The sequence below is a fragment of the Mesorhizobium sp. WSM4813 genome, from assembly GCF_055811555.1.
In genome coordinates this window covers 55788-113458 of the sequence record NZ_JBVVQU010000016.1, presented here as the reverse complement: position 1 = coordinate 113458, position 57671 = coordinate 55788, and the positions used below count along the sequence as shown (strand labels likewise).

Annotated in this window: 47 protein-coding genes and 3 pseudogenes (1 of these 50 only partly in view); 25 read left to right on the top strand and 25 right to left on the bottom strand. The window is 61.8% G+C overall.

Features of this window, described 5'->3' with window-relative positions; genetic code table 11:
* Window positions 1-469: the end of a VpsF family polysaccharide biosynthesis protein gene (locus tag AC0L25_RS11800; protein ID WP_473595643.1), read on the top strand. It extends 797 nt beyond the left edge of the window; the window shows 469 of its 1266 coding nt (coding positions 798-1266); its start codon lies beyond the left edge, outside the window; its stop codon occupies window positions 467-469.
* 18 nt (window positions 470-487) lie between these two features.
* On the opposite strand, the gene AC0L25_RS11795 is transcribed toward AC0L25_RS11800, so the two are convergent.
* Window positions 488-1600 carry a glucosamine inositolphosphorylceramide transferase family protein gene (locus AC0L25_RS11795; protein WP_473595651.1) on the bottom strand — a complete coding sequence of 371 codons (1113 nt, stop codon included), beginning with the start codon at window positions 1598-1600 and terminating at the stop codon, window positions 488-490.
* 530 nt (window positions 1601-2130) lie between these two features.
* Here AC0L25_RS11795 and wecB point away from each other — a divergent pair.
* From wecB to AC0L25_RS11780, 3 genes are read left to right on the top strand one after another with little or no spacing between them, the layout of a single operon-like run.
* Window positions 2131-3285 (top strand): non-hydrolyzing UDP-N-acetylglucosamine 2-epimerase, encoded by a 1155-nt coding sequence (gene wecB / locus AC0L25_RS11790; protein WP_473595642.1) that lies wholly within the window; start codon window positions 2131-2133, stop codon window positions 3283-3285.
* The gene (gene wecC, locus AC0L25_RS11785; protein ID WP_473595641.1) at window positions 3278-4615 is read left to right on the top strand and encodes a UDP-N-acetyl-D-mannosamine dehydrogenase; all 1338 of its coding nucleotides are present in this window, start codon (window positions 3278-3280) and stop codon (window positions 4613-4615) included. The genes wecB and wecC overlap by 8 nt, the downstream gene beginning before the upstream one ends.
* Window positions 4612-5415, top strand: a complete 804-nt coding sequence (locus tag AC0L25_RS11780) for a WecB/TagA/CpsF family glycosyltransferase (protein WP_473595640.1) — start codon at window positions 4612-4614, stop codon at window positions 5413-5415. The genes wecC and AC0L25_RS11780 overlap by 4 nt, the downstream gene beginning before the upstream one ends.
* Window positions 5416-5522: 107 nt before the next feature.
* On the opposite strand, the gene AC0L25_RS11775 is transcribed toward AC0L25_RS11780, so the two are convergent.
* Window positions 5523-6962, bottom strand: coding sequence for a lipopolysaccharide biosynthesis protein (locus AC0L25_RS11775; protein ID WP_473595639.1), 1440 nt, complete (start codon window positions 6960-6962; stop codon window positions 5523-5525).
* Window positions 6963-7116: 154 nt separating this feature from the next.
* On the opposite strand from AC0L25_RS11775, the gene AC0L25_RS11770 reads away from it, so the two are divergent.
* On the top strand, window positions 7117-8235 hold the full coding sequence (locus tag AC0L25_RS11770) for a glycosyltransferase family 4 protein (RefSeq protein ID WP_473595638.1): 1119 nt from the start codon (window positions 7117-7119) through the stop codon (window positions 8233-8235).
* A 95-nt stretch (window positions 8236-8330) separates the two neighbouring features.
* On the opposite strand, the gene asnB is transcribed toward AC0L25_RS11770, so the two are convergent.
* On the bottom strand, window positions 8331-10157 hold the full coding sequence (gene asnB / locus AC0L25_RS11765; RefSeq protein ID WP_473595637.1) for an asparagine synthase (glutamine-hydrolyzing): 1827 nt from the start codon (window positions 10155-10157) through the stop codon (window positions 8331-8333).
* Between asnB and AC0L25_RS11760 the strand changes: the two genes are divergently transcribed.
* Window positions 10147-10341, top strand: a complete 195-nt coding sequence (locus AC0L25_RS11760) for a hypothetical protein (RefSeq protein ID WP_473595636.1) — start codon at window positions 10147-10149, stop codon at window positions 10339-10341. The genes asnB and AC0L25_RS11760 overlap by 11 nt on opposite strands.
* Before the next feature lie 204 nt (window positions 10342-10545).
* On the opposite strand, the gene AC0L25_RS11755 is transcribed toward AC0L25_RS11760, so the two are convergent.
* Window positions 10546-11787, bottom strand: a complete 1242-nt coding sequence (locus AC0L25_RS11755) for a glycoside hydrolase family 5 protein (RefSeq protein ID WP_473595635.1) — start codon at window positions 11785-11787, stop codon at window positions 10546-10548.
* A 116-nt stretch (window positions 11788-11903) separates the two neighbouring features.
* Between AC0L25_RS11755 and AC0L25_RS11750 the strand changes: the two genes are divergently transcribed.
* The 3 genes from AC0L25_RS11750 to AC0L25_RS11740 all read left to right on the top strand — a co-directional run bounded on the left by AC0L25_RS11750 (window position 11904) and on the right by AC0L25_RS11740 (window position 16172).
* On the top strand, window positions 11904-13811 hold the full coding sequence (locus AC0L25_RS11750; protein ID WP_473595634.1) for a heparinase II/III family protein: 1908 nt from the start codon (window positions 11904-11906) through the stop codon (window positions 13809-13811).
* A gap of 238 nt (window positions 13812-14049) precedes the next feature.
* Window positions 14050-15045, top strand: coding sequence for a sterol desaturase family protein (locus AC0L25_RS11745; protein WP_473595633.1), 996 nt, complete (start codon window positions 14050-14052; stop codon window positions 15043-15045).
* Between the two features lie 236 nt (window positions 15046-15281).
* A complete protein-coding gene (locus tag AC0L25_RS11740; protein ID WP_473595632.1) occupies window positions 15282-16172 on the top strand; it encodes a GNAT family N-acetyltransferase in 891 nt (296 codons plus the stop codon).
* A 99-nt stretch (window positions 16173-16271) separates the two neighbouring features.
* On the opposite strand, the gene AC0L25_RS11735 is transcribed toward AC0L25_RS11740, so the two are convergent.
* From AC0L25_RS11735 to coxB, 6 genes are all read right to left on the bottom strand, one after another.
* Window positions 16272-17588 (bottom strand): PQQ-dependent sugar dehydrogenase, encoded by a 1317-nt coding sequence (locus AC0L25_RS11735; protein ID WP_473595650.1) that lies wholly within the window; start codon window positions 17586-17588, stop codon window positions 16272-16274.
* A 109-nt stretch (window positions 17589-17697) separates the two neighbouring features.
* Window positions 17698-18786: a c-type cytochrome gene (locus AC0L25_RS11730; RefSeq protein WP_473595631.1), complete on the bottom strand. Its 1089-nt coding sequence runs from the start codon at window positions 18784-18786 to the stop codon at window positions 17698-17700.
* 145 nt (window positions 18787-18931) lie between these two features.
* Window positions 18932-19408, bottom strand: coding sequence for a cytochrome c oxidase assembly protein (locus AC0L25_RS11725; RefSeq protein ID WP_473595630.1), 477 nt, complete (start codon window positions 19406-19408; stop codon window positions 18932-18934).
* On the bottom strand, window positions 19405-19785 hold the full coding sequence (locus tag AC0L25_RS11720) for a hypothetical protein (protein WP_127313825.1): 381 nt from the start codon (window positions 19783-19785) through the stop codon (window positions 19405-19407). The genes AC0L25_RS11725 and AC0L25_RS11720 overlap by 4 nt, the downstream gene beginning before the upstream one ends.
* 7 nt (window positions 19786-19792) lie before the next feature.
* Window positions 19793-22309 (bottom strand): cytochrome c oxidase subunit I, encoded by a 2517-nt coding sequence (gene ctaD, locus AC0L25_RS11715; protein ID WP_473595629.1) that lies wholly within the window; start codon window positions 22307-22309, stop codon window positions 19793-19795.
* Window positions 22306-23301 (bottom strand): cytochrome c oxidase subunit II, encoded by a 996-nt coding sequence (gene coxB / locus AC0L25_RS11710; RefSeq protein ID WP_473595628.1) that lies wholly within the window; start codon window positions 23299-23301, stop codon window positions 22306-22308. Before coxB ends, ctaD begins: the two co-directional genes overlap by 4 nt.
* Before the next feature lie 197 nt (window positions 23302-23498).
* On the opposite strand from coxB, the pseudogene AC0L25_RS11705 reads away from it, so the two are divergent.
* Window positions 23499-23904: pseudogene (locus AC0L25_RS11705) on the top strand (DUF2267 domain-containing protein).
* Between the two features lie 38 nt (window positions 23905-23942).
* Here AC0L25_RS11705 and AC0L25_RS11700 read toward each other — a convergent pair.
* Window positions 23943-24122, bottom strand: coding sequence for a hypothetical protein (locus AC0L25_RS11700; RefSeq protein WP_473595627.1), 180 nt, complete (start codon window positions 24120-24122; stop codon window positions 23943-23945).
* Window positions 24123-24515: 393 nt separating this feature from the next.
* Here AC0L25_RS11700 and AC0L25_RS11695 point away from each other — a divergent pair, with 393 nt between their 5' ends.
* The 4 genes from AC0L25_RS11695 to AC0L25_RS11680 all read left to right on the top strand — a co-directional run bounded on the left by AC0L25_RS11695 (window position 24516) and on the right by AC0L25_RS11680 (window position 30390).
* Entirely contained in the window at window positions 24516-26465 is a 1950-nt protein-coding gene (locus tag AC0L25_RS11695; RefSeq protein ID WP_352953440.1) for a PrkA family serine protein kinase, read from the top strand.
* Window positions 26466-26484: 19 nt separating this feature from the next.
* A complete protein-coding gene (locus AC0L25_RS11690) occupies window positions 26485-27795 on the top strand; it encodes a YeaH/YhbH family protein (RefSeq protein WP_473595626.1) in 1311 nt (436 codons plus the stop codon).
* 10 nt (window positions 27796-27805) lie between these two features.
* Window positions 27806-29410: a SpoVR family protein gene (locus AC0L25_RS11685; protein ID WP_473595625.1), complete on the top strand. Its 1605-nt coding sequence runs from the start codon at window positions 27806-27808 to the stop codon at window positions 29408-29410.
* A gap of 341 nt (window positions 29411-29751) precedes the next feature.
* Window positions 29752-30390, top strand: a complete 639-nt coding sequence (locus AC0L25_RS11680) for a DUF1772 domain-containing protein (RefSeq protein WP_473595624.1) — start codon at window positions 29752-29754, stop codon at window positions 30388-30390.
* A gap of 21 nt (window positions 30391-30411) precedes the next feature.
* Here AC0L25_RS11680 and AC0L25_RS11675 read toward each other — a convergent pair whose 3' ends face one another.
* Together AC0L25_RS11675 and AC0L25_RS11670 are read right to left on the bottom strand one after the other, a co-directional pair.
* On the bottom strand, window positions 30412-30618 hold the full coding sequence (locus AC0L25_RS11675; protein ID WP_473595623.1) for a hypothetical protein: 207 nt from the start codon (window positions 30616-30618) through the stop codon (window positions 30412-30414).
* 98 nt (window positions 30619-30716) lie between these two features.
* The gene (locus AC0L25_RS11670; RefSeq protein ID WP_473595622.1) at window positions 30717-32708 is read right to left on the bottom strand and encodes a protein-L-isoaspartate(D-aspartate) O-methyltransferase; all 1992 of its coding nucleotides are present in this window, start codon (window positions 32706-32708) and stop codon (window positions 30717-30719) included.
* Between the two features lie 287 nt (window positions 32709-32995).
* Here AC0L25_RS11670 and AC0L25_RS11665 point away from each other — a divergent pair, with 287 nt between their 5' ends.
* The 3 genes from AC0L25_RS11665 (at window position 32996) to AC0L25_RS11655 (ending at window position 37002) form a co-directional block, all read left to right on the top strand.
* A complete protein-coding gene (locus tag AC0L25_RS11665) occupies window positions 32996-35407 on the top strand; it encodes a phosphoketolase family protein (RefSeq protein WP_473595621.1) in 2412 nt (803 codons plus the stop codon).
* Complete coding sequence (locus AC0L25_RS11660; protein ID WP_473595620.1) at window positions 35407-36579, top strand: acetate/propionate family kinase; 1173 nt, start codon at window positions 35407-35409, stop codon at window positions 36577-36579. Before AC0L25_RS11665 ends, AC0L25_RS11660 begins: the two co-directional genes overlap by 1 nt.
* A gap of 87 nt (window positions 36580-36666) precedes the next feature.
* Window positions 36667-37002 carry a hypothetical protein gene (locus AC0L25_RS11655; protein WP_352953394.1) on the top strand — a complete coding sequence of 112 codons (336 nt, stop codon included), beginning with the start codon at window positions 36667-36669 and terminating at the stop codon, window positions 37000-37002.
* Between the two features lie 226 nt (window positions 37003-37228).
* On the opposite strand, the gene pdxR is transcribed toward AC0L25_RS11655, so the two are convergent.
* Entirely contained in the window at window positions 37229-38722 is a 1494-nt protein-coding gene (gene pdxR, locus AC0L25_RS11650) for a MocR-like pyridoxine biosynthesis transcription factor PdxR (RefSeq protein WP_473595619.1), read from the bottom strand.
* Between the two features lie 170 nt (window positions 38723-38892).
* Between pdxR and AC0L25_RS11645 the strand changes: the two genes are divergently transcribed.
* From AC0L25_RS11645 to AC0L25_RS11630, 4 genes and pseudogenes are all read left to right on the top strand, one after another.
* Window positions 38893-39519, top strand: a complete 627-nt coding sequence (locus AC0L25_RS11645) for a LysE family translocator (RefSeq protein ID WP_473595618.1) — start codon at window positions 38893-38895, stop codon at window positions 39517-39519.
* Window positions 39520-39530: 11 nt separating this feature from the next.
* Window positions 39531-40460 carry a dihydrodipicolinate synthase family protein gene (locus AC0L25_RS11640; RefSeq protein ID WP_473595617.1) on the top strand — a complete coding sequence of 310 codons (930 nt, stop codon included), beginning with the start codon at window positions 39531-39533 and terminating at the stop codon, window positions 40458-40460.
* Between the two features lie 24 nt (window positions 40461-40484).
* A complete protein-coding gene (locus AC0L25_RS11635; RefSeq protein WP_473595616.1) occupies window positions 40485-41126 on the top strand; it encodes a LysE family translocator in 642 nt (213 codons plus the stop codon).
* Between the two features lie 68 nt (window positions 41127-41194).
* Window positions 41195-41838: pseudogene (locus AC0L25_RS11630) on the top strand (ThuA domain-containing protein).
* A gap of 36 nt (window positions 41839-41874) precedes the next feature.
* On the opposite strand, the gene AC0L25_RS11625 reads toward AC0L25_RS11630, so the two are convergent.
* The 5 genes from AC0L25_RS11625 to AC0L25_RS11605 form a co-directional block, all read right to left on the bottom strand.
* Window positions 41875-42540 (bottom strand): DUF6064 family protein, encoded by a 666-nt coding sequence (locus AC0L25_RS11625; RefSeq protein WP_473595615.1) that lies wholly within the window; start codon window positions 42538-42540, stop codon window positions 41875-41877.
* A gap of 107 nt (window positions 42541-42647) precedes the next feature.
* Window positions 42648-43565, bottom strand: coding sequence for an aldo/keto reductase (locus tag AC0L25_RS11620; protein ID WP_473595614.1), 918 nt, complete (start codon window positions 43563-43565; stop codon window positions 42648-42650).
* Window positions 43566-43745: 180 nt separating this feature from the next.
* Window positions 43746-43895: a hypothetical protein gene (locus AC0L25_RS11615; RefSeq protein ID WP_473595613.1), complete on the bottom strand. Its 150-nt coding sequence runs from the start codon at window positions 43893-43895 to the stop codon at window positions 43746-43748.
* Window positions 43888-44109: a hypothetical protein gene (locus AC0L25_RS11610; RefSeq protein WP_473595612.1), complete on the bottom strand. Its 222-nt coding sequence runs from the start codon at window positions 44107-44109 to the stop codon at window positions 43888-43890. The genes AC0L25_RS11615 and AC0L25_RS11610 overlap by 8 nt, the downstream gene beginning before the upstream one ends.
* 351 nt (window positions 44110-44460) lie before the next feature.
* Entirely contained in the window at window positions 44461-44670 is a 210-nt protein-coding gene (locus AC0L25_RS11605; RefSeq protein WP_473595611.1) for a hypothetical protein, read from the bottom strand.
* Between AC0L25_RS11605 and AC0L25_RS11600 the strand changes: the two genes are divergently transcribed.
* From AC0L25_RS11600 to AC0L25_RS11590, 3 genes are all read left to right on the top strand, one after another.
* On the top strand, window positions 44650-45495 hold the full coding sequence (locus tag AC0L25_RS11600; protein WP_473595610.1) for an alpha/beta hydrolase: 846 nt from the start codon (window positions 44650-44652) through the stop codon (window positions 45493-45495). The two genes, AC0L25_RS11605 and AC0L25_RS11600, sit on opposite strands and share 21 nt — an antisense overlap.
* 49 nt (window positions 45496-45544) lie before the next feature.
* Window positions 45545-47113, top strand: a complete 1569-nt coding sequence (locus AC0L25_RS11595) for an ABC transporter substrate-binding protein (RefSeq protein ID WP_473595609.1) — start codon at window positions 45545-45547, stop codon at window positions 47111-47113.
* A gap of 648 nt (window positions 47114-47761) precedes the next feature.
* Window positions 47762-50014, top strand: coding sequence for a hypothetical protein (locus AC0L25_RS11590; protein WP_473595608.1), 2253 nt, complete (start codon window positions 47762-47764; stop codon window positions 50012-50014).
* A 1078-nt stretch (window positions 50015-51092) separates the two neighbouring features.
* Here AC0L25_RS11590 and AC0L25_RS11585 read toward each other — a convergent pair.
* The 6 genes and pseudogenes from AC0L25_RS11585 to AC0L25_RS11560 form a co-directional block, all read right to left on the bottom strand.
* Window positions 51093-51659 carry an MOSC domain-containing protein gene (locus AC0L25_RS11585; protein ID WP_473595607.1) on the bottom strand — a complete coding sequence of 189 codons (567 nt, stop codon included), beginning with the start codon at window positions 51657-51659 and terminating at the stop codon, window positions 51093-51095.
* Window positions 51660-51694: 35 nt separating this feature from the next.
* Window positions 51695-51829, bottom strand: a pseudogene (locus tag AC0L25_RS11580) (MOSC N-terminal beta barrel domain-containing protein); the annotation flags it as partial.
* Window positions 51830-51854: 25 nt separating this feature from the next.
* Window positions 51855-53486, bottom strand: a complete 1632-nt coding sequence (locus AC0L25_RS11575) for an ABC transporter ATP-binding protein (protein ID WP_473595606.1) — start codon at window positions 53484-53486, stop codon at window positions 51855-51857.
* A 41-nt stretch (window positions 53487-53527) separates the two neighbouring features.
* Window positions 53528-54355 (bottom strand): ABC transporter permease, encoded by an 828-nt coding sequence (locus tag AC0L25_RS11570; protein WP_473595605.1) that lies wholly within the window; start codon window positions 54353-54355, stop codon window positions 53528-53530.
* Window positions 54352-55293 carry an ABC transporter permease gene (locus tag AC0L25_RS11565; protein WP_473595604.1) on the bottom strand — a complete coding sequence of 314 codons (942 nt, stop codon included), beginning with the start codon at window positions 55291-55293 and terminating at the stop codon, window positions 54352-54354. The genes AC0L25_RS11570 and AC0L25_RS11565 overlap by 4 nt, the downstream gene beginning before the upstream one ends.
* A complete protein-coding gene (locus tag AC0L25_RS11560) occupies window positions 55275-56471 on the bottom strand; it encodes a C45 family autoproteolytic acyltransferase/hydolase (RefSeq protein ID WP_473595603.1) in 1197 nt (398 codons plus the stop codon). Before AC0L25_RS11560 ends, AC0L25_RS11565 begins: the two co-directional genes overlap by 19 nt.
* Before the next feature lie 134 nt (window positions 56472-56605).
* On the opposite strand from AC0L25_RS11560, the gene AC0L25_RS11555 reads away from it, so the two are divergent.
* Complete coding sequence (locus AC0L25_RS11555; RefSeq protein WP_473595602.1) at window positions 56606-57538, top strand: GntR family transcriptional regulator; 933 nt, start codon at window positions 56606-56608, stop codon at window positions 57536-57538.
* Window positions 57539-57671 lie beyond the last annotated feature (133 nt).

Genomic DNA, 57671 nt, shown 5'->3' with positions numbered 1-57671 from the left:
GGCCATACTGTTTTCGGGCGGGCTGCTGAATCGCTTCGGCAACACGATCTTTGACGAAAATTTCATGGCTCGGGTGACGATTTACCAGGTGTTCGGACTTGTTAGCTGGAAAGACATCCTGTTTGGCATGAATGTCGACGACCTCCTGGCGATCGTTAACGAGAAGCTGCATCTGCCCTACATCGAGAGCGCGCCGGTGGTCATCATCATGCTGTTCGGCTTGCCCATCGCCGTGCTCTTTATCGTGCTAGTATTCTGGTTCATTTTCCGGCTGCTGCGCGGGGCGCCGCTGCCGGCATGGATCGGCACGGTAACGTTCCTGCTTGCTGCGCTATCGAACAACGCGCTCTCGTCAAAATCGCCGGAGATCACCATTATCGTGGTGTTGCTACTTGCCTATAGAAACCAACCGACGAGCATATTGTCGCCCACGGCTGCATCCGAGCCAAAACTGGATCGGCTTGGATAAGCACAGATTCCAAACGCGTCAGCCCGCGCTATCCACAACCTCGACATTGCCTGCGCGGTTAAGCGTGTGAATGCCCGCTCGGGCCCATGCCGGTCCCGGGCCGATCGGGCGAGGCGGCGCAAAACGGACATCGAGTTCGTCAAGCCGTTCCAGCCGCATCAACCCCAGACCGCCGCCATAGGCTCTCGACCCGTTTTGCACCGGCAGCACCAGGGCGTCATCCTGGCGGATAAAGGCGCCGCCGGGCCGAGCGGCCGAGTGATCGACGGCGATGGGATTGAACCCGTGCGCAATCCACGGCCCGCGTAGCGAGGGTGCGGAATAGACGGCCATCGTATCCGACGCGCTGCCATAACCGAACCGCTCCGTCCCCAACAGCCAGAAGCGCCCATCCGATTCGAGCAGCGTGGCGTCATTGAAATCCTTGTCCGTCATCAGCACGGTGTCGCGTACCCAGCGATCGGGAAACTGTGCTGCGCGGTAGAGCACAAGCTCGCGCGCCGCCGCACTTTCAGGAATCATGAAAATCTCGCCGGCGTGAGCGAACACCTGCGGATACGACAGGTGGTGCGCTTCCTCCAGCACCACCCTCGGCACACCGAAGGTGCCGTCGTCGCTCAACTCGGCGACAGAAATCACCCCGCGACCCGTAGCGTAGGGAAATTCCTCGACAAACAGATAGTGGCGGCCATCGCGCTCGAGGACGAATGGATCGGCATAGAATCGCTGGCCGTCGTCTGGGAGGACGGTGAACGGCGTACCGTCGAATCGCCCCGTTTCGGCGACACCTGGCCCGTCGATCAGCCGATAGGCAACCTGCCAATAGAAGGGGCGCCGTCCAAGTCTGAGTTTTTGCACGGCGCGATCGACCAACCCCCTGCAGAAAAAGGGCGGATAATGCCGGACAAAACCGCCGTTCCTCAAGATAGGCGCCGGGCTATCGGCAATCGGCACAAGTTCGCCCGCGAAAAAACGGGCGACGCTTTGCGCAACCAGCGAGATGGCCCCGGCGAGCAGGTCGTTGCAGCTGCGAGACAGCCAGAGCCGATCGCTGAGCATCGGCCGCCCCCGGGCGACTGTGGCCCCATTGAGGCGAACGGCAAGTTGGGGCAATCGCCCGCTCGCCAGCATCTCGGCCACGCCGGCGGGGAAGGTGCTGTGGCCGGAAAATTCGAGCGTCAGAACCGGCGTGCCTCGTCGTGCGGCAGTGCCGGTGAGATCTATTACAAGGTCGGCTGGACCGGAACCGCCAGACGGCAACGGTTCGGAGCGGCTTGCCAATGAGGGACCGAAGCGCCGGCTCTCGATCGCCAGCACAACATCCAGTCCGCGTGCGATCGGCGCAGGCGCAGGCGCGCGGCAACTCGAAACCACGTGACCAGCTGCGTTCAACCGCACCAGAAGCTCATTTTCCCAGCGCCGAGATCCGACGGTGTGGCCGATAATTAAAATATTAGTCAATCGAATATGTTCTTTTTCAAGACTACTGTGCCAGGATACCTATCGGTTTAGGCTTTCATAAGAGTTACCGGGGAGAACGCGGGCTTGGCTGTTAATCATATATTAAGATTTAAGGTCACCGGGGCGGCTTCTGCCGCTATTATAGCTCTTGTGGCCAATAATCAGCAGGTCGCGACGCCTTCTGGCGACCAGGATCAGCAATGAACGTCCTTTCACATCCGAAACTGCCGTCCAGGCAAAAACTGCTGATCGTGTTCGGCACGAGGCCGGAGGCGCTAAAATGCTTTCCGGTGGTGCGTGCCGCGCTTGCCCATCCGGGTTTTGTTACCGAGACATGCATCACCGGCCAGCATCGCGAGATGGTCGACCAGGTCATCGAACTGACCGGCCTGCCGGTACATCACGATCTCAACATCATGCAGCCCGGCCAGACATTGTTCGACGTGACCTCGCGCGTGCTGCTGGGCATGGCCGAAGTGCTGGAGAATGCGAAGCCCGATATCGTCCTCGTGCAGGGCGACACGACCACGGCGATGACTGCGGCTCTGGCGGCCTTCTATAAGCGCATCCCGGTCGCCCATATCGAGGCAGGATTGCGCAGCCACGACATCAACTCTCCCTTTCCGGAGGAACTGAACCGCAAGATTGCCGGCGATATCGCAACGTGGCATTTCGCGCCGACCATCCAGGCACGCGACAATCTCATCGCCGAAGGAAAGGCTGCGAACACCATCTTCGTGACCGGCAACACGGTGATCGACACGCTGCTGCATTTTTCCGGCGCGATCGACGCCGACAAGTTGATGAGTGCCAAGCTCGCCGCACGTTTCCCGTTCCTCGATCCTGCCAAGAAAATGATCCTCGTCACCGGTCATCGCCGTGAGAATTTCGACGGCGGCATCCATCGTATCTGTACGGCGCTGAAGGGGTTGGCGGTGCGCGAGGACGTGCAGATCGTCTATCCGGTCCATCCAAACCCCAATGTGCGCTCGGTGGTCAACGCAGAACTGGGCGGCGTGCCGAATATCCACCTGGTCGACCCGCAGGATTATCTGCCGTTCCTGTTCCTGCAGAAGCACAGCTATCTGGTGCTGACCGATAGCGGCGGCGTGCAGGAAGAAGCGCCTTCGCTCGGCAAGCCGGTGCTGGTGATGCGCGACAATACCGAGCGGCCCGAGGGGATCGCGGCGGGCACCGCCCGTCTCGTCGGCACCGATATCCAAAAAATCCTGTCGAATGCCAACAGCCTGCTCGACGATCAGGCCGCCTATCGCGGCATGGCGGAACGACACAACCCGTATGGCGATGGCCGGGCCGGTAACCGGATCGTTGAGGAATTGCTGCATCATGGCTGAGATCAAAACCGTTTCCGTTATCGGCATGGGCTATATCGGCCTGCCGACCTGTGCCATCTTCGCCAGTCGTGGGCTCGACGTCATTGGTGTCGACGTCAACGAAGTGGTGGTCGAGAAGGTCAATCGCGGCGAAATCCACATCGTCGAGCCGGACCTTGATGGTTTGATCCAGAAGGTTGTAGCCAACGGCAAGCTCAGGGCTTTCAGTACGCCGCAGCCGGCGGACGCGTTTGTCATCGCAGTGCCGACCCCGATGACCGAGGACCACAAGCCTGACGTGACCTATGTGCTCGCGGCGGCACGAAGCATCGCCTCCGTGCTGAAGCGGGGAGACCTTGTGGTGCTGGAATCGACATCGCCGGTCGGCACGACGCGCATCATGACGGGACTGCTTGCCGAGTTGCGGCCCGATCTCAAATTTCCTCTGGGGCATGGTGAAGAGGCCGATGTCCTGGTCGCCTATTCGCCCGAACGCGTGTTGCCGGGAAAGGTCCTTACCGAGCTGATCAACAACGATCGCTCGATCGGCGGACTGTCGCGCAAGTCGTCGGAACGCACCGCGGCACTCTATTCGACCTTTGTTGCCGGCGACCTGTTCACGACCCAGGCCGAAAGCGCGGAACTGGTGAAGCTGACCGAGAACGCGTTCCGCGACGTCAATATCGCCTTTGCCAACGAGCTTGCGGCAGTGTGCCAGGATCTGTCGCTCAACGTCTGGGAGGTGATCGATCTCGCTAACCGGCACCCCCGCGTGAACATCCTGCAGCCGAGCCCGGGCGTTGGCGGCCACTGCATTGCCGTCGACCCGTATTTTATCATCGACGCCGCGCCCAACAGCACGCGGCTGATGGCTTCGGCACGCCGGATCAATTCCGAGCGTCCCCTGTCGGTGGTCAGGGATATAGAAGCCCTGCTCGATCCTTCCCGCAAGCAGACGATCGCTTGTCTTGGCCTCAGCTTCAAAGCCAATATCGACGATATGCGCGAGAGTCCGGCTGTCGAGGTGGTGAAACTTTTGTCAGATATTCCCAACCTGAAGATCATCGCGGCCGAACCCAACACACATAGGCTGCCGCATGAACTCGAGGGTAAAGGCATCGTCTTCACCGATGCGCTTTCCGCCATCGACCAGTGCGATATCGTCGTTCTGCTGGTCGACCATCGGCAGTTCAATCTGGTTGATCCCGAAGCGCTCAAGGACAAGAAGCTCATCGACACAAGGGGTTTGTGGACCTGGCGCAAAGCACGCAAGCCCGACGCCCGCATCGAAGGCAAGAAATCAGCGCTCGAACACCTAGCACTTCCTGCAAGTGCAGAGGAGGCCGCATGAACGCGCACGACCCAGCATGGGCGCAGCATCGCCTGTTGGCGTCGCGGCGCCGGGAATTCCTTGGCGCGCCGATCCATGCGTTGACCATGGCTGAGACGCTGGCCATCGCCGATGAGGCGATGACCCTGCGGCGGCCGCTGCATCATGTGGTCGTGAATGTCGCCAAACTTGTGAACATGCGCAACAATACCGAGCTGCGGGAAGATGTTGCGACGGCGGATGTGATTAACGTCGACGGCATCGGCGTGCTTTGGGGGGCGCGTCTTTGCGGCGTCGCGCTTCCTGAGCGGGTAGCGGGTGTCGACATCATGATCAATCTGCTGAGCCTCTGCGCGAATCGTGGTTTCAAGCCCTTCCTCCTGGGCGCCGAACAATCCGTTCTCGATGCGGTTAGAATGCGACTTGCCAGGGATCATCCGGGCCTCGTCGTCGCTGGCATGCGCAATGGCTATTTCAAGCCGGAAGACGAGGTCGGCATCGTCAAGGCGATCAATGCTTCGGGGGCCGACTGCCTGTTGGTGGCGATGCCGACGCCGCGCAAGGAGCGCTTTCTCAAGCGCTATCGTGACGAACTCACCCCGAGTTTTGTTATGGGCGTGGGCGGCAGTTTCGATGTCTATGGCGGCAAGGTTGCCCGGGCGCCAAAACTGGTTCAAGCGGCCGGTCTGGAGTGGTTGTTTCGCGTGGCACAGGAGCCGCGACGCTTGTGGCGCCGTTACTATGACACCAACACTGCCTACGCAGCGCTGCTGTGCCGGGAGTTATGGGATCGTCGGGGACGCCGAAAGATCGATCTATAACGATTACCCCATCAAACGGGGCGGCCGCCTGGGGGCTATAGCATCGGTCCGACGCCGGAACCGCTTTTCAGGACCACGGCACCCGGATTCAAGATATCATCGCAGGTCTATGCGAGCCATAACCGCGCCCTCAGCTTGGCTACGAATTGCATCGCGGCGGCGGGATAAAACAGCCAGGTCAGCCCGAAGAAAACCACCGCGCCAGCGGTGCCGCCCGCGACGAGCGGGAAGATGGCCGGCATATCGCGAAGTAGAGCGCTGGCAAGGCTGGCGGCCAGCCCGGTGCTAAGCGAGATGACGACCGAAACGCCGATGTCGCGCCATGGCACCGGCACCGGCGTGAGCCGTTCGCTGATGATGATGCAGGCTACAAGGCCTGCCAGCGATCCGCCCGCCAGCGCCAAAGCAGCGCCGACCTCCGCCATCGGAGGGATCAACAACACGGACAGTGCGATTGTCGCCACCGAGCCGAAGGAATTGGCGATGATCAGCAGCCACGGCCGCTTGTGCGCGTGCACGACCGTGCCATAGACGAAGCTCGCGAGATTGGCACACAGCACGCTGAAGGCGATGATCGGAAAGAGCAGGCCGAAACGACCGTGATATTCGGAGGGCAGCAGGAGCTGCGTGATATCGCTGCTGAGTGCGACCAGCATTGCTGCGACCGGCAGGCAAAGGCGGATCATCAAGGCCATCAATTGCGACAGCAGCTGGCCCGATGCCGCAGGCCCATCGTCGTCGAACCGGCTGACCACCTCGGGAAAGGCGCCCATGTTGATGGAGTTGGCAACCATATCGATGGGCTGGCGGGCCAGCGCATAGGCTGCAGCGAAGATCGCCACCGCGCCGGCATCGTAATAGATCTTGAGGAACACACGCTCGGCGCTGTGCAGGCCGAAGCCTACCAGCGCCATGATGACCAGGGGCACGCCGAGGACGAAGAACTCTTTCTGGGTGAAGCGTGGCGGACCGGCAACGACGCGTCGGGATGCCATTAGGCCCGCCACGATACCGGCAATCAGCACACCGAGGCTTGAGCCGAGCGATACCGTCAGAAAGGAATCTTGAAACAGGACGATGGCGCCGATCGGCAGCGCGAGTTGCAGCACGGCGCGCAAGAACTCGAGCATCGAATAGACCGAATGACGCTGCTGCATCTGCAGCACCGTCAAAGCGAAGCGGCCGATGGAACCGGCGATCAGATAGCTGCAGACGGCGGTCGCGAACTCGATCCAGCGCTCCGGCACGATCACTGCGGAGGCGGCCACGGATATAATCAGCGCCAGCGCCGTGCTGGCAAGCAACACCCGCCCGGCCAGCATCAGGCTGCCGCGGCTGACGTCGCCTTTGCCGCCAAGCCTGAGCAAAGCGATGCGCAGCCAGTTGGTGACGGCAACGTCGGTCATTTCGCCGACGGTCACCACCAGGGTCAGCAGGCCATACTCGGTCTGATCGATCAACCGCGTCACGATGACCAGCAGGAGCAGCGCGGAAATCCGCGTCAGCAGGATCGCCGGGGCATAGATGAGCGTGGAGCGCAGCAGCAAAGGGTTGTCCCCGGAGAAATTCACCTTCGATTAACCGTCGACCGGCGGAAAATCCAGCGCGATGGCGGCAAAGGGTGAACAGATTCAGTTTGAACTAACGGATTCGTCGTAAACCCTATTTGAAACCTTTGCTTTGTCGTTCCGAAATGGAGTCATGTTGCAGCGTCTGGTTCACAATCGAAAAGTCCACGTCCTTGTCGCGACGCCCTCGGGCGTTTCGGGGCAGGGAGGCATCGACCGCATCATGGGGGCGCTGAAGCAGGAGTTCGAGCGGCAGGAGATCGCCGACATCGATGTACGCTTCCTTGCCAGCCGTGGCCCGGGGCATGTCGCGTTTTCGATTTTCTATATGGTTGACTTTTGCTTGCGGATGGTCGCGGCGCGTTTGGCGAAGCGCGCCGATGTCATTCACATCAATATATCAGTTTCCGGCAGCACCTATCGCAAGATGGTGATCGCTGCCTGCGCACGGTTGCTGTCGATATCCTATGTCCTGCACTTGCATGGGGCGCAGTATGAGACATTCTGGAAAGACGATCGCGGTTTCATGAGCCGTCGCATCGAAGCGCTGTTCGAGCGTGCCGGTCAGGTGATCGTCTTGGGCGGGCTTTGGCGCGACTTCGTCGCCAGCCGGGCACCGGGGGCGGCCGGCAAAATTGTCATCGTTCCCAACGCCACGGCGGTTCCATCCTTGCCGCATGTCGGTGGCGGCGATCATGTCCATATCCTGTTCCTTGGCCGCATCGGCGACCGTAAGGGCGTCCCGCAATTGCTGGATGCACTGCACCGCATGGAGCCGAGCAAGAGTTGGCGCGCCACGATCGCCGGCGATGGCGACGTCGAGGCCGCACGGATGAGAACGGCCGAACTGGGCCTCGCCGAGCGCATTACCCTTCCTGGCTGGGTCGGGCCTGACGAGGTCGCTTCGCTGATCGCTTCGGCGGACATTCTGGTGCTGCCCTCCTTTGCCGAAAACCTGCCCGTCTCAGTCATCGAAGGCATGGCTGCAGGTCTCGCGGTAGTGACGACGCCTGTCGGCGCCGTGGAGGACATCATCACCAACGAGCAATCCGGGTTGCTGGTGCCGCCCGGCGATGTTGCGGCGTTGACCGAGGCGCTGACACGGCTGGTCGAGAATCCGGCATTGAGAGCCAGGCTTGGTGCTGCCGCGATGGCCGTGCATCGAGAGCGGCTTGAGCTCGCACCGTTCGTCGGCGCGATCTGCGACATCTGGAGGTCGGTCGCGTTAAAGGCTCAATCGATCAAGCGCTGACGCTATCCTGTAAACGTGGACGCTGAGCTTGCGAGTGCGCAGGTGAGCCTATGACGAGCAGCTGCGGGTCGAGCGCGATATTGATCCCACTGGCGTCACTGCGGCGCTCCAAGCTCGAACTCGCGATGGAATATCTCCAAATTCAACAGCGCCCATATTAGCTTTTCGTGGTCCGCGGCACCCTTGGTGTGCTCCGAGACGATTTGATCAAGGTGTTTCGCGCTCAAATAGCTGCGAACGACGGAATGAGAGGAGCAAAGATGGTCGTGCACGTAGTTCCTCATCGACCCGCGAAACCATTCGGCGACGGGCACCTTGAACCCGATCTTGCGGCGGTTGAGAATTTCCTCAGGAAGCATGTTGGCCATGCTGTTGCGCAAGATCAGCTTACCCTTCCGCCAACCCACCTTGTAGTGATCGGGCAGTTTGCTGACGAACGCAACCAGATCGCGATCGAGGAACGGCATTCTTCCTTCGATTGAACCGGCCATCATCATCCGGTCGCCTCGTTCCAAGAGATTGTCAGGCAACCACGATGTCTGATCGAAAAACAGTGCGCGGCGAAGATGGGATGCCTTCGCGCTTGAGGAGAACGGGAAATCGTTGCGTTCATTGCGGCAATTGGCCGGCGCACCGATGAGGCGACCGTGTTCCCGCGCTGTCATGGCCCCAAACCAGGAGATCATCCGGGTGGCAAATTCCCTTTCGCCGGCGCTTCGGGCAAATGTATCGAACTTGGCCGATGCGCCAGGCATGGCGCGTATCAGAGGGGCGAGGAGGTTGTTGTGGAGCAAGGCTGGAACGAGCGACCGGTAGATTCCAGCCAGTGACTCTGCGCGATGTTTGGGATACCCGCCGAGAATCTCGTCGGCCCCTTCCCCTGTGAGCACCATCTTGACGTCCTGCGAGGCTCGCTCAGACATCAGGTAAATTGGAATGTCCGAACTTTGTGAAACAGGCGCCCCCAGATGGCGAATCAAATTGGGCAGGTGGTCAATCAGGTCGTCCGCCTCAATGACCAATTCGCAATGATCGGTCTTGAAATGATCGGCGACGCGTCGGGCGAATGGAAGTTCACTGTAAGCCGGTTCGCTGAAACCGACCGAAAATGTACGAATGGGCTTGTCGCTGTGCTTGGTCATCAGGGCGACGATCGCTGACGAGTCGAGGCCTCCGGAGAGAAAGGCGCCAAAGGGTGCATCGCTGCGCATTCTGATCTCGACGGAATGGTCGAGCAGTTCCAGAAATCGCCGCTTTGCGGTTTCGTCGTCGATATCCTCGGTCAGATCTGTTTGATCCGGAGGCGTATAGTAGCGCGTTTCCGTCACGGTCCCTTGCGACCAAACGGCATAGCTTCCGGGGTTCAGTTTGCGGATTTGTTTGAAAAGCGTGCGCGGTCCAGGCACGTAACGCCAGCGCAGGTACTCGTGGACAGCGTCCAAATCGAGCTGCTGCGCATTTGGCTGCGATGACAACAACGCGTTGATCTCTGAGGCAAAGGACAGCAATTTTTCGCTTTGCATGAGGTAAAGGGGCTTTTTGCCGAAGGGATCCCGGCCGAGGATCAATTCGTGCCTCTGAGCATCCCAGAGCGCAAAAGCGAACATGCCGCTCAACCGGTCGAACATGGACAAGTGCCACTGATCATAAGCTCTGAGCAGCACCTCGGTGTCGGAGCGCGTTCGAAAATGATGACCGAGGCCGATCAGTTCCTGGCGCAACTCGATATAGTTGTATATCTCACCGTTGAAGATAATTCTGAGGCGGCCGTCTTCGATATGCATCGGCTGATTTGATTCGGCGTTTAAATCAATAATCGCCAGCCGGCGGTGCACCAATGCCAATTGGTTCTGGCCGGTGTTCAAGTCCAAGAACTCGATGCCTTCGGCATCGGGACCACGATGCCGCAATGTGCTGGACATTCTGGCGGCCCGATCTTGTGGATTCTCGACCCTCGGCCCGATCCAGCCGGCAATTCCGCACATCATCTCTTCCCTGGGCGCGCGTATTCGCGTCGCTGTCTACGACGAATGTATTAAACACTTGGTTGCCGACGAACCGGATCGCGAGGAGAAAGCCGCCAAGGTGGTTCAAAGGCGGGCTTGACCGGTTCGATCAGGCTCTGCCGGTCCTGAATGACGTGCCACCGGCGGTTGCCGCCGGAGGCGGTAGCTCTTGCCGTTGCGTTATCGCCAGCAAGAATGCCGGCCAGACGCAATTTAACGAGGCTGACCGATCCCGATCCTAGGTGACAGTAAGAGGATTGGCGTTGCCGCCCGGCTGCTCATCCGCGAAGAGCGGTAATGGCAGCTATGGCAAGCCCAGTGCCCGTAACATCTCCGAGTCCGGGACAGCAGGCCCTTCCTGCCGGATAACGGTCATCCCATAGGGATTGGAGAATTCCCAGACGGACCATGGTATCGCAAAGCGTTCCGCCTGCTGGCGCACCGCCTTGAGATAGCGCAGCCGATCAGCGTCGAACGCGCCCATGCGGCCGTCCGTAGACATGAGGATGACGCCGAATTCGCCCATGAAGAGCCGTCTGCTGGGAATGCCATGGGCCGCGGCCCAGTCGACCGCCTGACGGAAGCTCGCCTCGAGTTGGCTCGGGCCCCAATTCTGCTCGAAATACCGGGCGATTGCTTCACGCGCCGCGACCATGTTCATCACCTGCTCGACCGGGCTCAGGCCGGCGGCGTCCATCTGCGCCTTAAGGGTTTCGGTCACCTTTTCGGGCGTACTGCTGTCGGCCGGCCAGGGCAGGCCAGAGGCGAAGGCGCCTGTCCCGTCGGGCCGCTGGTGCGTGAAACTGTGCGGCTCGTACATATGGAAGCTGTAGTAGAGGTTCGGATCGTCAAAGCCCGGGGTGAGATTGACCAGCCCGGCAATGCTGCCGCCACAGGCGCCTGTTGCGACGATGGTGAGTTCGCTGCTGACTGCGCGAATATCGCGGACCGTGTCTGCCATGATCCGCTGCCAGTCGTCGCTCCCGCTCGAATCGCAGGGGTAGTATGCCGGCTCGTTGTAAGGCTCGAGGGCTACCTTGTCGGTGCCAATCTTGACCAGCATGGTGGCGACCGCCACGACCATTTCGCGATAGCTGGCAACGCCCTCGCTGTCGGCACCGTCATAGATCGTCTCCATGCTGTAGGCCGGAACCTGGGTGACGCCGTGCAGGTCGAAAACCACCTTAAGGCCGGCCGACGTGACCCGCTCGACCGCTGCGGCAAGTATGTCCAGCGCCTGCTGCCGTCTGGCGCCTTCGCTGGCAAGCAGAGGGCCCGGGTCGACGCTCAGCCGGACGAAGTCGAAGCCCATCGATCGAATGCGCGCAAACACTTCGCCATCCGGCCAATCGGTGAGCGGCCTATGTCCAGCGCGCCACTCCTTCTCGCTGCGATAGGGCGGCCAATTATAGGATCCATCGTCCTCTACCGGCGACCAGTTGAGCCATTCATGCACGCCAACGCCGCGCTGGAGCGGGATCGGCACAGCATTGGCAGCTATCGCCATGCCGAGCACCCACGCTGCAACCCACGCCATCCTTCCCATAGCCACTCTCCGTATCATGGTCGGAGATATTAACCGCAGGATCGGAAAAGGAGGATTGCGGTCGCGCGGCTTTTCGACAGCATGGTATATAAGAATCGAACCTTGGCGGAGCGCGTATGAGAATCGGCTGGTACATCAACCGGTTGCGCAGCATGGAGCCGGCTGAGGTGTTGCACCGGCTGGGCGAGCAGCGTCGAAGGATCGCTTCGCGCGGCCGCGACGACGGCTGGGAGCGCTATGCTTCGCCCCAGTTGCACCCGGTGCTGCGTGGATCGCGCGATGCTGCGCTGGCTGCGACACCGGAACAACGGCAAGCCATAGCGGCGGCGGCGCAAAACACGCTTGGGGGCCAGTTTTCCGCACTCGGGCGGACATGGCCACGGCGCGATCCCGATCGGCTGTTTCCTCCCGAGCTTTGGCGCCTTGATCCGGTGACCGGCAGGCTTTGGCCGGGTCCCGAAGCCCATACTTTCGATATCGATTTTCGCCATGGCGACGATCGCGGCGACGTAAAATATGTGTGGGAGATCAACCGGCTGCAGCAGTTGCCGCCACTGGCCGTCCACCTGCTTCTCGCCGGCGACGACCAGTCCCGGATGGCCATAGAGGCGGCGATCGACAGCTGGCATTCAGCCAATCCGCCGTTTCGAGGGGTTGGCTGGGCCTCCGGCATCGAAGTAGCGCTGCGTGCCATCAGCCTGATTGTCACCATGGACCTCGTCGGCGACCGACTGGGCCCGGCGACATGGCAGCAAGTGGGTGAAATACTGGCGGCAAGCGCCTATTGGCTGCCGCGGTTCCCTTCTCGATTTTCCTCCGCCAACAACCATCTCGTCGCAGAACTGGCTGGCGAGTATCTGATCGGCCTGGCGTTGGGAACCGAATCCGACGCTGTCCGCGGCGCCCTCCTGGCTGAGGCGTGCAAGCAGATTCTCGCCGATGGTGCCGGTGCCGAGCAGACCCCGACATATGCGGCCTTCACCGCCGAACTCATTTTGCTGTGCGCCGCTGCGGCACGCCAGGCCGGAAAGCCATTTCCCTCGCCCGTCGAAGCGCGTCTGGCCGCATTTGCCGATTTCGTCGGCTGGCTCCCACCAGCCGCCGGCTTTGGCGACAACGATGAAGGTCGCGTGCTGACGCTCGGGGACGAGCCGGACTACCTCCGATCCGTCGCCGCCGCCATCTATGGCTTTTTACGGATGCCGGGCAACGCGGCGGAGCCAGACGATTTTCGTGCGCTTTTCTTTGGCACGCCCTCGGGGCCGGCACCGGTAACGCATGGGCTGCAAACGTTCACGCAAGGCGGGCTCTCCGTGTGGCGCGGTGAGTTGAATGGCCGCAGCATCGATCTGACATTCGACCACGGTCCGCTCGGCTATCTATCGATAGCGGCTCACGGCCATGCCGACGCGCTGTCGCTCACCTTGTGCATCGATGGCGAGCCGGTGCTGGTCGACCCCGGCACCTGGCTCTACGGTTCCGGGGGCGTCTGGCGCGACTGGTTCCGCTCGACACCGGCGCATAACACGCTGAATGTCGAGGGCAAAAGCCAAAGCATCATCGCCGGGATGTTCAACTGGTCGCACAAAGCGGTGGCGGCATTGGTGGAGAGCGAGCCGGGAACGCACTGGAAGCTGCGCGCCCGGCATGACGGGTATAGAAGCCGCTTCGGTGTCGTGCATCAGCGCACCGTGACGCACCTGGCCGACGGGATCGTCGTGACCGACCAACTGCTCGGCGGCAGGCGCGTGGCCGAGGTCGTCTTTCAACTCGCAGCCGGCCTCGGCACCAACCGGGACGGAAGCGCGATCACAGTGCTGCGCGACGACGAGCCGCTGATGACCATTCGGTTTCCGGACGCAGCGGTCGACATCCGCGCCGGCGGCGACAAACCGGGGCAGGGCGGCTGGGTTTCACCGCGTTTTGGCGCGAGGCAGCCAGCCGAACGCATCGCCTGGCGCGGCGAAGTGGGCGAAGACGGAATTGAGATCCATCTCGCGGCAATCTCCCCGCCGCAACGATAGCGATCGGCGCTGCACCAGAGCGGGCCATCCGCTGTTCCGGCCGTATTCGAGATTAATTACGTTCCGACATTTAGCGTTTTGTTACGGTTGAACTGCTAGTCTGGCGCAAATCCGGCATGCTTTTGCTCGTTGCAGCCGCAATAGCCACCTGGTTGCGGCAACATGCAGTGGGTTTGGCAAGTTTTTTGCTTCGCAATTCGCCGGATAGCCATTTTACGGCCCAGGAGCCACTGCACCGATGTTTTCTGAATTCGCCAGAGTGATTGTGGAAAAGCTCTCGAACCTCAATCTGCTGACGCTCGGCCTGCTTTTTTTCACGGCACTGGGCAGCGCGGTGATCGCTTACTGGCGAACTGTCGCGCATAAGTCCCTCAGGGACTTTTTCGATTTCGCTTTCCCGGCGGAAGTCATCCTGCACCCGTCGGCGCGAGCGGATGTCCTATTTTGGGTCACCAAACGGGCGATAATGCCTTTCCTGCTCATCCCTGCCGGCGTCACCTTCGTTGCCGCCGTCGGCTATGGGACGCACCAGGCAATCGGCTGGCTCCTTGATATCCAGGCGCCGCTCATCGACGGCCCGGCCGGACCGGTGACGATCGTCATCTTCACCGCAACCATGCTGATCGCCTACGACATTTCGTATTATCTCTACCATGTCGCCCAGCACCACTTCCCGTTCCTATGGGAATTGCACAAAGTGCATCATTCGGCCGAAGTGATGGTGGGAATCACAAAGGATCGGGTTCATCCGCTGGACGATCTGATGAACCGTATTTGGGACGGCGTCATCCCGGGCATCTGCTTCGGCATCTGGAGCCTGATCGCGCTCGATCCGGTAGAGATCGCTATTTTCGGCATCAACGTCTATGTCATCCGCAACATCCTGATGATGGACTTTGTTCGCCATACCCATTTCAAAATTTCCTTCGGCCCCTTGAACAACATCATTTTGTGTCCGCACTGGCACCAGGTGCACCACAGCATCGACCCTCGCCACTACGACAAGAATTTCGGCCTGCTGTTTTCGTTCTGGGACCGCCTGTTCGGGACACAGTTCGTCCCGGATCCGGATGAAGACCTCAAATTTGGCCTGATCGATCGCGATGTGCGCGACTATCAATCGCTCTTTGGGCTTTACATCCTGCCGCTCAAGAAGATGGGGGGGCATGTCGCCAGACTGTTCCAGAGGCGTCCCGATGTCATCGCACAGCCACAGGATCGTTCAACTTCATGAACACCATTGTTTCGATTGACGCTTCGAGCGCAGAGCGCCTGGAAGTTGTCCGTTCGGCGGATCGCCTGGCTGCGATCGAGGCCGATTGGATGCATCTTTGGCACCGCACCGATGGGCTGATCTTTCAGAGCCATGCCTGGATTTCGGCATGGTGGAGTACCGTAGCGGACCGTGACCAGCGCGCGCTGCGGATCGGCCTGGTCTGGAGCGGCGACAGGCTCGTTGCCGTCGTTCCCATGGCGATCGGCAAGCGCAAAGGCCTGCGGTTTCTCGAATGGGCGGCCAGCAGCTATACCGATTACGGCGATATTCTCGTTGCCCCGGAATGCTCGTCATCGGCGCTGCAGGACGTATGGGCCCGGATCTGTCACGCCGGTGGCTTCGATATTGCCTTTCTCAATCATCTCTTGCCGGGTGCGGCGGTCCGCAGAATTTTCACTCCGGATACCTCAGGCGGGATCAGGCTTCGCCCCAATCACAGAGAGGAAGTTAGTTATCGCGTGGCCGGACAGTGGGAGAGCGGAGCCGCGTGGTTCGCGGAGCAATCGAAAAAGACGCGGCAGAACTATCGGCGCGGCGTCAAGACGTTGGAAGAAGCCGGGGAAATGAAATTTCGGCTGCTTGCGCCAGACGAGCCACTGCAGCCGGTACTGGACCGGCTCTCGGCCCTGAAGCGCAGATGGCTGGTGGAGCGCAAGCGTGAATCCGAACTTTTCGAAGAGGGAGCGCCGGTGCTCGCCGCACTCGTCGAGGCGCTGGCGCGCGCCGGCGTGCTGCACATTTTCGTACTTGAATGCGATGGCGCGATGGTCGCGGTATCCATCAACTTCGTCCAGCACCACACCATGATGGCGTTCGTAACCACTTTTGACCCGGATTTCAGCCAGGCGTCGCCCGGCATGATCCTGATGATGGACTACATACAGTGGTCGATCGATCATGGCTTGGGCACGGTCGATTTCCTGTGCGGCGCAGAGTCTTTCAAGCACAAATTCGCAACGCAGGGCGTTGTCCTGCAATCCGTTCTTGGGACGCGCACGGCGCAAGGCTCGCTCGCTTCTCTTGCCGATCGTATGCGTCAGAGGGTCCGGCATGCACGCGGGCGCGGACTGGTACCGACAGCTTGATTTCGGCTTGATCGGCGCCGGAACGCCGTGTCCGACAGGCAATGGCAAGCGGTGTCTTGTCGCTTCCCTCGTCGGGTCGCCGGCAGCAGCACGAACCGCTCAAAGTGCCGATTGCGTCTGAGATGGAACGACCCGCCAGATCTTGTTGCCGACATCATCCGCCACCAGCAGGGCGCCGCGCCGGTCTATCGCCACTCCCACAGGACGGCCAAAGGCCTTGTCGTCCTCGCTTAGGAAGCCGGTGAGGATGTCCCGAGGCGGGCTCGACGGCTTGCCGTCGGTAAACGGCACGAAGATCACCTTGTAGCCGCTGCGCGGCCTGCGATTCCACGAGCCATGCTGGCCGACGAACGCGCCATTCCTGTATTGAGGACCGAACAGGTCGCCTGTGTTGAAGGTCAGCCCCAATGAAGCCGTGTGCGCCCCGAGCGCATAGTCGGGCTTGATCGCCTGGGCGACGAGGTCGGGCCTCTGCGGCTTGACGCGATCGTCGACATGCTGGCCGTAATAGCTGTAAGGCCAGCCGTAGAAGCCGCCGTCCTTCACCGAAGTCATGTAGTCCGGCACGAGGTCGCTGCCGATCTCGTCGCGCTCGTTGACGACGACCCAGAGCTCGCCGCTTTCCGGATGCCATGACAGGCCGTTTGGATTGCGCAGGCCGGAGGCGAAAAGACGCGTCTGTTTCGAGGCGAGATCGATCTCCAGAACTGCGGCGCGGTTCTCCTCTTCCTCCAAGCCGTTCTCGCCGACATTGGAATTGGATCCGACCGTTGCATAGAGCTTCGTCCCGTCCTGCGAGGCGGTCACGTCCTTGGTCCAGTGATGGTTCCGCCCCGCGGGCAGGTCGACGATTTTCTCCGCCGGCGCGGTGATTTCGGTCGCACCCTCCTGGTAGGGGAATGCCACTATTGCATTGGCGTTGGCGACATAGAGCTTGCCGTTGAGCAGGGTCATGCCGAATGGCGAGAACAGCCCGGTGAGAAAAGCCGTTTTGGTTTCCGCCACTCCGTCGCCATCCTGATCGCGCAGCAACGAGATGCGATTGGCGCTAGACGTTCGCGCGCCAGCCTGGCTCTGGAAGAGGTTTGTGAAGAAGCGGCGTATGCTGCGTAAGCTCTCTATGACGAATCCGCGTATGCTGCGTATTCTGAAGCCCTCATCCGGCTTGGGCGGGGCATTGCTCTCGGCCACCAGCACGTCGCCGTTTGGCAGCACGTATAGCCAGCGCGGATGGTCGAGCCCGCCGGCAAACTCGTTGACTGCAAATCCCTGGGCCGCCGTCGGCTTCGTGCCCTGCGGCCATGGCGCGGCCTTGGCGACATGGACAGTCGGCAGCCAAGTCGGATTGGGCTCCGGCAGGGTTGGGCTGGGGCCATAGGTGTCCGCGATCGGAACGGTCGCCTCTTCGCGCGACAGGAAGAAGACCGCTCCGCCGGCGACGACGAAAAGAATGATCAGCACGAGAAGCGCGGCAAGCAACTTTTTCACCAGAACCTCGAAAAATGTCGAAAGGATGCAAACGCGCTTATCGCGTTCCGGTTGCGGACGGAGCGGCCGAGAGGGAGAAATAGGCCGCAAGCGCGCGGACGTCGTCGTCCGTCAGACCCTTCGCGGCATTGGCCATGAGATGGCCGAAGCGCGTTCCACCACGCTTTCCCGCCCTGAACAATCCAAGCTGCGCCACGATGTAGCGCGCCGGCTGGCCGGCGATGGAGGGATAAAAAAGCGGGCTGCGATCCTGTCTTCCGTGACAGCCGAGACAGGCGGGCACGCCGGCGTCCTTGACGCCTCTCTCGGCGATTTCCTTGCCGCGGCGGACAAGCGCGGGATCACCCCCGCCGCCGGGACGTATCGTCGGCAGGGCAGCGAAATGCTTGGCAAGGTCCGGCCAGGACTGAGGCCCTGCCGCAATGGCGGGCAGGCTCATCAACCCGCTTGCCCGGCCTCCCTCGGCATAGGCACGCAGGCTTTCAAGGAGATAGGCCTCGCTCTGCCCGGCGAGAACGGGTATCGCGGGGCCGCGCCCGAGGCCGTCTCCGCCGTGGCAGCGGGCGCAATCCGCGAGGGCTTGCGGTAGGGTTCCGGCAGCGTCTGCAGGAGGTGCAAGCCTTTCTCCATAGGCGAGATCACGATAGGTGGCTTCGTCCATCGACGGCAGTTCGCGCAGGAAGGCGACCATCGCCCAGACCTCGTCGTCGCGTTCCTGCGTCGGCCAGGCGGGCATGCCGGTGAAACGCACGCCGTGCTTGACGAGACGGAAAAGCTCCGCGTCCGACCATTCGCCGACGGTCCCGGCAAGGTCAGGCGGCTGCGGCAGCATTCTCATGACGACAGGAGATCGAAGTTCGCCCGGCGCCCCGTGACAGATGGCGCAGCCGCGCGCGAAATGTCCGGCGGCCGGCTGAATCGCATGGCGCGGCAGAGCCTCTGGAACGTTGACCGCCAGGGCATAGGTGCGCACAGCCGATCGCATGGCGAAATGGAGAAACCACTCCGTGATCTTCCAGTGGCCGCTCGAGGCACCGACATTGAAAAAGCCGATCCAGGCCGCCAGCACCACGACGAAGGGCAGAATGGCAAGCGCGATGGCGAGCTTCTTCCAGCTGATATGCATCAGACCGTCTTCCGCGGCGGTGTGACGAGTATGCGCGCGAAAAGCGTCACGCCGCCGGCCAGGTAGATCGCTGCGCCGACCAAAAGCATGATTACGCCGCCAAGCTCCTGATCCTGCTGCGCGGAAAGCGCGACGCCGAAGCAGCTTACCTCGCCCGTCCCATAAAGCGCCTCGGGGTCAGCGCCAGCAGCGCGCCAAGCAAGGTCATATGGATGGACGTCAGAAGCAGGGCGAAGGCGCCGGCGGCATTGCCTGTGGTGTCGGAGCCGCGGCGCGGCAGGCAGGCCAGCCACAAGACCAGCCCGGTGGCGAGGAACGTGGCCTGTTCGATGGCGGTCGCAAACAGCGAGCTTTGCGCCAGCGTCCGCAAGGCCGGCGCGTGCCAGGACCAGACGACGATGAGTTCGACGAGGGAGGCGGGCAGGGCGAGGGTGAACGCCCGGCTTGCATCCGGTTTTGGGCCGAGCGGGATCCCAATCGCTATCAGCGGCGCAGCGATCGCCACAACTCCCATATGCGCCAGCATGTGCGCTGAAAATGAATCCCGCCAGGCATCGAGCAGCGGTCCGAGCCAGACCAGGGCGAGGACGAGGAGGCCGAAGGTGAGGCAGGCGCGTCTCACCGGATACACTCCGTCAGGAACAATGCGGGCATCGCGGTGAAGATCACGGCGATGAAGCTGAGGCCCGAGAGCAGCAGCGTCGCAAAGCCCTGGAACAGGGTCCGGTCGCGCCTCGTCGGATCGTCATGCGGCGGATCGTCGGTGCCGAAGCCCCATTGCCGCCAGGCGAGCCAAGCGGACAGTGCGATGAGCGAGAGGGCGATCAGAGTGGCGGCGGCGATGCCCGCGCGCACCGCGCTGAAACTCAGCCCGACAAGCTCGGGCTTGGCGCAATAGACCGCCGCGCCGATGTAGCAAACGAGGAAATGCGCAGCCCACACCACGGGCGCGGTAAACAGCGTCCAGAGCGTTTCGATCTCTTTCGGGATGAGCCGCATCGCCGCCTCACATCGCTGCCGGAAAGAGGCCAATGATGGCGAAGGTGATGACGGCGGTGACCAGAAGAAAATGCCAGTAGAGCACCACATTGCCTAGATCCAGATCATGCTTCGGCGTCAGTCGGCCGGCCAGCGAGCGGGCCAGGCAATAGGCCTGCATGACGGTGCCGAGCGCCGCATGGGCGAGCACCCAGATCACCAGGATCCAGACGATTGCGGGATAGACGTGGCGCGTCGGGTCCATGCCTGGAGACCACGGCGCGGCCAGACCTGCGGCGGACGCGGCAACGGTGGTCAGCAGGGACAGCACCAGCAAGCCGCGCATAGTGGCCGTAGCGCCGCGCCTGTTGACCGTGCGGGCCGCCACCATCAGGCCCCACGCCGCAGCGAACAGGCTGGCAGCGACCAGCAACCAGACCGCATCAGGCCCGGCAATCCCCGCGGTGAAGTCGGCATGGATTGTCCAGTAGAAGAAATAGCCGAAGACGAGGCTGGCGAAGGCCGTGCCGTCGCCTACCATGGTGATGAACATCGCCCACCAGCCGACCGAATCGGGACCGGAGGCATAAAGCGGCAGGCTGAGGCCCAGACCGACATCCTTTTCCGGCTTCTCGGGGATTTCGCCAGTGCCCGTCCAGAGCCAGTAGATGACGGCGCAAAAGCAGGTGATTGCGGCCAGCGCTGTCGCGATCCACCAGTGGAAGGTAAGTGCGATGAAGGCGGCTCCGAGCGAAAGCGCCGAGACGATGGTGACTTGAGAGGTGCCACCGACGCGCAGCACCTGGACGGGGTCGGCGTCGAGCACGGAGGTGACCAGTCCCTCGCGCCGTCCCTCTTCCGCGTCGGGCAGGTAATAGCCGCCTTCATTGACCTTGCGCGCAAGGTCCTTCTGGTCCCAGAGCGGATAGCGGCTGCGCACGATGGGTATCGAGCGGACGCCCCAGTCCTCCTCCGGCTCGGAAATCCATTCCAGCGTGCCGGCATTCCACGGGTTGAGTTCGCCGCGCGGCTCCCGGTGCTTCGGCCTGAGCACGTCGAAGACGACGACCAGCACGCCCGCGGCGAAAATGAAGGCTCCGGCCGTCGAGATCAGGTTCAGCCAGTCCCAGCCGATTTCGGCTGGATAGGTGAAGACGCGGCGGGGCATGCCGCGCAAGCCGCTCAGATGCATGGGGAAGAAGGCGATGTTGAAGCCGCAGAACATCAGCCAGAACGCGAGCCGTCCCAGACGGTCGGAAAGCTTCTTCGCGTCGATCAGCGGGTAATAGTAGTAGAGCCCGGCCACGACCGGGAAAAGCATGCCGCCGATCAGCACATAATGGAGGTGCGCGACGACAAAATACGTGTCGTGCGCCTGCCAGTCGAAAGGCGCCACCGCCACCATGACGCCCGTCAACCCGCCGATGACGAAGATGGCCAGCCCTCCGGTGCCGAACAGCATCGGGGTCGAGAAGATCACCCGGCCGGCGAGCATGGTGGCGATGAAGACGAAAATCTGCACGCCCGTCGGGATCGCCACCGCCTCGGAGGCCGCCGAGAAGAAGGCCAGCGAAATCTGCGGCAGGCCTGTCGCAAACATGTGGTGTACCCACAGGCCGAAAGAAAGGAATCCCGTTCCCACTGCCGCGAGCACGATCCAGGAATAACCGACGATCGGATGCTGGGAAAAAGTCGGCACGATCATGGCCATCAGCGCGATGGCCGGCAGAAAGATGATGTAGACCTCCGGATGGCCGAATATCCAGAACAGATGCTGCCAGAGCAGCGGGTCGCCGCCGCGCGCTGCGTCGAAGAACGGCCAATCGAACATCCGTTCCATCTCGAACAGGAGGTCGCCGGCGATCAGCGGCGGGAAGGCGAACAGGATCATTCCGGCAACGATCAGCAGATACCAGGCGAAAAGCGGCATCAGGTTGATGCGCATGCCCGGCGCGCGGCATTTCATGATGCCGACGATGAGTTCGACGGCGGCCGCGATCGAGGCGACTTCGATGAAGGAGAGGCCGAGCAGCCAGATGTCGGCGCCGATGCCGGAGAACTCCTTGTCGGTGGCGAGCGGCGGATACATGAACCAGCCTGCCGACGGCGCTGCATTGAAGAAGATCGAGCCGCAGACGAAGATACCGCCGAGCAAAAAGCTCCAAAAACTGAACGCTCCGAGGCGCGGAAACGGCATCTCGCGCGCGCCCAGCATCGCCGGCAGCAGGAAGATCGCGACCGCCTCGAAGATCGGCATCGCGAACAGAAACATCATCACCGTACCGTGCAGGGTGAAAGCCTGGTTGAAGAAGTCGGCCGACAGGAAGTCGTTGTCGGGCACGGCGAGTTGCAGGCGCATCAGCAGCGCGAGCGCGCCGGCGAACAGCATGAAGGCGAAAGCCGCCGAGCCGTACCAGAGGCCGATCTGGAAATTGTTCACCGAGGTCCAGTAGCGCCAGCCGGCCGGATTGGCCCAGACGGCGCGCAGCCGCTCTTCCTGCACCTTGTATTCCTCCCGCGAACGCTCCTTGATCGCAGCGCTCATTGCAGGCCTCTCAGCCAGGCGGCTATGGCGCGAATGTCGTCCGGCGGCAACATGTCGAAGGCCGGCATCCTGGAACCGGGCTTGATCAGTTCGGGGCGGGCGATGAAGCGGGCGACGGCGTCTTCGGTGTTGGGCAGGATGCCGGCTCCGACGGTGACGCGGGAACCGACATGCGAGAGGTCCGGGCCGATCAGGCCGCGCGCATCGGTGCCCGCGACGAAATGGCAGGACCCGCAGCCATGGCGCAGGAACAGCGCGCCGCCGCTCGCGCCGGCCCCTTCCGCGGGAATTGCCTGGGCGGCGAGCCAGGACCGGAATGCTTCGGGCTCCATCGCCACGGCCGAGAACGCCATCAGCGCGTGAGATGTGCCGCAATATTCCGCACAGGGCCCGCGGAAGATGCCGGCTTTCGTGGCCATGAGCGAAAGCCTGTTGGTGCGGCCGGGGATCATGTCCATCTTGCCGCCGAGCGGTGGGATCCAGAAGGAATGGATCACATCGGCGCTTTTCAGGGTCAATTCGACCCGCTCGCCGACCGGCAGCCGGATCTCGTTGGCGGAAGCGACTGGTGGCCCCTGAGATGGGCGGTAGACAACATCCCACCAGAATTGCCTGCCGGTGACTTCGATCCGCAGGCCGGCGGGACTCGCCTGGGCGAAGGGCCGAAGGCCAGGCATCAGCCACAGTGCATAGGCGAGCAGGGCACAAAGCGTGACCGACGGGAAGACCACGCCGCCCCAAAGGATGATCCAGCTGGCAGACTTTTCGGCCAGCCTGCGGCGATTGAACAGGGCTGAATGAAGAAGCAGGCCTACCACGCCCAGCCAGATGAGGGCGCCGCCGCTTAGCATTACCCAAAACAGTATGGCTATTTGCTGCGCTTCCGCTCCCGCGGGCTCAAGTACCGACTGAGTACTGGCTACCGACTGGGCGCCGGCAGAGCCGCTCGCGAGCAATAATGACGCAGCGGACAGGCTGAAATATTGACCCATTTCGAACCCCTCCGCCGTAAACCGGCGAGAGGGGCGGAAGGTTCCGGGCAACTGAGCTTTCGAACCAAGCTGCATTCGCCGCTGCTCTTTGGGCAATTTTCAACGCGTGACGAAACAATTGCGCTCGATTCCCCTTTGCCCGTCAGGGCGAGTGTTGGGGGCGAGCCTTGGGATCGCGCATGCCAAAGGAGGCGACGATGAGCGCAACCGGCTTGGAAGTTTTTGACAAAACCCTGCAGGCGACAAACATCTGGCTGGATGAGATCATGGCCGATCACGGGCCCGATAGGCGCTGGGAGCCGTTTTACGCACCTTGCGGGATTGGCTGCCAATTTGGGAGCGGGACTGCCGCTTCTCGTGCGCGGAGCCTATTATGATCGGTATCGGCCGCGTGATCTGCCGACCAGCAGCCGTTCGTTGGAGGATTTCCTGCAGCGCGTGGCCGAGGAAATGAAATCCACTCGACCCGTGAATCCCGAGGATGCGACGAGAACCGTGTTCAAAGTTCTCGCCAGGCATGTCGACCTCGGCCAGTCGGCCAAGGTGCGAGACGCGTTGCCGAAGCAGATCCAGGCGCTTTGGCCCGGAAGTGTTGGAGTTTAGCAGCAGCACGACAAAAGTCGGGGCTGCCGATACGGTTCTCAGCTGCCTCTGCCCGGCCGGTCCTTTTCCTCGCGATACAGTCGCTTAGTGGCCCGATCGCTTTCTCTGCGCTCTGCAGGCCCCTGACGGCGCCACGTGAGAAGTGCGTAAGCGATCAGGATTGCCAGCAGTAGCGGGCCGCCGGCAACGACGATCAACCACATACTGTTCTCGAACATGGAACATCTCCTTTCCCTCGTTGCCGAGAAGGAGCGAAACCATTGCTCCCTTCCGGTCCAGGGGTGGACAGCGCAGTGTAGATCTCTTCACCGAATCACCTGTGCGCCGCCAACTCAACTGCTGAGCGCAGGCGGCCTGGTTCATTCCTCCAGAAAAACAGCTTGTTCGCGACCGGCTGTTGCACTCGGCACGCGCTGATGGAAGAATGGAGATCCCTCGGAAACGTTCCATTGTGCGAGCCATTCGCTGGCTGGCTTTCAGGCGTTCACTATATCTGTCTCGACCCCTAACATCCGGTCGCAGACGCACTACGTGATGATAGGGAACCACAAAGGCTTTCCGATAGTTGAATGAAGGGCGACAGCAACCAGACCGGCCGGGGCGAGGATACCATGCGCGAGAACCAGTCCGACGTCTTCGATCTGTTTTCGGAGATTTACACGAATGCGGCGCAGGAGGAGATAAGCATCCAGCAATATCTCCTTGCCTGCCGCGAGGATAAATCGATGTATGCCTCGGCGCCCGAACGGATGGTCGAGGCGATTGGCGAGCCTACCCTGATCGACACCAGCATGGATGAGCGGCTCGGCCGCATTTTCGCGAACAGGACAATCAAGATCTATCCCACCTTCTCCGAGTTTTATGGCATGGAGGACACTATCGAGCGCATAGCCGGCTATTTCCGCTATGCCTCTCAAGGGCTCGAGGAACGCAAGCAGATTCTCTACCTGCTTGGCCCTGTCGGCGGCGGCAAGTCCTCGCTCGCCGAACGGCTGAAGAAGCTGATGGAGCAGCGTCCGATCTATACGCTGAAGGTGGGCGGCCAGATCAGCCCGGTTTTCGAATCGCCGCTCGGGCTTTTCAATCCTGACCGCATGGGCGACCTTTTGGAGGACAAATACGGCATCGCGCGGCGCCGGCTGAACGGCCTGATCTCGCCGTGGGCGGCCAAGCGCCTCGATGAACTGTCAGGGGACATTTCCAAGTTCAGCGTCGTGAAGCTGATGCCATCGCGGCTGCGCCAGATCGGCATCGCCAAGACCGAGCCAGGCGATGAGAACAACCAGGACGTTTCGGCCCTGGTCGGCAAGGTCGACATACGACAACTCGAGAATTTCAGCCAATCCGATCCGGACGCCTATTCCTACAGCGGCGGCCTGAACCGGACCACGCAAGGGTTGCTTGAGTTCGTCGAGATGTTCAAGGCGCCGATCAAGGTCCTCCATCCGTTGCTGACCGCTACCCAGGAGGGCAGCTACAACGGTACGGAGAACTTCGGATCTTTCCCTTATCAGGGCATCGTCGTAGCCCATTCCAACGAGTCGGAATGGCTCCAGTTCAAGAACAACAAGAACAACGAGGCGTTCCTCGACCGTATTCTGGTGGTCAAGGTGCCGTACTGCCTGCAGGTCACCGAAGAAAGGCAGATCTACGAAAAGCTGTTGCGCGAAAGCGAGTTGGCTTCCAGTCCCTGTGCACCGGAGGTGCTGGACATTCTCAGCCGGTTCACCGTCTCGACCCGTCTCGCCGAGCACGACAATTCGCCGCTTTACACGAAGATGCGCGTTTATGACGGCGAGAACCTCAAGGACATAGACCCCAAGGCGAAGTCGGTTCAGGAATACCGCGATGCCGCTGGAGTCGACGAGGGCATGACCGGCGTTAGCACACGCTTCGCTTTCAAGATCCTGTCGCAGACATTCAACTACGACACCAAGGAAGTGGCCGCCGATCCTGTGCATCTGATGTACATTCTGGAGGAGGCTATCAAGCGCGAGCAGTTCCCGAAGGAAACGGAGGCCGCCTATCTCGACTTCATAAAGTCGGAACTGGCGACGCGTTATGCCGAGTTCATCGGCCATGAGATTCAGAAGGCCTATCTGGAATCCTACAGCGAATACGGCCAGAACCTGTTCGACCGCTACATCGCCTACGCCGATGCCTGGATCGAGGATCAGGACTACAAAGACCCCGATACCGGCCAGATCCTCAATCGCGAGGTACTGGACAACGAACTGTCGCAAGTCGAAAAGCCGGCCGGCATTGCCAATCCCAAGGACTTCCGCAATGAGGTCGTGAAGTTCACGTTGCGCGCCCGGGCGAGGAACAATGGCCGCAACCCCTCATGGACAAGCTATGAAAAGCTGCGCGAAGTCATCGAGAAGCGGATGTTCGGCCAAGTCGAGGATTTGCTCCCGGTGATCAGCTTCGGCTCCAAGCAGGACAGCGTAACGGAGAAACGGCATACCGAGTTCGTGCATCGGATGGTCGGACGCGGTTACACCGAACGTCAGGTCCGCCGGCTGGTGGACTGGTACATGCGGGTGAACAAGGCGGGCTGAGTCCGGCCGGGATGGTTCCATGCCGATCTTTGTCGATCGCCGACTGAACCCGAAGGACAAGAGCCTCGGCAACCGCCAGCGCTTCCTGAAGCGTGCGCGCGAAGAGCTGAAGCGAAGCATCCGGGATCGGATCCGTACCGGCAAGATCGCCGATGTCGACAGCGAGCACGCCGTCTCGATTCCGGCGAGGGGCACAGCCGAGCCAAGCTTCAGCGATGCGAAGGACAGCGGCAGGCGGCAGCACATCCTGCCGGGCAATAAGCATTTCGCCCCGGGCGACCGGGTTCCCAAGCCCGGCCAGGGCGGCGGCGGCTCGTCTCCGGGGAAAACGGTGTCGGAAGACGATTTTCGTTTCGTGCTCTCGCGCGAGGAGGTGCTCGACCTCTTCTTCGAGGATCTCGAACTTCCCGACCTGGTCAAGCTCAACCTCAAGGAGATACTTGCCTTCAAACCGCGCCGCGCCGGGTTCGCCGCGACCGGTGCCCCGACCAACATCAATGTCGGGCGCACGATGCGTAACAGCCATGGTCGCCGGATTGCGCTCAGGCGCCCCAAGCAGGAGGAGCTTGATGCGATTGCGGAGCAACTCGCAATCCTGGAGGCAGAGCCCCAGAGCGCGGCGCCGGTACGCCAGCGCATCGCAGCGTTGCGGGAAGAGCTTGAGCGACTTGAGCGCCGCCGCAAGCGGATCGCCTATGTCGATCCCGTCGACATCCGCTTCAACCGTTTCGACGCCCAGCCCGTGCCGAACGCCAATGCGGTCATGTTCTGTCTCATGGACGTATCCGGCTCGATGGGCGAACGCGAGAAGGATCTGGCCAAGCGCTTCTTTGTGCTGCTGCACCTCTTCCTGAAACGGCGCTACGACCGCACCGAAATCGTCTTCATCCGCCATACGCACGAGGCGCAGGAGGTGGACGAGGAAACCTTCTTCTACAATACGCAAAGCGGCGGTACGGTCGTTTCCACGGCACTCGAGGAGATGCGCCGCATCATCGAGCAACGCTATCCCAGCAACGAGTGGAACATCTATGCCGCCCAGGCATCGGACGGCGACAATTTCGTCACCGATTCCGAGCGCTGCATCGGCCTTATGGACGGCCAGATCATGCGCCTGTGCCAGTATTTCGCCTATGTCGAGATCATCGACGAACGTGAGAGCCATATTTTCGGCAGCACCGACAATGGAACCTCGCTCTGGCGCGCCTACAGCGCTGTCAACCAGAGATGGCCGAATTTCCAGATGAGCCGTATCGCCAACGCGGCCGACATCTATCCGGTCTTTCGCCAGCTCTTTGCCAGGCAGCCGGTCTTCCAGAAAAGCGCTTGAGGGGGAGCCGATGGCGAACCAGACCAGCAAATCCGGCCAAACCGGCAAATTCGGCCAGACCGGCAAATCCGGCCAAACCAGCAAATCAGGATTGCTCTTTTCAGGGTCTGACTGGGATTTCAAGACACTGTCGCGCGCCTACCAGGCGATCGAGGCGCTCGCGATTGAAGAGCTTCACCTTGACGTCTATCCGGTGCAGATGGAGATCATCTCGTCGCAGCAGATGCTCGACGCCTATTCCTCGGTCGGCATGCCGCTGATGTATCGCCACTGGTCCTTCGGCAAGCATTTTCTCTACCAGGAATTGCTCTATCGCAAAGGCGGGCGGGGGCTCGCCTATGAACTGGTAATCAATTCCAATCCTTGCATCGTCTACCTGATGGAGGAAAACACCATGGCCCTGCAGGCCCTGGTGACAGCTCATGCAGCGCTTGGCCACAATCATTTTTTCAAGAACAATCATCTGTTCCGGCAATGGACGGATGCCAGCGCTATCCTGAGCTATCTGGACTTCGCCAAGGGTTACATTGCCCGTTGCGAGGAGCGGCACGGCGTCGCCGCGGTGGAGGCGATCCTCGATGCGGCCCACGCGCTGATGGAACAGGGCGTGTTCAGATACCGCCGACCGCCGAAGCTGTCGTCGGAGCGGCAGCGTGAAGGCGTTCGTGAGCGCCTGGAGTACGAAGAGCGTTCTTACAACGATCTGTGGCGCACGCTCCCGCCGTCGAAGGACGGGACCAAGCCCAACGAAACGGACACCGGCATCGCGGAGCGGAAGAAAACGCTCAACCTGCCCGAGGAGAACCTGCTTTACTTCCTGGAAAAAAACAGCCTGGTCCTGGAGCCTTGGCAACGCGAGATCATCAGGATCGTCCGCGTCGTCGCGCAATACTTCTATCCGCAGCGGCAAACGCAGGTGATGAACGAAGGCTGCGCCACCTTCGTGCACTACACGCTCATGAACATGCTGTTCGATCGCGGCCTGATCAGCGAAGGCGCGATGCTGGAAATCCTGCGCAACCATTCGAACGTGATCTTTCAGCCGGGCTTCGACGACCCGCGTTATTCCGGCATCAATCCTTATGCCTTGGGCCTCGACATGATGCAGGACATCCAGCGCATATCGACTGAGCCGACCGCCGAGGATCGCGACTGGTTCCCCGACATCGCCGGCAACGGCAATTGGCGCGAAACCCTGCTCGACGCGTGGGCGAACCATCGCGACGAATCTTTCATCCGCCAGTATCTGAGCCCCGCTCTGATGCGGAAATGGCGGTTCTTTATCCTCGCCGATGCTGCTAGCGAACCGCATTACGAAGTTGCTTCGATACACAATGAGCGTGGCTACGAAAAAATACGCGCCGGGCTCGCCCAGACCTACGACATCGGCGCGAGCCGGCCGGATATCCAGGTGGTGGATGTGGATCTGCTCGGTGACCGACAATTGCGACTGGAGCACAAGGTGAAGAACGGCATCATGCTGGAGGAGGCCAATCGCGACGCCACCCTGCGCCATATCCGGACCCTGTGGGGCTACGAGGTCAGCCTGGCGGCGATCGATGCGCAAACGGGCGGGACGCTCAACGAACGTTCGACCAGCCAAATCGGGGAATGACCAAAACCGGAATGGCCGGCGACGGGTCGTTCTACAGCCAGCTTCCACTCTTGGGGTCCGATGCCCTTGCCGTAGGACCGGGGAAGGTCGGTTCCGTGGGAATCTCGGATGGTGTCTCGGGAGGAATTTCGGGCTGCCTTTCCGGGCTGGGAACGGGATCAGGCGCAGGCGGAGGAACGCCCGGAGGCTCATTCGGAGGAGTTTCCGGCGGAGCAGGCGGTCGTGCAGGCTCGGGATTGGGATTATCTGGTATCGGCACTGGATTGTTCGGATCAGGATCAGGATCGCTCATGTCTGTTTCCTTTGAGGAGGATCACCTAGGATGACAACCATCGTGCCGAATGATGGTTCCTGCCCTTGCGGTGCTCAATGCCAGCGGCGTTGGAAAATGGGGCAGCGCCTCCAGCTTCGTCACCTTTACCGGGCTGGCGGGCACTCTATGTACGCTGCATATTGCGAGGCACGGTTCAGGGAGTAACGGCATGCGCGCGTTCATGATTGTCACCCTTCTTCTGGTCGCAATCACGATGGCGCTCTCGCTCGCGCACGCGTTGGAGTTGCCCGGCAAGTTGCGCCTCAAGGAGGCCACCTACAAATCTGTGCAGGCGATCTACTATCCCGGTTTCACTATCGGCGGGTTTGCCGAGATCGCCGGCATCATTGCACTCGCCATCCTGCTTTACTTCACGCCTTATCCAGGCGCTCGATTCTGGTGGACCTTGGCGGCGCTTGTCTTCTTGGTGGCGGAACATGCGACCTATTGGTTGGTGACGCACCCCGTCAACAATTTCTGGGTGCAAGATATCGCCGTGTCGAAACCAGCCGCGACGTTTTTTTCAATGCTTCGTCGGAAGGAAAGCGGCGACTGGAGAGACTTGCGCGACGTTTGGGAAGCCTCGCACGTCGCCAGGGCAGGCCTGGCGATGCTGAGCCTGATCTCAATTGCTGTCGCCGCGACATTTTTTGCTGGGAGTGAATAGCGCGAGAGATGTGCAGCGATGCTACTTGTTCGTCCGCATCTTTTGCCTTTTATTGATCCCGCCAAGGGCGTTGGTATCGTTCCCGACGTCGCCCTCTATCGTGTTTTCACCTTGGAGTACGAGTTCGTCGCCTTCCTTGATCGTGCCCTTGGAGGTCCCGATACCGGGATTGTTCCTCAGATCGGCATCGCTCGGCTTTTTCCACTTTGGATGTTTGGTTCCGCTCATGGCACAGCTCCTTCGAAAAGGGTCCTGTTCTAGAAACAGCAGGGCGCAATGAATGTTCCGCCGAAACTCACCTTGATGCCGCCTTGTCCTAGAGACGGCTAAAGCCCGAACGGATAGGTGTCGGGAACGCCCGTTCCCACATGCTCCGGCCCAAGCGGCGTCACCGCGACCGTTTCGTCAAACCAGACCAACGCGTCAAACTGCTGGGAAAGAGAGGCATCCGCGTAATGGCTGCGCAGTTCGGTTTCCGGCCGATAGATCACGCCGATGAAGCGCTCCAGCCGACGCTCGAGAAGCCGATCGCGAAGATCGTCGTCGCGCTGGATGTCGAGCAGGAAACGCGAGACGCCGCAGTCATGGCAAAGCCGCTCGTAGCTATCGTTATGGGAAGGCCGCACCCGCTTGATTTCCATCTCGCTGTCCCAGTCGGAGGCCGCGGCCACTGTTCCGGAATGCGTACTGAGCCCGATCAAGGCTGCCTTGTCGCCGAAGCGTTGGCGGCAGAGTTGGCCGATGTTCACTTCGTCCCTGACAATCCCCATTTCGGTGTAGCGGGCGTCGCCAATATGGGAATTATGCGCCCACACGACCGCCTTGGCGTTCGGCCCGCGAGCTTCCAGCAGATGCTCGAGCGTCTCGAACATATGGGTGTCGCGCAGGTTCCATGACTGCGCGCCGCCATAGTACATGATCCGATAGTAGCGTTCCGCGGAAGCGATCAGCCGGGCATTCTGGGTGGCGTCCAGAAAATCGACGCTGTCCTGCTGCGCATAGTCGAGCTGCTTGGCAAGCAGTTCGCGGCATTGTTCGAGCACGGCCTGCTCGCATTTCTCGTAGCCAGAGGAGAGCGCGACGCGGCCGTAAGTGGATGGTTCATGCTGCCAAGGCGTCAGGCAGCCATAGCGTTCACGTGCGATCTTTGCTGCCTGCGGATCGACCCTGTCGAGATAATGCAGAACCGCGGCGATCGATCCGCTCATATTGTAGATATCGAGGCCGTAGAACCCCGCCAGCCGCGACGATATCCTGATGCGCTCATTGTGTTGTCGCATCCAGTCGACAAACGCCGCGACGTCGGTGTTGCGCCACATCCAGGTGGGAAACCGCTGGAACGGCGGATCGGCATTGGCCCGCGGCGGCCGATGGCGGACGTAGCGGTCGATCGCCGCTGCGTCGGGCCAGTCGGCCTCGACTGCGACGATGGTGAAGCCGTGCTTCTCGATGAGCCTGCGGGTGATCGCCGCGCGGGCCCGGTAGAACTCCGACGTGCCGTGGCTCGCTTCACCGAGCAGGACGACGCGCCGGTCGCCAAACCGGTCGAACAATTCGCCGAATGCCGGATCGTCGAAATCCGGCAGCGGTTCGGCCGCCGCCGCGATCATCTCCGGCAGGCTGCGCGTGCGCGCCCGTCCGGACGGACGATTCGCGATACGGTTGCCGCTCTCGGGCCAGCCCTGCTCGCCGATGAGGGGGACAAACCGCACGCCGCCGAAATCCTCCTCGCTGTAAGTTGCAGCGCCGGTTCGGGTGACCTTGAGAAGGCGCTGATCATGCGGTTCGTCGCCGACCGGGATGACGAGCCTGCCGCCGACGTCGAGCTGTTCCTGAAGGGCAAGCGGCGCACCGGGTCCGCCGGCGGCGACCAGAATAGCGTCGAAGGGCGCTGCGTCGGGCCAGCCTTTGGTGCCATCGCCGGTGCGGACTTCGATATTGTCATAGCCAAGCTCCTCGAACCGCTGTCTCGCCGTTTCGGCCAACCCAGCGTGGCGTTCGATCGTGTAGACGCGTTCGATGATGCGGCTCATCACGGCAGCCGCGTAGCCTGAGCCGGTGCCAACCTCCAGGACATGGTCGCCCGGTCCGATCTTTGCCATCTCGATCATCAAGGCGACGATGTAGGGCTGCGATATCGTTTGACCCTCCGCGATCGGCAGCGGCCCATCCTCGTAGGCGAATTCTTCAAAGCCGGGTGCGACGAAAGCCTCGCGCGGAACCTCACGCATCGCTGCCAGCACCTCGCGATCATGGATGCCACGGCGGCTGAGCTGGACTTCGACCATTCGGTCGCGTGCATCGGGAAGATCGAGCATCTTTTGCTCCTCTTTCGGGCTGGCGGGCCTCCGCACTGATTGTCCCCCAATCGCGCCCAACGGCTTCCCGGCGACAATCCCTCGATCGGCGGCGCTCGCCTCGGCAGCGATTGATCTCGTTTCGGCGGCTCGTCTCCTTAACCGTTGGCGAGCTTCCAGGTTCCTGCAAAAGAGCGATTGGCGGGCGCAAATGGCGGCTCCAGCCAAACTTATTTCCGTGAAAATCCTTTCTCCGGGGCGATCTCACTCCAGATATCGACGAGCGAACGCATCCTGGAGACGTTTCGATGAACGACGAGGCTCGGACCACCGCGCAGCCAACAGGCCTTGATCAGGTTAATCTCATGGACCGCTATTGGCGCGCCGCGAACTACATTTCGGTTGGCCAGATCTACCTGCTCGACAATCCGCTGCTGCGCGAGCCGCTGAAGGCCGAACACGTCAAGCCGCGGCTGCTCGGCCATTGGGGCACGACACCTGGCCTCAACTTCATCTATGTCCACCTGAACCGCATCATCCGTGAACGCGGTCTCAACGTTCTATTTATCTGCGGCCCAGGTCATGGCGGCCCGGCGATGGTCGCGAATACGTGGCTCGAGGGCACCTACAGCGAGATCTATCCCGAAATCGGCCAGGGCGAAGACGGTCTGAGGAAACTCTTCCGGCAATTCTCCTTCCCTGGCGGGGTGCCAAGCCACGCCGCTCCGGAAACGCCCGGCTCGATCCATGAAGGCGGAGAACTGGGATATGCGCTGGTCCATGCTTTCGGCGCGGTTTTCGACAATCCCGATCTGGTGGTCGCCTGCGTCGTTGGCGACGGCGAAGCGGAAACCGGTCCGCTCGCGGCGGCATGGCACTCCAACAAGTTCCTCAACCCGGCATCCGACGGCGCCGTGCTGCCGATCCTGCATCTCAACGGCTACAAGATCGCCAACCCGACGATCCTTGCCCGCATGGATGACGTGGAATTGCGAAGCCTGTTCGCCGGCTATGGCTACGAACCATTTTTCGTCGAAGGTCACGAGCCAGTTCCCATGCATCGAATGATGGCCACGAAGCTGAACACCGCGTTCGACAGAATCCGCTCCATCCAGAAGCGAGCCCGTGCTTCGGGCTGGCAGGACGAGCGTCTGCTATGGCCGATGATCGTGCTGCGCAGCCCGAAGGGGTGGACCGGACCGAAGGAGGTCGATGGCAAGAAGGTCGAGGATTTCTGGCGCTCGCATCAAGTTCCGGTATCGAACGCGCGCGGCAGCGAGGCGCACCGCAAGATCCTCGAAGACTGGATGCGGAGCTACGAACCGGAAAAGCTGTTCGACAACAGCGGGCATCTGCTTCCAGAGCTGGCGGCGCTTGCGCCAACCGGGTCCAAGCGCATGGGCGCAACCCCATACGCCAATGGCGGATTGCTGAAGCGCGACCTCGTGCTTCCCGATTGGAAAAGCCTGGCGCTCGATGTACCGCGTCCGGGAGGTGCCACAGCCGAGGCGACGCGGGTTCTCGGAAGCTATCTCCGCGACGTCATACGCCTGAATGCGGAGGCCAGGAATTTCCGGCTGATGGGACCGGATGAGACGTCCTCCAACCGCCTTGACGACGTCTTCGAGGTTACGGATCGGGTCTGGATGCAGCGGATTGAGCCCTATGACGTACAGCTTTCCCGTAACGGCCGTGTCATGGAGGTGCTCAGCGAGCATCTCTGCCAGGGTTGGCTGGAGGGCTATCTGCTGACCGGCCGCCATGGCCTGTTCTCCTGTTACGAGGCGTTCATCCACATCGTCGATTCCATGGTCAACCAGCATGCGAAATGGCTGAAGACATCCCGCGAGCTTGCCTGGCGCAAGCCGATCGCTTCACTCAATTATCTGCTGACCTCCCATGTCTGGCGGCAGGATCACAACGGCTTCAGCCACCAGGATCCGGGTTTTGCCGATCTCGTCGCCAACAAGAAGGCCGATACGGTCAGGCTCTATTTCCCGCCGGATGCCAACACGCTGCTCTGGATCACCGAGCATTGCCTGAAAACCTACAACCGCATCAACGTGATCACCGCCGGCAAGCAGCCAGCGCCGCAATGGCTGTCCGTCGAAGACGCAGAAGCGCACTGCAGGGCGGGGGCGGGGACCTGGGAATGGGCCGGGACGGTTGCCAAGGGCGAGGATCCGGATGTGGTGATGGCCTGCGCCGGCGACGTGCCGACACTGGAGACGCTCGCTGCCACCGACATTTTGCGTTCGGCGCTTCCGGACCTGAAGATTCGGGTCGTCAACGTGGTCGACCTGATGACGCTGCAGTCGAATTCAGAGCATCCGCATGGCCTCGCCGATGAGGATTTCGACGCGCTGTTCACAAAAACCAAGCCGGTCATCTTCGCCTATCACGGCTACCCCTATCTTATCCACCGCCTGACCTACCGACGCGCCAATCATGACAACATGCACGTCCATGGTTTTCGCGAAGAAGGCACCACCACGACGCCCTTCGACATGGTCGTGCTCAATGAACTCGACCGTTTCCACCTGGCGCTCGCCGCGATCGAACACGTGCCAGGTCTCGCCGAACAGGCGAAAGGCCTTGCCGCCGAACTTCAAGCGAAGCTTATGGAGCACAAGGCCTATGTCCGCGAATACGGCGAAGACATGCCCGAGATTCAGACATGGAACTGGCCTGAGAACAGTTCGACGAAGGTTGCCGATTGATGCGACACGCAATTCTTGCACTGAACGCCGGCTCCTCCAGTATCAAGTTCGGACTATATGACCTTGAACCGTCCGCAGAACTGCAACTCGTCTCGCGTGGTGCGCTGGATCTGGGCGATGCGCCGAGGCTCAGCGCGAAGGCGGCCGACGGATCACTACAGTGTGATCGGCCGCTTGCCGGAGATGCGCGCAACGCGGGCATCGACGGGTTGCTCGGCTGGATCGAGAGCGAACTTGGCGGCAGGAAACTGGTCTCCGCCGGTCACCGCATCGTGCATGGCGGGCGCGAGTTCGTCGAACCCGTCCGTCTGACGCCGGACGTAATCGACGCCTTGGACAGGCTGACGCCGCTTGCTCCGCTGCACCAGCCCCGCAGTCTCGCGCCGATCCGCACACTTGCCGCGCTGCGGCCGAACCTGCCGCAGGTCGGATGCTTCGACACAGCCTTCCATCAGACGATCGGTCCGATCGTGAGCCGCTTCGCGCTGCCGCGTAGATACGATGAGGACGGAATCCGCCGCTACGGGTTTCATGGTCTTTCCTACGAATACATCGCCGGGCGGCTCAAGGCTATATCGCCCGCGCTTGCAACGAAGCGGACGATCGTCGCCCATCTCGGCAACGGAGCGAGCCTGTGCGCCATGCGCGACGGAAGAAGCGTCGATACGACGATGGGCTTTTCCGCGCTCGACGGTCTGGTCATGGGCACGCGTTGCGGCGCCATCGATCCGGGCGTGCTTTTATACTTCATCCTGGAAAGAAGCATCGCGGCGGAGGCTCTGCAGCACATGCTCTATGAGGAATCCGGACTGCTGGGAATATCCGGCATCTCGGGCGACTTGCGCACGCTGGAAGCGAGCGACGACCCCCACGCCCGCGAAGCGGTAGACCTTTTTGCTTTCCGGGCCGCAAGGGAGGCTGCTGCGCTCGCCAATACGTTGGGCGGCCTCGAATGCCTCGTGTTCACCGCCGGCATTGGAGAGCGCTCGGCGCCGGTCCGCAAGGCAATATGCGAAAGGCTTCATTGGCTTGGCGTGGCGATCGACGAGCCAGCCAATGCCGCCCATGCCGAGATCATAAGTCGACCGGACAGCAAGGTCGAAATACGCGTCGTCGCGACCGACGAGGAAGGCATCATCGCTCGCCACACGCGCGTGCAGGGGAATGCTTGATAACACGATCAACGGTGCGGTTTTCCAAGACAAGGAACCCTGCGCGCCCGCGACCGTTCACCTGTCTGATATCAAAGGAGAGATCCAATGGCCGAAACCGATAACACCGCAGGCGCCTCAAAGGCGGCAAACGAAGCCCAGGAAGCGATGAAGAAACAGATCGCTGAGCTTCGCCGCGAGATCACCAAAATAAATCGAACCCTTTCCGACCGCGCCGAGGAGGCACAGGGCTGGTACGACAGCGCCGCCGACCGGGCGTCACGCGCCGCCCGGCAACTGCGTGGCCAGGCACACACCGTGTCTGAAACCGTCCAACAGAACCCAGGCACAATCTCTTCGGCGATGGTGCTTGGCGGCGTGCTCGGTGTTCTCTTGGGAATCGTGATTGCAAAGAGTTCCGAGCCTGAACGGCGGTGGTTCTAGAGCATTTTGCAGCCAAACGGCTTCGTTTGGCGTCCGACAAAATGCGTAAAGCAAGGAGTTAGAGCGCGGTTTGGCGCTCTAGGGACAGATCACCACCCTGCGATGCCCAGCCTAGCGGCACTCAAGCATGGCTTTTTCGCTGTCAGCATCCGCTACAACGACCGTCACCAACCCGGCCCGCCCCGCTCGTCGAAACCTCCAAGCTTAATAGTTCCGATCCACTGGCCTACTTGACCGCAACACTCACGTCGCAGCAGCTTATTGCATCGTCGTAAGCGCGTCGAAGGAGCTTTAGTCCTCTGTGGATTTGGCTCTCGGCAAGACTTGCGTATCCCATCACCAGACCGAGGCACCTCCGATCCAATGTCTGATCGAAATAATGAGGTGATATGGAGTAGATGCCGACTCCGAGCGAGGCGGCTCTCTCGATGAATGATGTCGCCATCGAGGGCGGCATGTCGCGGAACCAGACGACGACGTGCAGACCGGCCTCCGCGCCTTCGACCCAAACGAGATCTCGGAATTCAGCGTGCAGAGCGTCGAGGAGCGCTGCACGTCGGCGGGCATTTTGACGACGGGCCTTGCGCACGTGGCTTTCGTAGACGCCGGATTCCACCAGGGTCGCAAGCGTCTCCTGTTCGAGGATGGGGGCATGCCTGTCCGTCAGGCGCTTGGCCTGGGCAAAAACCTCCTGCAACTCTCGCGGAATGACGAGGTAGCCGATCCGCAGCGTCGGCGACAGTGTCTTCGAGACCGTACCGATATAGATGACGTTCGACGCGCCTCCGAGCGCGCGAAGCGGCGGGATCGGGTTCATGTCGAATCGATATTCGCTGTCGTAGTCGTCCTCGATGATGTAGGCCCTCTTCTCTTGCGCCCATCTTAGCAGTTGCTGGCGTCGCCCCATGGACATCACGCTTCCCAAGGGAAACTGATGTGAAGGCGTGACGTAAGCCAGCCGCGCGCCAACATCCGCCAACAAGTCCGCTCTGATGCCTTCGGCGTCGACCTCCACCGGAGCGGCGATGGCTCCTGTCATCTCGAAGACGCTCCGTGCCATCGGGTAGCAGGGCTCTTCGATGGCGAACCCGTCGCCCTCATCGAGAAGGAGCCGGGCGCAGAGATCTAGTCCCTGCTGAGAGCCGTTGACGATGACGATCTCGCCCACCTCGCACCTGATGCTCCGCGCTCGCCATAGATAACCCTGCAGGGCGGTACGCAGGCGGATCAAGCCACAGGGCTCGCCATAGGATAACTTGGGCGGCCGTCCCCGCGCAGCATCGTTCATCGCCTTCCGCCAGGCAAGGGTCGGGAAGTCAAAGGCCGACATGTCGCCGTAGCGGAAGTCGGCGACGAGCTTCTCCGACGAAGTCCGCATCGGAATGGCTCGGGATCGAAGCCTTTCCCCGAAAGCGGAGAGGCTGTGTGGCTCTGCGGCTGTATGAAGGACTTCTTTCGGCTCGCTATGCGCGATCTTGATGGCCACCCGTGGCCGAGCGCCATGTCGAATGACCACGAACCCCTCGGCGGCGAGCTGTTCGTAAGCGGACGTCACAGTCGTTCGTGAGACGCCAAGCTCGACCGCCAGTGCACGAGCCGACGGAAGCACGTCTCCGCGGCCGTATATCTCCGCCACGATCTGTTCCCGCAGGTTCTCATAGATCCCGCGCGCGCCCAGTCCCGACGACGAATTCTGCTTGCGGCGTGGCAACTGGACCATCGTGATTACCCAAATGAAGACGTTTCGTTGATCCAGACATTACCGGGAGAACTCAGTCAGGCAAAGGCCTGAGGGCAACTGGACCAGCACTTTTTATTCAAAACTGGTTCTAGGCCAGGGCCAGTTGTGCGGGTATTGAGGACGCCAGTTTGCACCTCCCGAGAAGTAAAATGCTGGCCGACCAATTAATCATCGTCTTTACCGCCTACGTCATCGCTGCCGGTAGTCCCGGCCCGAGCAATATGCGCATCATGGCCGTCGCCATGAACGACGGCCGCAGGGCGGCGCTGGCAATCGCGTCTGGCGTAGTCAGCGGCTCGATCTTTTGGGGCCTGATGGCGGCGACAGGTGTCTCGGCAATCCTCAGCCGTTACGCGCAGGCACTCGTGGTCCTGCAGGTGCTCGGAGGCCTGTATCTTCTCTATCTCGCCTTCAAAGCAGGCAAGGCTGCGCTTTCTTCAGACAAGGATCAGCTTCGCCCGACCAACGAACGGAAGGCGACGGCGGCCACTCTCTACAAGCGCGGACTGCTAATGCATCTCACCAATCCGAAATCGATCCTGGCATGGATCGCACTGATGACGCTGGGGCTCGGCTCTGGGTCGTCGCCGTACACGGTACTCGTGATCCTCGCAGGTTGCGCGGTCCTGAGCGTCACCATCTTCTGCGGCTACGCGATCGTCTTTTCGACCGCTCCCATGATCCGCCTGTATCGGCGGGCGCGGCACTGGATCGAAGGCACGCTGGCGGTATTCTTCGGATTTGCCGGGCTGAAGCTTCTCCTGACCCGCATCTGAAAGGTTCTTTCATGTCTCTCTTCCAAGGCCTTTCGGCATTCCCGATCACCCCGGCGGACCCTTCCGGCAGGCTCGACGCCGCCGCCCTCGCGCGCCTTCTGAAGCACATCGAGGAGGCGAGAGCGGACTCCATCGGACTGCTCGGCAGTACCGGCGCCTACGCTTTCCTCACGCGAGAAGAGCGTCGACGCGCGGTCGAAACGGCGATGGACACGGTCGGCAGCAAAATCCCGGTTATGGTCGGCGTCGGAGCGATCCGGACCAGCGATGCGGTGGACCTTGCCCGTGACGCGAAGGCTGCGGGCGCCGACGGCCTGCTTCTCGCTCCGGTTTCCTATACGCCGCTCGTTGACGACGAGGTCTTCGAACACTTCACCGCAGTCGCCGAGGCGGGACAGCTCCCGCTTTGCATCTACAACAATCCCGGCACAACCAGGTTCACTTTCAGCCTGGACCTCATTTCCCGCTTGTCGAAGGTGGCGAACATCGAAGCCGTGAAGATGCCTTTGCCGTCCGGTGGTGACTTCGCTTCTGAACTCGCCTCCCTCCGGTCTGCGACCGGGTCGGCATTCAAGATCGGCTACAGCGGCGACTGGGGCGGCGCGCCTGCGCTACTCGCCGCGAGCGACGCCTGGTATTCCGTCGTCGCAGGACTTCTGCCGTCACAGGCCCTGGCCCTGACGCGAGCGGCGCAAGCCGGCGACGCTGCGACCGTCGAGCGACTTGACGCCGCATTCGGACCGCTTTGGGCGCTGTTCAAGGAATTCGGCAGTTTCAGGGTGATGTATGTCGTCGCCAGGCTTCTGAACCTTTGCGACGTCGATCCGCCACGCCCCGTCCTCCCGCTGAAGGACCAGGCACGGCAGCGCGTCGCCGCCGCTCTCGACCATCTCGATGCGGTTTTCTCCGCTGGTTCCACAGTTTGTATTGAACTTCGGTAGACAGTCTTTCATCAGGACATTTCCATGCTGAATTCCAACGCCTTCACCGTCTACCTGTTCACGGCATTGCTTCTGGCGATTACGCCGGGTCCGGGCATTTTCTATGTCGCCGCCCGAACCCTTTCCGGCGGCCGCTCGGAAGGAATCGCTTCGAGCCTTGGCAATGGTCTCGGCGGGCTGTTTCATGTCTTAGCTGGCAGTCTTGGCGTCTCGGCGATCGTGCTGGCAAGCGCCGAATTGTTCACGGCACTCAAGGTGGTCGGCGCGCTCTATCTGGTCTGGATGGGATACCGAACCATTCGCCATGCCAGGCTCGACTACAAGTCGCTGGGTCATTCAGAGCCGCCCGTCGGCGCGACGCGGGCCTTCAGGGATGGCGTTCTTGTGGAAACAATGAAGCCGAAGACGGCCGCATTCTTCCTTGCCTTCATTCCCCAGTTTGTCGAGACATCGTCGGATCACGTTGCCTTTCAGTTCGTGATCCTCGGCGCCATCTCGGTTGCTCTTAACACGCTCGCCGATATTGTCGTTGCGTTTGCAGCCGGAAGACTTCGCGATGGCGCGGCGGCTCGTCCGAATCTCATTCGCTATCTTCGTGAAGGCTCGGGCGGCGCTATGATCATGCTTGGATGTGGGCTGCTGCTGGCAAAGCGCCCGGTTGCTTGACCAGATCGGCTGGCCGCACTGCCGCCGAAGGCTCGTTTTGGCGATACAACCAACTGACGGAGAAGAATATGCGGCAAGCGTTGATCGTATGGGGCGGCTGGGATGGACACGAGCCGGAAGAAGGTGCGCGCGTCGTCAAGGCGATGCTCGAAAAAGAAGGGTTTGGCGTGCGCGTCGAAACCACGACCGAGATATTCGCCGATCCCGCGATCGCCGATTTGAGCCTGATCGTCCCGATCTACACGATGGCGAAGCTTGCGAAGAACGAGGAGAGCTCAACCTGACAAAGGCGGTCGAGGGCGGTGTCGGCCTTGGCGGCTATCACGGCGGCATGTGCGATGCCTTTCGTGAAGCCACGGAATACCAATTCATGTGCGGCGGTCAGTGGGTGGCCCACCCGGGCAACATCATCGACTACCGGTTAGACATCACCAGGCGCGACGATCCGATCATGAACGGCATCGATGATTTTTCGTACCGCTCCGAGCAGTACTACATGCATGTAGATCCATCGAACGAGGTGCTGGCAACCACCACCTTCTCCGGCGAGCACGCGTCCTGGATAGAAGGCGTGGTCATGCCGGTCGTCTGGAAGCGCCGGCACGGCAAGGGAAGGGTGTTCTATTCAGCGCTCGGCCATGCCGCCAAGGAGTTCGCGGTGCCGCAGATGCGAACGATATTTCGCCGCGGCCTGGTGTGGGCGGCGCGTTGAGAGCGCCGACGAGGCAAATGCCGAACGCGCCGGGCATCACCGAGCAATGCGGCGCAGGGCCAAGGCGGCGACAGCGGTGCCCGCTGCCAGAAGCGGCAGCCAGGTTTGCGGATCGCCCATGGCATGGAGCGTCAGGCCGCTGAGCAGCAGCCACAGTAGCGGGATCGCAAACAGCAGCGGCGCAAGCTTGCCGCTCGCTACAAGCAGGACGCCGAGCGCTATGATCGCCGTCGGGTCCGGCGCGATGCCGAAGACCTCGGCGCTCGCCCATGGACGCCCGAAGAGCGGCGGCAGGAGGGGATAAACGACGAGGCCAACGACCGCGATCAGCAGCCCGAGCCGCCCTGCTATATCCCACCGGTCGAAGGCGAGGCCGCCGCGCGCGGCACCGCCGATCGCCAGCAGCAGCGCCTGCAGGCCGAAGGCCGGCGCGACATAGGCGATCGCCCAGTTGATCACGGCATAGCGGCTCCACAGGAACGACCAGCCGACGAAGGCAAAGAGCGCGGCGAGGACGAGCGCAATCCACAGACCATCGCCAGGCGGCCGCCGCAGCACGAGCAGGATAATGGCAAGACCGGCGGCGAGCGTCAGGAGATGCAGCGGCCAGAACGCGGCATTGGCCAACTCGAACATGCGCCAGTAGACGCGCGGCGAGAAGAGCAGGAACTCCTCCAGCCGGTAGGTCCACCATTCCGACATCTAAGCAGGTTCCGCAAAAGTGTCTCACGGTTTTGCGACAAGAACCTGCGACAAACAACAAAATCTAAGCAGGCATTCGTGGGCCAGCCCACGAATGCCTGCTTAGTCTAGAGGTTCCGGACGTAGGCCGCCATCTGATCGCGCATGGCCGCGTCGGGGAGGGGACCGGTCGCCGCCATCAGGTTCTCACGCATGTGGTCGACGCGGGTGGTGGCGGGGATGGCGACAGTGACGGAGGGATGCGAAACGATGAATTTCAGTATGAACTGGGCCCAGGTCCCGGCACCGATCTCGCCCGCCCAGTCCGGTAGCGTCTCGCCTTGGAGCTGGCGCGTCAGCGCGCCTTGGCGAAACGGCCGGTTGACGATGACGGCCATGCCGCGCTCGGCCGCCAGCGGCAGGAGCCGTTCCTCCGCTTCCCGGTCGACGACGTTATAGGTGAGCTGCACGAAGTCGAGCGGATGCGCGCGCACGATTTGTTCGAACAGGTCGTGCCGCCGTCCTTCGGACGTCGTGATGCCGACATAGCGGATCCGCCCGTCCGCCTTCATGGCGAACAGGGTTTCGAGATGCGTCTCCCACGCGACGAGGTTGTGGACCTGAACGAGGTCGAAGCGCGGCACACCCCAGAAGCGGCGCGACTGCTCGATCTGCGCGGGTCCGTCGGCGCCGGAGGAGGTCCAGACCTTCTCGGCGGAAAACAGTGCTTCAGGCCGGCCGAGCTTCTCGAGGCCATAGCCGATCACGGGCTGCGAAGAGCCGTACATGGGCGAGGAATCGATCATGCGGCCGCCTGCCGCGAAGAAGGCCGCGATCACCTCGGCGCACTCGTCGCGCAGCACCGGATCGTCGCCGACATTGAAGGTGATCCAAGTGCCCAGGCCCACTGCGGGAAGCATCTCTCCCGAGGAGGGCACGGCCCGCATCACCGGCGCAGGCGGCGCGCCGAGCGCGGTTCCCGGCAACGCCAGAGCCGCTCCGGAAGCGGCGGCAGCCTTCACGAATCTCCTGCGGGTAATGATCATCGTCTGCCGTCCCTGTACTCCCGATTCCCTGTACTCCCGACTGCTTGTACTCCCGACCACAAGAATGGTTCCGGGCGATCGGCCGTCGCAAGGCCGATCGGCGGGGAGTACGGTCGGTCTCTGCCGACTGTTCCGAACAGAACGAATGGTGCAGGGTCTGGGTTGCGCCAGCCAGCCCGACTACCAGGCGATGGCTCCTGTCCTGACTTGATGGCGCTGGCGGGCATATGCCACGCAGCCGTCGACCGTGCTGACGCAAAGCGCATCGCGGTGGTTCGGCGTGTTGTTGTCGCCGGCGTAGGCAACCTCGGCGACACGGCCATCAACCATTCGGATTTTGCGTGTTGCAATAGCCGCCAGGATCGACATTGAGCGATCCTCCAACCGTCGGGACCGCACCCACGGCCAAAGTTGGAATCACGACGTTGAGATTGCCGCGTTGAACGGTACGCTGATAGGTCCAGATCTGGCTTCCGCCCGCATCGGCGGTGGCAGTCGGAAAGCCGGCGCACATTCGAACGTCCGCCTCGCTGAGACCGACCATCTCTTTGCGGGCTGCCGCCGTTGTGGCGTCTTCCTTTGGGAGGTTCGACGTGTCTGGGGCGACGCAGGAGGACACGATGGAACTGCCGGCCAAGAGAACAACAACAAGGACAAGCGTTCGGATGCGGGAAGATATCATACCGACTGTGGTGATTTGCGCTGAGCCCCGAGATCCTAGTTAGGCAAGCAGACAATTGAGTCAACCTGCACGGCATCACGATGTCGTTTGTCGTGCCGCTCGGCCGACCTTGAGCGGACGGCGCCGATGCGATCGTCGCCGCGATCGAAGCCAGGATGGGCCACGCGCACGCGCCGCTATCGTGCGCGACATAACGATGGTGCGACGCGTCTTTTACAGCACGTCAAGTTTCCGGAAACCCGCAACTGACACGCGACGGGCCGGATAGCTGCTCATGCTCGCCCCGATGAGGTTCGGCGTTTCACGATGTAAAATACGTACTTTCCTGACACTATCGATAAACAAATGCTTTTCAGTCACACAAAATGATGAAATAATGAAATTGAGATCGGGGAAAATTCGATGCGCAACGTCAGCGGACATGGCAAGCGCCTGTCCTATTACGATTTCGGGCACACGACGGTGTACGCGTCCCGCTTCGACCAGCGCTTCCCCTATTGTGCCTATGTGCCGGACGACTATGACGAGGACGGCGACAAGACATATCCGCTGGCGGTGATCGTGCATGGCACCGAACGCGGCATGCTCGTCTACCGGGACGCCTTCGCCGACTTCGCCGAACAGAACGGCGTGATCGTGCTCGTCCCGCTTTTCCCGGCGAATATCTGTTTTCCGGGCGATCTTTCCTCTTACAAGATGCTGCGCCAGGGCGACCTCCACTACGATGCCGTGCTGCTCGATATGGTCGACGAGATGCGCGAGCGCTATCGCATCCGCGGCGACCGCGTGCTGATGTACGGCTTCTCCGGCGGCGGCCATTTCACCCATCGTTTCCTGTTCCTCCATCCCGAACGTTTGCTGGCTGCATCGATCGGTGCGCCGGGCGTCGTGACCCTGCTCGACTTCGATCGCGATTTCTGGGTCGGGGTGCGCGACTTCGAGAGGGTGTTCGGCAAGACCGTCGACCTCGACGCCATGCGCAAGGTCGCCGTGCAGATGGTGATCGGTGGTGACGATCTGCAAACCTGGGAGATCACCATCAAGCCGGAGGATGAATGGTGGATGCCCGGCGCCGATCTCGCCGGCGCGACCCGCAACGACCGGATCAGATCGTTGAAGCGCAGCCTGGAGAGACACGGCGTCGAAGTGCAGTTCGATGTCATGCCTGGCATCGCTCACAACGACCGCGAGCTCATCGCCAAGGTCACGGAGTTCTTTGCGCGGACATTGAATGCCGCGCCCGCCTGAAAAACTGCAGTCAACAAACTGGAGATAAAAAATGGGAACAGGACTGAGAATGGGAAGACGATTGATCCAGGTGCTGGCGGCAATCGCGTTGATGGCGTGTGCATTGCCGGCGATGGCGCAGGAGCAGCCGAAAACCGGCGGCACGCTCAAGGTCCGCATCAACGCGGATATCCGCGCCACCGACGGTCTCAGCCGAGACGCCAACACCGACACGGTGCTGCACCATATCTTTGAGACGCTAGTGGCTTATCGCGCCGATCTCACGGTAGGGCCGGCACTGGCCGAATCCTGGAACGTGTCGGACGACGGCAAGACCTATGCCTTCACGCTTCGCGACGGCGCGGCTTTCCACAATGGCGACGCCGTGACCTCGTCCGACGTCAAATGGAACTGGGATCGCCGCATGGACCCGGCCAACCAGTGGTTCTGCCTTCCGTTCTTCGACGGCAGCCAGGGCCTCAAGGTTGAGCAAGTGGCGACGCCTGATCCACGCACCGTGGTCTTCACGCTCAACGCGCCGAATGCGCTCTTTCTGGCGCAGCTCGCCAATGTCCAGTGCAATGGCTGGGTCGCCAGCCCGAAGAATGTCGGCGCTGACGGCAAATGGATCGCCGATTCCGCCATCGGCAGCGGCCCGTTCAAGCTGAAGGAATGGGTCAAGGGCCAGTATTTGGCGCTCGAACGCTTTGCCGACTACAAGCCGGTGAAGGAGGCGCCGAGCGGCTTTGCCGGCAGCCGTGAGGCCTATGTCGACGAGGTGCGCTTCATGGTTGTTCCCGACACGGCGGCGGCGGAGACCGCGCTGTTTGCCGGCGAGCTCGACGTCCTTCCCGATCTTGAATCAACGCGTGTCGAGGAAGCCAAGTCGCGGGGCATGACGGTGCTGTCGACGCAGGGCCTGTCATGGACGGCGATCCTGTTGCAGACCAAGGATCCGCTGCTGTCGAACGCCAAGATGCGCGCGGCGCTGGCGCATGCCACCGACATCAACCAGATCGCCGCCGCCCGCACCAACGGTGTCGCCACCGGAGATCCCTCGGCCGTCGCCCAGGCGAGCTCGTTCTTCGACGACGAATTCCTCAAATGGCCGGAATACGACCCGGTCAAAGCCAAGGCACTGCTGGACGAGGCCGGCTACAAGGGCGAGCCGATCAAGATCCAGACCAACACGCGTTATCAGGGCATGTATGAGAACGCCGTGCTGCTCCAGGCGATGCTGACGGCCGCGGGCTTCAATGCCCAGCTCGAAGTGCTGGATTGGGCGGCACAGCTCGACAATTACCTTGCCGGAAAATTCCAGATCCAGTCCTTCGGCTATTCGGCTCGTCTCGATCCGTCGCTGATGTATGGCGTCATCCTCGGCGACAAGGCGACCGATCCGACGGCGCAGTGGGACAGCAAGGAGGCCCTCGACCTCTACACGAAGTCGATGGCCACGACCGACCCCGCGCAACGCAAGGCGCTGTTCAAGCAGCTCCATGCCCTCATGGCAAAGGATGTGCCGATCCTTGGCCTCTATTACGAGCCATCCGTCGACGCGGTGTCATCGAAGGTGAAGGGCTATTCGGTATGGCCGGCGGCAAACCCCCGCGTGTGGGGTGTCTGGAAAAGCGAATAGACTGGCGGTTGCCTGTTGCTCGAAAGATCGGAGGCCTGTTGCCTCCGATCTTTCGTTTGATACCTGGTGGTGAAAGCCTGACGCTTGGTACCGGGGCCGTAAACCCGCTCAGGGCGGGAAGGAGAGCTAAACTCAGCAGCTCTCAGACGGCGCGTGTGCGCCAGGAGCGGTCGTTCGACAGCGATCCGAGCAGCAATGGCCGTTGTGCGTGGCCGAAGCGCTTCTGACGTTTAGTATGAGGTGACGGTTGACCGTAGAGGTCTGTGACCTAGCTTTGTGACCTAGCTTAAAGCTCAGGTGGACCGTTCCAGAGCCGGAATGGCGGAATGATACGCACAGCGGGAGAACTCTCGGGACGTTGAGATGCAGAGGTGCAAGTCGGTTTTCAAAGCCTGTGCGCCCTTGGCGGCCGATAATCGGCGGCCACGGCATCTTCAAGTTTCGATTCAAACAAAAGTCATCCGCGCCGGCATGTCTATCAGGGCGCGACCGGCGCTCCGCCATGCAACAACAATTCGAGCACCTGGAGGGACCTCGAAGCCAGTGACAGCTTCGAAAGCGATCAAAGGCTTTAGCCAGCATGAATACGAGGGGCCAAACACCGCTTCACGAACTTGAGAATACACCCAAGACCGCACAGGCACGGCAATGTCAAATCCTCTTGCCGAAATTTACGCAAACAACGCAGATCTCGCCATCCTGGGCGGGATAGCAACATTTGCCTCGGTGGGCCTCTATCTTGTCCTTCGGCGTATCCTTTTCGCGGTGCAACGGCGTCGCCTCAAATCAGATGTGAGCGAAGGCGGATCTGACCTCCCCGAGGAGGTTTCTTGGGATTGGGAAAGCCCGGTCGACCTTGCAACCGAGCCTGCTTCTTCTTCTCAGGTTGCCGTGCCCCCAGACACGGCAGACCTGGATATTCGGCGTCAGGATGCAAATTTCCTTCGGTTCGGGGTGCGAATCGAGTATTTCGACGTGATCTCCGAATCTTGCGAGAGCTCGTCTGCGGCCCAGACCAACGCTTTTGCTTCCGCGACGAACATAGCGCAATCCGGCCGGCTTGCGACATCGATCAGAGAAATCGCTTGCTATGTTCATAGGCAGGTGGCGGCTAATCTTGCCGCCCTAAGCAGTCCAGTATCGAGGGCTCTGAGCCGTATGCCGACACAACTCGCCCTCGCAGAACGTGGGGAGCGAATTTACGGGTCAGCATGGGACCAATTGGGTCATAAGGCTTCCCCACGCAAAGTTGCTCAGTTGGCCAAACCGGCGCATCGCGGTTTGAACGTCACAGCTCGAAGGGGAACGATCAGCCTGGATCCCGACCCGACCATCGCGACGGCCTCCCCTCCTCGCGTTCGCAGGCCGATCGGTCTTGTGCCCCGCTTTGGCGTCGCCGCAATCTGTCTGGCCGTGCCGCTTAGCTATGCGATGACGAGACAAAACTGGATCGAAAGCGCCCCCGCCATTTCGCGGGTCCAGGGCAACGCCAATCCGGGCCTTTCGCGACCCATCGAGCTTCCGGCGGGTGCTGCATTAGATGTGCGTGGGCCAGCCCAGGGAGACGAGCGCACGAGTGTCGAATTGCTCAACCCGGATATCACGGCTGCCCGGGCGCAAGTCGGAGCAGCTGTTGCTCAGGCAGCCGCAGCGAGGGAATTGGCTGGCCAGGAGCACCAGGCAGCGGAAGGCGAGCGCGCCAGGAGCGCCGCTCTGCAGCGAGCGCTGCTCAAGTCGCGCAAGGAGATCGACGCGCTGAGAACAAGCATGGCAGCCGCCGACAACGTACGCCGGGAGCAATTGCGCAACGAGCTCGCGGCAGCCCGCACAGTTGACGCATTGCGGCGCATTGCTGGAGATGCCCGCACGATGCTGCGCGAGGCCACCAACTATGTCTTTACGGAGATGCCCGCTGCTCATCTGGAGCGTCTGCGAGCCGAATGGCGGGCGCGCGATCTATCGCGAGCGCGGGCGAAAATTGAACAGCTTGAGGCACAGGCCGCCGAGGATCGCGCCAAGGCCAAGGCTTCTCTGGCGCAAGCGAGCGGAATGCTCGACGACGAGCGCCGGAAGTCAGAGAACCTTCGTGGCGACCTCGTCGAAGTGAAACTGTCCAATGCCGCGCTCATGGAGCGCGCTTACGCGGCTGAGCAGGAACGGACCGGTGTAGTCACAGCGAAAAAACGAGTGGAGCAGACCGCAGCCGAGACGGAGGGCGCGCTGGCGCGAGAACGCGCTGCAGCAGCGTCGACTCGTGAGGAGCTGAAAAAAGCTCGCCTCGACCGCGACGCGGCTGAACAGGAACGGGCCGAAGCGATGTCAGCGAGAGAGCGTGCCGAGCAGACTGCAACCGAGACGGCACAGGCTCTGGCACGAGAACGTGCTGCAGCAGCGTCGACTCGTGACGAGCTGGAAAAAGCTCGCCTCGAGGGCGTCTCGGCCGAACAGGAACGAGCCAGAGCAGTCTCAGCGAGAGAGCGTGCCGAGCAGACTGCAACCGAGACGGCGCATGCGCTGGCACGAGAGCGCGCTGCAGCAGTCTCGACCCACGAGGATCTCGATAAGGTTCGCCTCGAACGCGCCGCCGCCCGAGCACTTTTGATACAGGTCGACAAGCTGAAGGAGGCTCTGGACAAGCAACGTGAAGCCACTGTTTCTCTTGCCCGCGACCTTGCCGCGGCGCGCGCGGACAATGACAGGCTCAGGGCTGAGCGTCGCAGCGCGCAGATTGAGCGGCCGCTGAAGCCGCGTGCTGGCCGCGCAGCAGCCGCTGCCGGCGGGTTGAAGGTTGTCAGCCAGAAGACTGCACGCAGCAAGGTTCACAACCCGTCGCGGATTGCCCGGGTGCGTTCTCTCACACTTCCCTATTCCCTCAGGCCAAGACACGTGACATTGGAGTGATTTCCAAAACGAATGTGCGTCCACCTATTGAAGGCCCAAGGCCTTGGGAGGCGTTGCCTCGCACCCTCTCACGACGCCGCGGATGAACCACACCCTTCGAATTCATCCTGCTCTCGTCGGCGAGGAGTTCTGCGCGATACGCTATGTCAGCCCGATCACCCTGCCTGTCGCGCTCAATTCGCATCTGATCGGCGCCTGTCGCGTCTCCACGTTGCCTTGCCGTCCATAGTCGATGCTGACCTCAACGGGGGCCGAGATCGTATCCGGGCTCAACCGACGTATAGAACCTGCGCTGCTGACGCGCACACTGGTCGCGCCAAACGGGACGGCGGCCGACTCGATTGCATCATGGCAGGCGCGAACGACTTCATCCGGGACGCCCGGCAGCGCCTTGATTGGACTGACCATCGATAGACTGTTGCTGGCGCTGGGAGGCTGGAGGTTGGCCGGGAGGTCGAGCGACCGTCCAGCCCCTGCGGACCGGGCGACACTGACGGCAGTGGCGGCCGTAGTTGCCGTCATTGCCGCCGCAGTGGTGCTGGTCTCATCGTCGTCCACCGGTGAACTACTGCTGGAGGGAACGCCGCCAGGTCCTTTGCGCGCGCCGCCTTTGCGGCCTTCACCGTGATGGCTACCAGCGCTATTGCCTCCGCCACCGTGGCTGCCAGCGCTATTGCCTCCGCCACCATGGTTGCCACCGCTATTGCCTCCGCCGCGCTCGCCGCCGGCGGCAGCTCCTGCGCAAGCTACTGCGATCGAGCAAACGAATGCGAAATATGCCCAGCTGGATTCAGAGGATTGACGCACGACCACCTCCATAAAGCGCGTCGGTCGAACCGTCTTTCCGCGGCATGCAGTCAGGACGGCGCAACCGCCGGCGCCCCAGGCAAACTCGCGATTAAGGCGCCCACGGGAGGTAACTAGGGGATGAATCCGGTGTATCAAGGACGCGGTGCGTAGTGGCCGGCATCAGCCGCGAGTTCGGCAATAACGCATAAGCCGCCATCGAACTTACGGCCCATCTCACCCCTCAGCCGCCGCAACGTGCCGCCCTCCGGCATCGAAAGCTGGGAGAAGGTCAGGCTTCGTTCAGGGTGAGCCTGTCGCCCAGCCTGATCTTGCCCGGCTGCACGATCTGGCAGAGCGCGCCGAAGCCGCCTTCGCCATGGCGCGCTATGGTTTGCAGCACTGCCGGTTCGAAGGCGAGATCGCCCTGCGCCAGCACCGTGAAGGTGCAGCGCGCGCACGGTTCCGAAATCATGATCCGCGCCTCGCCGATCGAAAGCACTTTCCCGATGATCTGCTGCCCGACGAAACCGTCCTGGGAAGCGTCGGTTTCAATCACGATATTGGGCCGGAACCGCCTGGAATCCACTTGCGAGGCATCCGGAAGCAGGCCGGCAAGCCTGTTCATCGAGGCCGACGTGACGATGTGGATGTCGGCGCGCTGATAGCGTGGCGCGATACGATCCTGGGTTTCCGAACCAAGGGGACGTGTGGGTGCAGCGCCGCCGGGAAATCGAGTAAGGCCGAAACCAGCTCGCCTGCGAGGCTGGAGCCGGCATCGATCCAGGAGCCATCGTCCAAGCCGATTTCCGGCCTGTCGCCCCGCAGCCTTGCAAGAAGGTTTGGCAGCGGCCGCCAATGTTTTAGCTTCTCCGGCGCGGCAACAATTCCGTCGCGCCGGTCGACGACGCCCCAGATCCGGTCGCCCGGAATCCCGCCTTCCGCAAGCTGCGTCCCGTCCAGCCGTTCGCCGCCCATCGAACTGACGGGATATCGCCAGATTTCCTTGATGTGGCCGAACGGTGTCATGATGCCGAGCCGAGCCGGGTCGCCGTCATTGCGCCACTGCCTTGCGTGCGCCCGCGCCGTCGACGAAACGGCGATCGATCAGCATCGCCGCATCGAGAAGGGCGCGCGTATAGGCGTGGCGCGGCCGGTCGAAGACGTCGTCGCGGTCGCCGATCTCGACGATCCTTCCGTCCTGCATGACGGCGACCCGGTCGGCAACCTGCTCCACCGCACCCAGATCATGCGAGACGAACAGGCAGGCGAAACCGTAGCGTTCCTGCAACGACCGGATCAGAAGCAGGATCTGCTTCTGCACCGTCATGTCCAGCGCCGAAACCGGCTCGTCAGCAACGACGAAGGCCGGTCGCCTGACGATCGCCCGCGCGATCGCGACGCGCTGGCGCTGGCCGCCCGACAGCTGATGCGGGAAACGTTCGAGAAGGTCGCGCGTCAGCCCGACTTCCTCGATGATCTCATCCATGCGCGCGGTCCGCCGCTTGCGATCCAATTCGGCGTCGAGCTTCAACGGCTCGGTGACGATCTCGGCAATGGACTGGCGAGGGTCGAGTGAGGAATAGGGGTCCTGGAAGACGATCTGCATGTGGCGACGCTGCAATCGAGCATCTGCCGATCGTCCACTCGCAATCGCCTTGCCAAGAAACGAGATCGTTCCACCGGACGGCCTGACGAGGCCGACAATGGCGCGCCCGAGCGTCGTCTTGCCGGAGCCCGACGCGCCGACCAGCGCCAGGGTTTCGCCGCGCCGGATGGTCAGGTCGACGCCGTCGACGGCGCGCTTCGGCGCCGCGCGCGCAAACAGCCTGGGGCGGCCCGGATAGTCGATGACGACATTGCTGATCTTGACCAGGGGCGGGCCGTTGACGGCTCTTCTCGATCCGCCGGCGCTGCGCCTGGGAAGCGCATCCACCAGCCGCCTGGTATAGTCATGCTGCGGTGCATGAAGGACCTGGGTGCTGCTTCCCTGTTCGACCGCCTTGCCTTCGCACATCACCGTCACATTGTTCACATAGTGCGACACCATGCCGAGGTCGTGGCTGATCAGCAGAACGGCGGTTCCATTCTCCCGCGTCAGCTCGACCATCAGGTCGAGCACGTCGCGCTGCCCCAGCGTGTCGAGCGCCGTGGTCGGCTCGTCGGCGATCAGCAGGCGCGGTTTGAGGAGCATGACCGATGCGAGCATGATGCGCTGGCGCATCCCGCCCGAGAATTCGTGCGGATAGGCCGCAAGGCATTTGCCGGGATCCTTGATCTGGATTCTCTCCAGCATCGCCAGCGAGCGATCCTTGATCTCGGCGCGCGACATGGCGCGATGCAGGCGAAGCCCTTCCGCCATCTGCTTGCCGATGGTGACGGCGGGATTGAGCGAGACCATCGGCTCCTGGAAAACCATGCCGATCTGTGCACCGCGTATCTGGCGCAGCGCCTTTGCGGCTAGGCCGGTGAGCTCCCGTCCTTCAAAGCGGATACTGCCGTCCGGGGTCGTGACCAGCGGGGCAGGGAGCAGGTTCAGGATAGAGCGGGCCGCCATCGTCTTGCCCGAACCGGATTCGCCGACCAGCGCCAGCATGTCGCCAGAGGCGAGTTCGAAATTCAGCTCATCGACGATCCGCTTTCCCGATGGCCCGACCGAGATCGACAGGTTACGCACTGAAAGCATCGTGTTGTTGTCTCCGCTCGGCACGAGCATGTTTCCAGCACCTACATTTTCGGGTCGAGCCAGTCGCGAACCGCGTCGCCCAGCATGTTGATGCCGAGCAGCGTGATCGAGATGCAGAGACCCGGCAGGATGATCAGATGCGGCGCCTGGCCGATATAGGGCCGCGCCGTCGACAGCATGTTGCCCCAACTCGGCGCCGGTGGCGGGACGCCCAGCCCCAGAAAGCTCAGCGCGCTTTCCGACAGGATGATCCATCCGAACATGGTGGTGGCAAGCACGATGATCGGAGCAACGCAGTTGGGCAGCACATGCCGCGCCATGGTGATGATCTCGCTGTTGCCCATCACCCGCGAGGCCTCGACATATTCCCGCTCGCGAATGGACATCACGGAAGCCCGCACCACGCGCACCACGATCGGCATGTAGGCAAGGCCGAGCGCAACGATGATGCCCTCGCGGCTGGCGCCGATCACCGCCATCAGGCCGAGCGCCAGGAGCAGGCCAGGGAAGGCGAGGAATGCGTCGTTGACCATCATGATGACGCGATCGACCCAGCCCCGCAGGAAACCGGCGAGAACGCCGAACACGATGCCGAGGACCAATGCGAAGGCGGCCGTCGCAAAAGCGATCCAGGCGCTGGTTCGCGCGCCGCTGGCGAGGCGGCTGAGCACGTCGCGTCCGAACTCGTCAGCGCCGAGCAGGTGCACAGGCGAGGGCCCGCTGAGGCGCAACGGCAAATCGAGCTTGAGCGGATCGTAGGGCGCGATCCACGGACCGAACACGGCCAAAAGGATCAATGCCCCGGTAACGGCGATCCCGAAGATCGCGTTGAATTTCAGACCGGGCCGGCCGAGCGCACGGGCGATCATGCGGTAACCCTCGGATCGAGCAGCGGGTAGATCAGGTCGACGAGAAGATTGACCGCGACATAGATGAAGGCGACGAACAGCATCGATCCCTGAATCACGGGATAGTCGCGGGCATAGATCGCGTCTACCAGCAGCCGGCCGAGGCCGGGAATGGTGAAGACGGTCTCGATGACGACGATGCTGGAAAGCAGGCTGCCGAGCACCAAGCCGATCAGGGTCAAGGTGGGCGCGAAGGCATTCTTGAAAGCGTGGCGCCACATCACCGCGCTTTCCGAAAGCCCCTTCGCCCGCGCATGGGTGATGTATTCCAGGCGCGCCACCTCGATCGTGCTGGCCCTGGCCATGCGCGCAATCGGGCCGGACTCGACGAGCACCAGGGTGACCACGGGCAGGATCACATACAGAGCGGCTTGGGCGAAGTCGCGGCTGAAGGGCACATAGCCGACGACCGGCAGCCAGCCGAGATAGAGGCCGAAGATCAGCATCAGCATCAGCCCCAGCCAGAAACTGGGTATCGAGAGCAGGATGGTCGAGGTGGCGACGACGGTGACGTCGCGGAGGCTGTCCTGCTTCCAGGCAGCCAGCATGCCGGCAGGCACGGCGATCGCCGAGGCGACAAGCACGGCGAGAAAGACGATGGTCGAGGAGACGGCGAAACGGTCGAGGATCAGCGGCAGCACCTCTTGCCCGCTGCCGATCGAGCGTCCGAAATCGCCTGAAAGGACGTTGCCAGCCCAGATCAGATATTGCACCACCACGGGCTGGTCGAGCCCCATCTGATGCCGCATCGCATCGACCTGTCCGGGCTGCGCGAGGTCGCCCAGCATCAGCGTCGCAGGATCGCCCGGGACGAAGCGCATCATCACGAACACCGCGACCGAGACCAGGACGAGTGTCGGTATGGCGCTGGCGATCCGGGTCAGGACAAAGCGGACCATCGTTTCTCCTGTGATATCGAAGGTCTCTCCCGTCCCGGCACTGCCTTCTCCGCCCGCTCGAGGATCTCGTCTTCGATGGTGAGTTCGTAGCGGGTGAATTCGCGGTTCTTGGCCGGCAACGGCGCGATCTCCATGACGCCGGCGGCTGGTTCGAAGACGATCATCGCCACCGTCGCCGAGAGATTGCCGCCTTCCTTCCTGATCTCCGGACGACACACGCTGAACGGCGAAGCGAAGTTGTCGAACAGGGCTTCCTTCAGGTCGTCGATGGTTATGTCTCCATGCCGCGCCGACAGGTGACGGCGCACGCGGTGGTCGCGATAAAGACTGTCCGGCACGTCGCGAAGTCCGGTTTCGCGCAGCTTAGACAACGCCACCGGGCTCTGCCAGTGATTGGCGTGGACGATCATGTCGTTGTCAGGATAGATGACGAAGGCCTCGTCCGGGGCGCATTCGAAATCGACCGTGAACCCTTCGGCGGTGCTCAAGATCATGTTGTTGGAGCCGGATTTCGGCGTCGTCGCCACCACCTTGATGGCATGGGCGAAATGCTGCGCCTCGAGAGCCCGGCGCCGGATGAAGGGAAGCGGAATTCCGATCCCGCGATAGTCGCGGTCCGATTCGAGATAGTTCGCGGTAATGCCGATGCCGGCCGCGTTGAAGCCGCTGCGCGCCAGTCCGCCGGCTTCGGTGAAGGTGAGGAGGTCCGGCCCGTCCGTTCGCCGGATGCGTAACACCACCGAGGTCTCGGCGCACTCAGCCTTCCAATCCCAGTTCTGGCCGTGGATGAGCCTGCCGTGCCGGGTTGCCTCCGGCAGGATCGCCGCGCCCGTGCATCCGTCGGGCTCGTTGTCGGAAATGCCTTTCTCGCGCCGGGCGAGCTGCAGGACTTCGGTACGCGCATTGACCAGGACGATCGAGGACAGGTCGACATTCGCGCCTGACGCAATTCCTTCCATTTCCTCGACGAGATCGGGCGCCCATTGCCGCAAGCGAGGCAGGAAGATGCCGGAGAACCGCCCGACATCGTCCCGCCTGAAGCCGAAACGGTCGAGCTGCGCGGCATAGAGCGCCACCGAAGCGCCGATGCGCCCGCGCGCCTGTTCGCCATAGGCCATGCCGCGCGCTCTCGGCGCTCCATCGATCTCGACAAGCGGAAATGGTGCGACTGTTGTCATCAAGCGGAAGCCTCGAACTGGTGCGAGTTCGGATACTAATGCATTTTGATTGAATGAAAAGCAGTAAAATTCCTAGATTGCCAGTTCGAACTGCGTAGCGCATATCTATAATGCGAACGCCTTAGGAAGTGCATATGAACGAAACGATGATCGACCGGCCGGCACGCAGCGAGGCGGCCAGTCCGCTGCAGATCGATCTGGCGCGGCGGATCCTGGAGCGGATCAGGGATTCGGGCTGGACGGTTGGAACCCGCGTCTCGGTGCCAGACCTTGCCCGCACGTTCGGCGTTTCGCGTTCCCCCGTCAGCGCGGCGCTGGAACTGCTGGTCGCCCAGGGCATTCTCAGTCCCTTCGAGACGAGGGGGCTGCAATTGGCGCGCGATGTCGCCGACCTCGACCCGGAGGATATCCTGCCCAGTTCTCCGCTCGAGGAGCTTTACCGCAGGATGATGCGGGAGCGCGCGCTTGGCCAACTGCCCCAGGAGGTGTCCGAGGCGGAATTGATGCCGCGCTATCAGGTGTCGCGCGGCGTCGTGCGCAAGCTTTTGCTCCGCTTTGCCGCCGAAGGGCTGGTGCAGCGCCTGCCGGGGCATGGCTGGCGGTTCGCCGACACACTTGTCGGCGAGGACGCGTACCGGGAAAGCTATGAATTCCGGATGGCCGTCGAATGCGCGGCGCTGCGGTCGCCCATGTTCAATGCGGATCCCCAGCAGCTGGCGCCGGTCCGGCGCGCTCACGAGCGCATCCTGGCGATCGTGTCGACGGGCAAGACGCTGATCGGCGGCGACGAATGGTTTCGGATCAACGCATCCTTTCACGAAGGACTTGCGGCCTGTTCCGGCAACCGGTTCCTGGCCGATGCGGTGCGTCAGCAGAACAATCTGCGCCGGTTGCAGGAATCGGCGGGTTTCGAGGAACTGCCGGCGGAACGTATCGAGCAATCCTGCCGGGAACATTTGGCCATCCTCGATGCCGTCGAGGCGGGCGAGATCGAATGGGCCGAGGCGCTGCTGCGCCAGCATCTACGGCAGGCCTCGGAGTTCGCTTCGCTGCAGCGCTCGATCTGATGCCTGCCGGCGGCGGCATCGCGCATGCTGGCCACTCGGCCGCGCAATGCCGCGACACCCTCCGGCATCCATGAGGAATTGAGCGATCTGGAACGAGCATCTCCCCGATCGCTTCACGCCAATCCGCTCCGTC

What these genes read in the sequence shown, in the direction of transcription:
- AC0L25_RS11795 (WP_473595651.1), bottom strand. Translation starts at nt 1,600, where the DNA reads ATGCTGGCGAGCGGGCGATTGCCCCAACTTGCCGTTCGCCTCAATGGG.
- wecB (WP_473595642.1), top strand. Translation starts at nt 2,131, where the DNA reads ATGAACGTCCTTTCACATCCGAAACTGCCGTCCAGGCAAAAACTGCTG.
- wecC (WP_473595641.1), top strand. Translation starts at nt 3,278, where the DNA reads ATGGCTGAGATCAAAACCGTTTCCGTTATCGGCATGGGCTATATCGGC.
- AC0L25_RS11780 (WP_473595640.1), top strand. Translation starts at nt 4,612, where the DNA reads ATGAACGCGCACGACCCAGCATGGGCGCAGCATCGCCTGTTGGCGTCG.
- AC0L25_RS11770 (WP_473595638.1), top strand. Translation starts at nt 7,117, where the DNA reads ATGTTGCAGCGTCTGGTTCACAATCGAAAAGTCCACGTCCTTGTCGCG.
- asnB (WP_473595637.1), bottom strand. Translation starts at nt 10,157, where the DNA reads ATGTCCAGCACATTGCGGCATCGTGGTCCCGATGCCGAAGGCATCGAG.
- AC0L25_RS11755 (WP_473595635.1), bottom strand. Translation starts at nt 11,787, where the DNA reads ATGGGAAGGATGGCGTGGGTTGCAGCGTGGGTGCTCGGCATGGCGATA.
- AC0L25_RS11750 (WP_473595634.1), top strand. Translation starts at nt 11,904, where the DNA reads ATGAGAATCGGCTGGTACATCAACCGGTTGCGCAGCATGGAGCCGGCT.
- AC0L25_RS11745 (WP_473595633.1), top strand. Translation starts at nt 14,050, where the DNA reads ATGTTTTCTGAATTCGCCAGAGTGATTGTGGAAAAGCTCTCGAACCTC.
- AC0L25_RS11740 (WP_473595632.1), top strand. Translation starts at nt 15,282, where the DNA reads ATGGCGATCGGCAAGCGCAAAGGCCTGCGGTTTCTCGAATGGGCGGCC.
- AC0L25_RS11730 (WP_473595631.1), bottom strand. Translation starts at nt 18,786, where the DNA reads ATGCATATCAGCTGGAAGAAGCTCGCCATCGCGCTTGCCATTCTGCCC.
- AC0L25_RS11720 (WP_127313825.1), bottom strand. Translation starts at nt 19,785, where the DNA reads ATGCGGCTCATCCCGAAAGAGATCGAAACGCTCTGGACGCTGTTTACC.
- ctaD (WP_473595629.1), bottom strand. Translation starts at nt 22,309, where the DNA reads ATGAGCGCTGCGATCAAGGAGCGTTCGCGGGAGGAATACAAGGTGCAG.
- coxB (WP_473595628.1), bottom strand. Translation starts at nt 23,301, where the DNA reads ATGGGTCAATATTTCAGCCTGTCCGCTGCGTCATTATTGCTCGCGAGC.
- AC0L25_RS11700 (WP_473595627.1), bottom strand. Translation starts at nt 24,122, where the DNA reads ATGTTCGAGAACAGTATGTGGTTGATCGTCGTTGCCGGCGGCCCGCTA.
- AC0L25_RS11695 (WP_352953440.1), top strand. Translation starts at nt 24,516, where the DNA reads ATGCGCGAGAACCAGTCCGACGTCTTCGATCTGTTTTCGGAGATTTAC.
- AC0L25_RS11690 (WP_473595626.1), top strand. Translation starts at nt 26,485, where the DNA reads ATGCCGATCTTTGTCGATCGCCGACTGAACCCGAAGGACAAGAGCCTC.
- AC0L25_RS11685 (WP_473595625.1), top strand. Translation starts at nt 27,806, where the DNA reads ATGGCGAACCAGACCAGCAAATCCGGCCAAACCGGCAAATTCGGCCAG.
- AC0L25_RS11680 (WP_473595624.1), top strand. Translation starts at nt 29,752, where the DNA reads ATGATGGTTCCTGCCCTTGCGGTGCTCAATGCCAGCGGCGTTGGAAAA.
- AC0L25_RS11675 (WP_473595623.1), bottom strand. Translation starts at nt 30,618, where the DNA reads ATGAGCGGAACCAAACATCCAAAGTGGAAAAAGCCGAGCGATGCCGAT.
- AC0L25_RS11670 (WP_473595622.1), bottom strand. Translation starts at nt 32,708, where the DNA reads ATGCTCGATCTTCCCGATGCACGCGACCGAATGGTCGAAGTCCAGCTC.
- AC0L25_RS11665 (WP_473595621.1), top strand. Translation starts at nt 32,996, where the DNA reads ATGAACGACGAGGCTCGGACCACCGCGCAGCCAACAGGCCTTGATCAG.
- AC0L25_RS11660 (WP_473595620.1), top strand. Translation starts at nt 35,407, where the DNA reads ATGCGACACGCAATTCTTGCACTGAACGCCGGCTCCTCCAGTATCAAG.
- AC0L25_RS11655 (WP_352953394.1), top strand. Translation starts at nt 36,667, where the DNA reads ATGGCCGAAACCGATAACACCGCAGGCGCCTCAAAGGCGGCAAACGAA.
- pdxR (WP_473595619.1), bottom strand. Translation starts at nt 38,722, where the DNA reads ATGGTCCAGTTGCCACGCCGCAAGCAGAATTCGTCGTCGGGACTGGGC.
- AC0L25_RS11645 (WP_473595618.1), top strand. Translation starts at nt 38,893, where the DNA reads ATGCTGGCCGACCAATTAATCATCGTCTTTACCGCCTACGTCATCGCT.
- AC0L25_RS11640 (WP_473595617.1), top strand. Translation starts at nt 39,531, where the DNA reads ATGTCTCTCTTCCAAGGCCTTTCGGCATTCCCGATCACCCCGGCGGAC.
- AC0L25_RS11635 (WP_473595616.1), top strand. Translation starts at nt 40,485, where the DNA reads ATGCTGAATTCCAACGCCTTCACCGTCTACCTGTTCACGGCATTGCTT.
- AC0L25_RS11625 (WP_473595615.1), bottom strand. Translation starts at nt 42,540, where the DNA reads ATGTCGGAATGGTGGACCTACCGGCTGGAGGAGTTCCTGCTCTTCTCG.
- AC0L25_RS11620 (WP_473595614.1), bottom strand. Translation starts at nt 43,565, where the DNA reads ATGATCATTACCCGCAGGAGATTCGTGAAGGCTGCCGCCGCTTCCGGA.
- AC0L25_RS11615 (WP_473595613.1), bottom strand. Translation starts at nt 43,895, where the DNA reads ATGGTTGATGGCCGTGTCGCCGAGGTTGCCTACGCCGGCGACAACAAC.
- AC0L25_RS11610 (WP_473595612.1), bottom strand. Translation starts at nt 44,109, where the DNA reads ATGGTCGGTCTCAGCGAGGCGGACGTTCGAATGTGCGCCGGCTTTCCG.
- AC0L25_RS11600 (WP_473595610.1), top strand. Translation starts at nt 44,650, where the DNA reads ATGCGCAACGTCAGCGGACATGGCAAGCGCCTGTCCTATTACGATTTC.
- AC0L25_RS11605 (WP_473595611.1), bottom strand. Translation starts at nt 44,670, where the DNA reads ATGTCCGCTGACGTTGCGCATCGAATTTTCCCCGATCTCAATTTCATT.
- AC0L25_RS11595 (WP_473595609.1), top strand. Translation starts at nt 45,545, where the DNA reads ATGGGAAGACGATTGATCCAGGTGCTGGCGGCAATCGCGTTGATGGCG.
- AC0L25_RS11590 (WP_473595608.1), top strand. Translation starts at nt 47,762, where the DNA reads ATGTCAAATCCTCTTGCCGAAATTTACGCAAACAACGCAGATCTCGCC.
- AC0L25_RS11575 (WP_473595606.1), bottom strand. Translation starts at nt 53,486, where the DNA reads ATGCTTTCAGTGCGTAACCTGTCGATCTCGGTCGGGCCATCGGGAAAG.
- AC0L25_RS11570 (WP_473595605.1), bottom strand. Translation starts at nt 54,355, where the DNA reads ATGATCGCCCGTGCGCTCGGCCGGCCCGGTCTGAAATTCAACGCGATC.
- AC0L25_RS11565 (WP_473595604.1), bottom strand. Translation starts at nt 55,293, where the DNA reads ATGGTCCGCTTTGTCCTGACCCGGATCGCCAGCGCCATACCGACACTC.
- AC0L25_RS11560 (WP_473595603.1), bottom strand. Translation starts at nt 56,471, where the DNA reads ATGACAACAGTCGCACCATTTCCGCTTGTCGAGATCGATGGAGCGCCG.
- AC0L25_RS11555 (WP_473595602.1), top strand. Translation starts at nt 56,606, where the DNA reads ATGAACGAAACGATGATCGACCGGCCGGCACGCAGCGAGGCGGCCAGT.